Here is a 57671-nt window from a genome sequence, read left to right as displayed (position 1 = left end):
GGCCAGTGCAGCTAATGCTCCCGCTGCCTGTCCCACTCCCAGTACAACGGGTTGGAGGCGCGTCGCTCCCGCGACAATATTGCTGACGCTTATACTCTTTTCGGCCACAATAAAGTCGTCTACTGTATCGGGGATCAGACTTCCTAGAGGCACGTTGTAAGACGGTACCCGAATTTTGACGAAATCAATTTTTGGTGCATCAGGATTTTTAAGATGATGATGGTCAATGGTATAATCCCCCACAATACCTCCAGTTCGATACAAGGGTAAATCCTGTTCATAAGGGGCCTGCACATAAGGCAGTGTCAACTGCACTAATCCCTTTGCCCTCCTAGATTCACGATGATAGGGGATATATGGCAGTTTATCTGCTGTGTTAAACTCATCGTCAGCAAGGCCTAGATGGGAAAAGCCCAATTTGGTCTGAAGATGATAAATGAAACGTAAGGTATGATCTTTTGCTTTTTGTAATTCTATAGCACGCTCCTTGGACGATTTTTCGATGATGTTTAGATAAATATCATTCCCGTCTTTCGGCCAGTTAATCATGTATTTTTGATTGGGCAATTTTCCATAAGTGATCATCTGTCCACAATCGATTATTGGAGTATTGTTATGTGACGCGGGATCCGCTACATCGCAAGCATGTTCAAATTCCTTCGGATTGTATCCTTTAGGTTTCTTCAGTATCACGTTCGCATGAGGTCCGTAGTCCTTTAGAATCGCCACATAAGTCAAGTCTTGGATGATCGAATTTGCTGTTTCGGGAGCGTATGCTTCTTTGGTATCATAACGGCTGTCCATGCCGATACGATAAGCAACGCCCGCGAGGGGTAACAGGTCCCCCAGTTCGGTTGCATCAATTAACATGTCCGCTCCAACTGTTCGCTTCTTACCAGCTTGACCGATGGTCACAGTCCATCCTCTAGGTAACTTTTTTAGATCTATCAATGAACTTTTATACCACACTGTAATATTTTTTTCGGAGGCTACCATTTTCTTTAAAAGACGATTTCCAACAGAAGGTTCGAATAGGGTATTGCTTACCCAGCCCGTTTCGACAGCCTTAGCGCCCCCATAATAGTTGTAAAGCTCTTGCCTAAATTCGCCCCAGATACCGGACGGGAGTTTATGGTTGCCATCAATAGCCGATACGCCTGCGGACGTCAACATCCCTCCCAGCCAATCTGTCTCCTCCACAACGAGCACCTTGCTGCCCAGTCGCGCGGCCTGTAATGCTGCCGATACACCGCTCGCCCCCCCGCCCATAATCAACACATCATAAGAAACAATCCCTTGTCCGCAGACAGCACCCGTTATTGAAATCAACAGAAGAGAAAAAAAAGTTTTAAACCATTTCATAATTAAATAATTGCAATAAAAAGTTTAGAAAATCAAGGTAACCATACTTAACAGAAGCCTAAAATCCTGTTAGAAATCAGAGTGGAACATATAGTCAAATTTTATCGAATCAGATTATAGAAATAAGCAAAGTGTGCCGGAATTGTCCGTGCCCAGTAACCGGAAGTATGAGCCCCAGGTTGTGCTATGTACGTCGCCTGGACCTTAAGATGATCACAACTATCTCGAAGCGACTTATTAGCCCCATATAGATAATCTTCGGTGCCACAGTCAAAAATAAAACTCTTTCCAGTGCCTCTAATTTTATGGACGTTATTGGTTATGCTAAACGAATCGAACAATATATTCTCCGGACTATATTCCCCTAAATGTTCGGCCAAAGTAGTTTTCTTAAAGGCCGAATGCCTTAGGTTCACTACACCTGAACTACTTCCCGCACTTCTAAAAAAAGTTGCATAATTAAAAAAGAGCCACAGCGCACCATGCCCACCCATGCTAACGCCAGTAATGAATGATTGATGGGCATTAGTATGATACTTCATCTGGATAAAAGGCATAAGTTCCTCAGTAAGGAATTTGCCAAATTGAGGCCCTCCCGCATGAGGACTATCGAAAAACCAACTGTTTCGAAGCCCATCCGGACAGACAACGACAAAGCCATACCGATTGCTTAGTTCTTGGAAATCAACAAAATTGGATAAACTTTTATAATTTGCACCATGGCTATGCAGCACGTATACAACCGGTAATTGCCTGTCTGTATTTCTTCCCTTTGGTACATACACATAACCGGAATCCACTGCCGACAGGTAGGAAGAGTGCAACGTGAATAGCTCTTGTCCTTCGACAAACATCACGTTGATTATACATAAAAAGCCTACTATGAAACGCATGTGATAATTGATCCGTCTTAGATTTATAATTAAGGCTAAATTACTAATAAAATTTACAATTCAAAATTCATTTATTAATTTTTTTATTTATAAAATGATAATTGGTTATTTTTTTTATGAACAATCTTGCCGACGACTGCTGCGACATACTATACGCTGTTTTAACGGAAAGAGTTGAATGTGAGGATCAATTGCTATGGAGTTTCTCTCGTCGAATCAGTTGGTCCATGGAGTTATCGGCCTTCCATTCGAACAGTGACGTTCTAGTCGTTCAGATGATATTGTATATCTTCGTGAAGAAGCGGCATTAGCATGCAGAAACTTTAGTGGAAAAGAGGAGGTAAAATTTATGGTCTATTGGGTAGAGCCAATGACAAAAAAACGAATCCCCGATAGGTTATACCGAGGATTCGTTGGCTGAACAGTCTTTACATATATTAGAACGGTAAATCATCATCATCTGATGAACCGGACAAATCTACAGGAGCCGGCATATCTGCATAACCGGGAGAAGAAGGTGCCGGAGCTGCATTTCCGAGTTTCGTCACCCGCCATGCCACCAAGGAGTTGAAATAGGTTGTTACACCATCTTTATTTGTCCAAGGGCGACCACGAAGATTAAAAGATACCTCTACTTCCTCGCCAATAGCCAGGTTATCAAAAATGGATGTTCTATCCTGTGTGGCTTCAAAACGGATATATTCAACAAACTGTGGATTTTCGGCATAAGCAACAATCATATCGCGTTTTTTGAATGATTCTGTCACTTGTTGTGTCGCTCCTATCTCGTGTACTTTTCCTCTAATTTCCATAATCAAAAAAATAAATATTAAAGCGTAAAATTAAGCATTTTTTGAGGAAGAGTTTAATTAACTTTGTACAAAATATGATGGAAGTTTTCAACACCCCCAATAAAGTTATTATAACGTGCAATAAACGCTTATCGCCTTATTTGCAACAGGAAGTTAAAGAGTTAGGTTTTGACATTGTCAGGGCGTTTTCGACTGGAGTCGAACTAAAGGCAAGCGTCAATGACACGGTCAAGCTCAACTTAAACTTGCGTACGGCATCGCAGATCCTGTATTCTTTGCAGGAGTTTACAGCCACTAACCCTACTGAGCTCTACGATGAACTGAGCAAGATTGCCTGGGAAGAACTCATACAGTTTGACGGTTATTTTTCAGTCACTTCAAACGTGGACAATGAAACGGTTAGCACTCCCCTGTTTGCGAATGTCAAGGTTAAAGATGCAATCGTAGACCGGATTAAAGCAAAAAAAGGGATGCGACCGAATTCAGGTCCTGATAACAATAAAGCGGTGGTGCATCTGTACTGGAAGGACGATCGCGCCGAAATTTTCCTGGATACTTCGGGCGAGACGCTTGCAAAACATGGTTATCGTAAGATTCCGGGCAAAGCACCAATGCTGGAGGCTCTGGCTGCTTCAACAATCATGGCTTCCAAATGGGATGGCGTTTCACCATTCATCAATCCGATGTGTGGCTCCGGCACGCTCGCCATTGAAGCGGCATTGATTGCAACCAATAGAAAGCCCGGCTTGTTGCGCATGAATTATTCTTTTATGCATTTCATCGGTTATGATGAAACCGTATTCTTCCAGGAACGCCGTGCATTAAAAGATCAGGTCAATAAAAAAGCTGCCCCCCAGATTATCGCCACCGATATTTCCGAAGAAGCGGTCAACGTTTCTAAAATGAATGCCCGCACAGCAGGCGTAGAGCAATTAATTTCGTTTCTGGTATGCGATTTTGCCGAAACACACGTTCCTAAAGAAAACGGCGTCATCTTATTCAACCCTGAATATGGCGAGCGGCTCGGAACGCATACCAAACTAGAAATTACCTATAAACGGATGGGTGATTTTATGAAACAGGAATGTAAGGGCTACAGGGGCTATATATTTACTGGAAATCCGGATCTGGCCAAAAAGATTGGTCTCCGTGCGTCCAGACGTATAGAGTTTTATAATGGTAAATTAGATTGTAGATTATTAGAATACGAATTATACGAGGGTACTCGCGAAAAAACAAAAGTATTGTATGAATAACATTATTGAACGCACAGTAGCATTTGTGCAAGATCGTTTGAAATTTGCAGAAGCAGGCCACGATTGGTCGCATATTCAACGCGTATGGAACAATACGAAGTTAATTTTAGAAGTAGAAAAAGCAGATGTCATGGTCTGCGAGCTGGCAGCACTCCTACATGATATCGCGGACAGTAAATTCCATGACGGCGACGAAACGATAGGCCCTCGCGTTGCCGGTGAATTTTTGACCAGTCTGGAAATTGCGCCCGAAGTGGTTGACCATGTTAAAAAGATTATCTTTAACATGTCTTTCAAAGCCAGCTTGGGTGAGGTCTCCTTTCATTCGAAAGAAATGGAAATTGTGCAGGATGCAGATCGTCTGGACGCCATAGGCGCCATCGGTATTGCCCGGGCATTTAGTTTTGGTGGCAACAAAGGCCGAGAGATGTACAATCCCAACATTCCGGTGCAGGAGTATAAAGATAAAGAGGCATACAAACATTCGGAAGCCCCCACAATCAATCACTTCTACGAAAAACTACTCCTGTTGAAAGACAGGATGAACACCGAAGCTGCCAAAAAAATTGCAGAACACCGGCATCAGTATATGCTCGGATTCCTGGATGAGTTCATGGCAGAATGGAATGGTAAAAAATAAATTACACTTAACAATTCCTACATATAAAAGTGGTACTTTAGATCTTGTGATGCAGGAGAAAAGTACCACTTTTTTTATCTGCATACGTTCAGCTTTTAAAGTAATACATATGAAAAAACACATTTTTACCTGCCTGACGCTGGCTATGGTCATTTCTTCTACCGCACTTTTCGCTCAGACAAAGGCGATAGCTCACCGCGGAGTGTGGAAAAATAGCCATCTTCCGCAAAATTCAATTGCTTCCCTAAAAGCGGCACACCAACTGAAACTGTTCGGTTCGGAATTTGATGTGCACCTGACCAAAGACAACATCCTTGTGGTCAACCATGACAATGACTTCTACGGGATCGATATTGCGACAGCAACCTACCAAGAACTTTTGGCCAAGAAACATCCCAATGGAGAGTCTATCCCTACTTTAGAAGAATATATCACAGCAGGCAAAAAACTCAAAGGATTACGCCTCATCCTCGAGCTCAAAACCAACAAACTGGGTGTAGAACGTACCCTAGAAGCGGCAACTAAAGCTGTCGAGATGGTGAAGGCATTGAAAGCAGAAAAAATAACGGATTATATCGCATTCAGCTTTGAAGCCTGCCAGAAGATTCATGAACTCGCTCCAAAAGCCAATATCCAATATCTGAATGGAGACAAATCGCCTGCTGATGTACATGCCGCAGGGATCAATGGACTGGACTACCATTATTCCGTGTTCAAAAAGAATGCGAGCTGGCTACAGGATGCCCATAAATTAGGCATGAAAGTAAATGCATGGACGGTCAACACCGCAGAAGAAATGCATAATCTGATCGGCCAAAAAATTGATTTCATTACCACAGACGAACCTGAATTGCTGCTTCAGGAGTTAAAAAAGTAACAATGCAACGATAACATCACAAGCAGGAACGACCGAGCTACCATTATCTGGAAACCCGATGTTCCTGCTCACATAATACAATAAAAATGCTAAAAAGAACCTTTATTCTCGTCGCCGCCTTATGTATTTCGTACATCGCACATGCGCAGAATTTCATTGCGGCAACATACAATATCAGACAAAAAAATACAGTAGATACAGGCAATATGTGGAATGACCGCAAGGTGCCGCTGAGCAATTTGATTAAATACCATGGCTTCGACATTTTCGGTATACAAGAAGGCTTCTACGATCAGGTTCAGGACCTGAAATCACTGCTTCCCGGCTTCGATTACGTTGGTGTAGGCCGTGACAATGGCGCGCAGGAGGGTGAACACTCCGCGATCTATTACAATACCAACCGGTTCAAAGCGATCAAGAGCGGGACTTTCTGGCTTTCCGCAACAGATACTGAACATCCCAACAAAGGCTGGGATGCAGCATTGCCTCGCATTTGTACCTGGGGCATTTTCGAAGATAAAACCAATAAAAAGCGTTTTATATTTATGAATACCCATTTTGACCATATCGGTCGTACGGCAAGGACTGAAAGCGCCAAGCTGATCTTGGCGAAGGCGAAAGAATTTGCTAAAGATCTTCCTCTAATCCTGACCGGTGACTTTAATGTTGATGAAAAAGACGCGGCTTACTTTACATTGGCGAACAGCCAGGTGGTTACCGATGTTCACGAGCTTGCACCGCTCAAATACGAGCCCAACTCGTCTTTTAATGGCTGGGGAAAAAGTATCCGGGCAACTGGTCGGATAGACCATATCTTTATCACCAAGCCTTTTCAGGTAAAAAAATATGGTATCCTGACAGACACCTATATAAACAAGTTCCCATCTGACCACTTTCCTGTCGCCACCACCCTGTCCTGGAAGTAGCGAAAAACGATACATAGATTAAATAGGGCATCCAAAATATTTGGACGCCCTATTTAATCTTGCCTGAATACTGCTACAGCATCACTTCTATTTGTAAATCCCCACACCATCGTCTGGCTCAGCAACCCTACCCTGTAGCGCATCTGCTACGACTAAGCACAATCTATGCGATATACGGGAAGCGATTTAAACTTTAATAAAAATTAACAGTCGATATCCGTAATTTTGACAACAAAACATAACATGATGAAATTTCCATTCCTATATTATTCGTTGTTCGTTGCGGGCCTTTTGTGCACCAATACCAGCGAAGCCCAGATCTTCAAAAAAATCAGCGAGGCACTCAACAAGGTCAATCAGACCGATAGCAGCAGCGCGGCAGCTAACGCAGCCAATAGCTCCTCCCACAACACCGCTCCATCAAATGGGTTAACATCCTTATCCAATAAAGATGCCAGCCTGGGCATCAAGCAGGCCCTGAGCAATGGCCTCAATGCCAGTATAGAATCTCTAGCCAAGAAAGATGGCTTTTTAGGTGATGCAGCCGTAAAAATTTTAATGCCGGCGGAAGCACAAAAAGTGGAGAAAGCCTTGCGTGCTGTAGGAATGGGAAAACTCTGCGATCAGTTTGTTCAGAGCATGAACAGAGCTGCGGAGGGCGCTGTAAAAGAGGCTGCTCCGGTGTTCGTCAATGCCTTATCGAAAATGACCATTACAGATGCGACCAATATTCTTCTGGGCAGCAAGCAAGATGCGGCGACGACATTCTTTAAGACAAACACATCTGCAGAACTCACCACTAAATTCAGCCCGGTCATCCAGTCGGCCATGGGCGCGAATCATGTCGATCAATACTGGACACAGCTGACGACCGCTTATAATAATCTGCCGCTAAGCAATAAGGTGGAAACAAACTTGACAGCTTATGTTACCCAAAAGGCCATTGACGGACTTTTCATCAAAGTTGCGGATCAGGAATTAAAGATCAGAAACAATATTGGAGGCAGCAGAAATACCAGTATCCTGCAAAAGGTATTTGGCTATGCCGATGAAAAGAAATAACATCGGCTGAAAGTGCCCCGAAGAAGCGGGGAGATCTTGCATAAAGGTTATCCGGAGTAAACAAGACTTGTCAGTTTATTGACAAGTCTTGTTTGTTTTTGCCCGAAGCGCGGTAGAATTTGTAAATTTGGTCATCCTTATCACATTAAGGCGATGCGAAATGAGTATATTTGAGATTAATAACATAAGTGACTTTTCGGTTTCGGAAAGGTTTCAGCGCTACGTACAGATTGACACCCAGTCTGATGCAAATTCACCCACATGTCCTTCCACTGAAAAACAGAAAGATCTCGGCCGCTTATTGGTAGAAGAATTGCTGGCATTGGGAATAACGGATGCCGCGATGGATGAAAACGGCTATATCTATGCCACTATCCCCTCGAATACCTCAAAAAAGGTTCCTGTCATTTGTTTCTGTTCTCATATGGATACGTCGCCGGATTCCTCCGGAAAAGATGTAAAACCGCTGGTTCATCACAACTATCAGGGGCAGGATCTGGTCCTGCCGGATGACAATAGTATTGTCATTAGATATGCCGAACATCCTGACCTGGCCAACCAGATCGGCAATGATATTATTACCGCCAGTGGGACCACACTGTTGGGGGCTGACGATAAGGCCGGAATTGCCGAGATCATGGATGCTGCACGGTTGTTGATGAAACACCCTGAAATCAAACATGGCGATATCAAGATCTTATTTACACCGGACGAAGAGATCGGTCGTGGTGTTGACAAAGCAGACTTAAAGCGCCTGGCAGCAGACTTTGCGTACACGATGGACGGTGAAAAAGCGGGAACTATCGAAGACGAAACATTTTCTGCCGACGGCGCCACCTTAACGATTTATGGGGTCTCCGTTCACCCGGGTTTTGCCAAGGGAAAAATGCAGAGTGCGATCAAGATTGCCAGCGCTGTTGTTGAGGCGCTTCCGAAAGATAGATTATCACCCGAAAGCACCAATAAGAAAGATGGATTCGTACACCCGGTACATATTTCCGGAACTGTGGAAAAAGCAGAAATTCAATTTATCGTACGTGATCACCTGACAGCGAATCTAAGAAAACACGAAGCAGAACTGGAGTCCATTGCCAAGACTGTTGTGGAACAATACCCCAACTGCAGCTATACGTTTACGGTGAAAGAACAGTACCGCAACATGAAAGAAGTGCTGGATCAGCATCCCGAAATCATGGAGATCGGCATGGAAGCCATCACAAGAGCAGGCATGGTTGCCGAAAGAAGAAGCATTCGTGGTGGTACGGACGGATCACGCCTTTCCTTTATGGGCCTTCCTTGTCCAAATATCTTCGCCGGCGGGCATGCTTTTCATGGAAAACAGGAATGGGTATCCGTACAAGATATGGAAAAGGCCGTCAAAACAATTTTACATGTTGTATCTTTATGGGAAGAACGAGCATAAACAGATTCTAAAATTCAACTATAATTTAATGAAAAACGAGGTATTAAAAGCAATACATTACAGACGATCGGTATTTCAGGCTTCTTTCACTGACGAGGAAGTAAGTAAGGAAGACATCCTGAGCATTCTGGAAGCAGCTAATGCAGCTCCAACCCATAAACGCACACAGCCATGGCGTTTTGTCGTGTTCCGCAGAGAGGGATTACAACGCTTGGGAAGTGAGCTGTCGCGCATCTACAAAACGATTACACCTGCTGAAAAATATACGGAAGCCACGGAAATTAACATGGGCAAGAAAGCCACGCAGTCAAATGTTGCGATCGCTATTGTTGTCAACTATACAGGCGAAGTCCCGGAATGGGAGGAGCTGGCCTGTACAGCTGCTGCCGTCGAAAACATGTGGCTGGCTGCACATTCCCTAAATATCGGTGGTTACTGGGCATCTCCCGGTCTGATCAACCATCTGGGCAGTTTTCTAAACTTGGAGGAAAACCAAAAATGTATCGGTTTATTCTATCTTGGTCATCATGAATCAGAATCCCGCGAACCAATACGTACGCCTATCGAAGAAAAGATTCGCTGGGAAGAATAAAATCTCCTTGATCAAAGGTCGGGCTGCGAGCTGATTAATAAAAAACCTATCTGGTAGATTTCCATGGTATACTAAAAAAGGATAGTCTCTATGGAGGCCTATCCTTTTTCTATTCCAAAACAATGCGGCGGCTTTATAATAGTTCCATGTTCCACATGGTTTCTGTTAGGAAAAATGATCTTCAGCCGGCCTTTACTTCCCTGCCACTTAGGTCCGGATTGGAGAAGACGGATGGCCTCTTCGGCAAGCGAGCGCTCAGGCTTTCCTTCGGCCTCAATATCGGCTAGCGAGCCGTCGTTACTGACCGTAAAAGTTACGATAATCTCTCCGCCGCCGACGGCTTTGTACTCCTTATTTAAGTACTTTTCCAAGGTTTTCCAGCCTTCACGTGGGGAGGCATCTCCACCATCCAGAAGCGGTTCAATACTCACTGTATTCTCAGGCTCACTTAGCTCAACATCGGTCGTCCGCTCGGCTTTACCGTTAAAATGCCGGAAATACAACAACGCCAATAAGGTCACAAAGATAACACCTGCTGCTGCTCCTATCGCCAGGCGCTGCCAGGAATAGTATTGTGCATGTCGCGTGGCGATCGTCTGCTCCACCCTACGATTAAGCCGTTGCTGCAATAAACTCAATTGTCGGGCATCCACACCATTCTGCAGGCGATATCCATCAATGGCATCCTGAAGGAAGGGGTCATCCAGTGCTTCCTTTTCCAGCTGAAACATTTCTTCCTTGCTCATCAGGCCGTGGATGTAATTATGAATCCGTGATAATTGATAATTATTTTCCATTTTCTTTCCTTTCCATACAGATTTTCAAGTTTCGCTTCCCATTCTGGATAGCGCTTTTGACTTTATTCAGTTCGTATCCCGTCAAATCTGAAATATCTTTATAGCACTTCTGTTCTAAATAAAATAGACGGACGCATGCCTGTTGTTCATAATTCAATGTCTGCATACAACCTTCTAACTTCTCAAAGTCTCTCTCTTCCCATTTACGTTCATCTGCATGATGGAGTTTCTGCTCGCTTTCATACAGATTATCTTCGATATCCACATGTGTTGTGCGCTTATCTTTGCGTAGCTGCATCAGGCAGTAATTTTTGCTGTATACATGCAGCCAGCTCTTAAAATTGTCCACCTGATAATGGCGCAGCTTCTCAATGAGTTCCTCAAATATCTGCATCACCGCATCCTGACTACGATCAGGGTCCTGCAGATACTTAAAGCATACCCCATAGAGCAATGACATATAAGGCGAATACAGTTTCCCCAGCGCAGCCAGATCTCCGGTCATTTTATAATGTTGCAATAGCTCTTTTTCGTTCATGCGCAATTCTTACACCTTAATGATGATTTAAGATACGGTTTTCCATACATAAATTAAGCAGAAATTAAATTTAAGCCGCTGTACAGCCAAAGGACTGGCGCGCTGCGCCATATATTTTACCACACAGCAGATAGCGGCTTACATGATTCAATATAGCAGCCGGTAGCGCTACCGCGAGCAGTGGAGGACCGGTACAAAAAAAGGCTGTCCAACGTATTGAACAGCCTCAGATAAAAATATGTTATGAATTACGGATCTAATTTCCTTGCTTCCAATTGTACCGGAGTGTGACGCCGTAGGTCCTCGGATCCGCCACTACGCCGGCATACTGGCCATAGCTGCCGGGAGCGGCAAGCAATTGTTCATAGTAATCTTTGTTGGTCAGATTTCGGCTCCAGACAAAAACAGAAACACCATTGGAACCTCTAAACCCTAAACGGGCATTCAGCAGCGTATAAGCATCAATATTCAGATACTGTGAAGGGGACGGGCTCGAGGAGAATTTGGACCGGTGAAACAGGTCAGCCCCTAAAAAATAGGACCCATTGATGCCGATGAGCTTTCCGCTCTGATTTACTTCAGCCCCCAGTGACCAGGACCATTTGGAAACTCCCGGAAGCACACCGCCCGAAACATCCTTGAAAGCCTGCGCTCCGCCGACCTCTTCGAGAGGCACGGGTGCATTGGTAAACTTCACGTACTTGGCGTCGGTATAGGCCAATGCTGCATTGAGACGCAGGTAATGCCCAATGTTGATATTACCATCCAGTTCCACCCCTTTGACCCTAACTTTCTCTGCGTTCGCCAGATATCCCCGATTTACTCCGGGTTCCGGCGTTTGCACCTGCGTCTGATAGTCCTTGATATCGGTCTGATAAATAGACAGGTTAAGAATAGAATTCCGCGACGGATTGGTTTTCACCCCGAACTCTTTGTGGCGCACTGCCTCAGGTTTTACCTCTGCCAGATCCGTTAATACAGCGCCATTGGCAGTGGGCAATCCGCCGACATTGATTCCGATCGGTTTATAGCTGATCGAATAAGTTGCATAAGCATTAACTTTTGGATTGAAACGGTACCTCGCCGAAAGCTGTCCGGAAAAGTTATCGGCATCGGCATTAATATCAAAAGTCTGGTTGGTATACACGCCATTTTTAAGCGCCAACAAGGCAGGATCTTCGGTCTGCAGACCTCCATAAGTCTGCCGGTCATAATTGGCCACCTTTTTATCATAGTTGTAGCGCAGGCCGGGGAGGATGTGGAGTTTGGAAGTGACCGCCCAGTCTATCTGCGTATAGGCGGCTAAACTTGTACTTTTAATCCCATATACCGTCCGGATACCAAAGTTGTCAAATAAGCCCGGTGTTTCCCAAAGCGGGCTTGTCGAGTTCTTCTGAAAGCGCCAGAATGCTGACCCCGTTTCCTCGGTATGTACTGGATCGGTGCCAAGATCCTGCCATAGACCAAACAAGCCAACCACACCGCTGACCTTTTCGCTGATTTTTCCGGAATACCTGAATTCCTGGGACCATTGATTGTGCACCGAATTGCCGGCCGACACGGTATATACCGGAAGACCTAAATAATCGCGGTCGTTGAGCGGCACCCAGGTCCATTTTCGCCATGCGGAAGTCGACGTCAACGTCCCCTCACCTATTTTTATATCCGCGTTTAAAGCCACACCTCCCAGCTTATTATCGGCCTTGGATTGCGTGTCCAGATCTATCTTGCGCTCAAAGGCACTCTTGTAGGGTAGCTCGTAATTCAAATCTTTGATGATGGCATCGAACTGCCGATAATCGGCCCGCTGCGTCTTCACGACGCCAGCAACAGCCCAGCCATACCCATCCGGTCTCTGGGAAGAAACATCCCCCGAGAGGACCAACTTGATATTTTCTGTTGGCGTAAACAATAGCTGGCCCCTAAATCCCAAATTATTGATATCATTAATCTTGCGGTTGGTATGCACATTGAAGAGGTTACCATCCCGCTGCGTTCCTGAAAAAGAGGCCCGGGCAGCTAAATTTTTGGCCAGCGGTCCTGAAATCGATGTCTTCGCCTGAATAAATCCCTGATTCCCGTAACTCACTTCAACATTCGCTTCGGGCGTGAACTGCGGCAGACGCGAGGTAATGTTAAAAGCTCCAGCTGTGGTGTTCTTTCCAAAGAGGGTTCCCTGTGGGCCCCGCAGCACTTCTATCTAGTCGATATCAATAAAATCCAGCCAGGTAGCTGCCGGGCGTGCAATATAAACGCCGTCCAAATAAAATCCCACACCGGGGTCGATACCATCATTGGTGAGGCCATAGGTTGAGCCCAGCCCCCGAATATTGAGTGTCGTATTACGTGCATTCGAGGAGTAAAGCTGTACGGTGGGAACAAGCTCTTTTAATCTGTTGACGTTAAATGCTCCCGCATCTTCCAATGCTGTTCCGCGGATAATCGACACGGGAATTGGCACATCCTGTAATTGCTCTTTTCTTCTGCGCGCCGTGACCACCACCTGATCCAGTGCCTCCAGCCGGGGAGTAAGCTCAATCACCGCAGGCGACTGTTCAACCACAATCCGACGGGTCTGGTATCCAACGATAGAAACAATCAGGGTAAAAGGCAATTTTTGTCCTGTGACAAACTGGAAAACACCTTTGCTATCGGTTTTCACCTGATGTGTCACGGCTTCCAGCTGAACAGTGACTCCCTGCAGGGGTTCTTTCGTGACCGCATCGATTACCGTACCTGTCAATGAAGCATTTATAATAGGTTTTGGATTTTCTACTTGGCCATAACTCTGTGATATACCCGTCAGCACGAGGCCTAAAATGACGCTAATTCGAAAAATAGCATTTTTTTTCATAAATTTATACAGTTTAATAGTGAACTTAAACAAGTGCCAACGCCAATCGATACTTGTTTCATTGTTAAAACTTTAAAAAGGGAAGCTTCGGCTTCCCTTTTCCAATATAAGAGAGTATAAGAGAGAAATTCTAGCTACACATTCGCTCAGCCCCAACTGTAAAGCTGATCTTCAACTGATTTTCGGAAACTAACCGTGATCGTTTTTTTGAGAAGTAATCTTGTTTCATTCTTTTCTAATTAATTATTTATTGGCTGGCGAACACCGACATGCCACCGTCCGTAGCTCAATGACATGCACCTCGGGATTCACCTCGTTTTCACGTTAACCTTCTTGACGTAAGCCATCCGGATAACAGCACAAATATATAAATAATTTTTAAAAGACTACTAATTTGATAGATTTTATAATATTTTTTTTCAAAATACACTATACACGCTTAATATCAGTCACTTAACCAATTATAGGACTCATCACATGCTTAAGGTCGCTACGGTGACAGCCACGCTTGACCTTCGTCAATAATGGGTAGGCCTCTCCTTTCGGAGCAAGGAGAGGAAACAGTTTTTAAGATGGGTAGCTCTCATTGCGCTTTCCGCGGGCTTGCCAGATTAACGGAATAGCAATAGGGCGATCAGCAGGGTAATCGCTACATTAAACGTCTGAGCGATCAGAAAAGCATAAAGAGGTTTCTTATTATCTTGGACAAATAGGTCTTTGAAGTTTGTTTCCAAGCCAATCGAAGTAAAAGCCAAGGTAAACCAGAGTCCTTGTAGATTCTTTAGGCTTCCTTTGACGGCGTCCACCTTTTCAGGCGAAATGACGAAAGAGAAAAGCAGGGAAGCAAACACGAAACCAAGCACAAACTTAGGGAAACGCTCCCAGATAATTTTCAGCGTAGGCTTATCACGCTTAGTTTCCTCATCGACCGACTTGGCGTAGGTCCAATAAATACTGATAGCAAAAGCGGCAAGGCCGAGCAATACGTTTTGTGAGAATTTAACTATCGTACTGATCTTCAAAGCCTCTTCACCCACGAGTGAGCCAGATGCGACGACTGCTCCGGTGGTATCAATGCTTCCGCCGAGCCATGCACCGGTGACTTCTTGGGAAAGCCCCATCCATTCGGCCATGTAGGGCATGAATATCATCATTGGAATCGCCGTAATAAGCACTAAAGAAATCACATAAGACAGCTTCTTGCTATCTCCTTTTATCGCTCCGGAAGTTGCAATAGCAGCCGAGACTCCACATATTGAAACCGCACTGGACAGCATCAGCGACATTTCTTTGTCAATCTTTAGTTTTTTACATATCCAGAAAGCGAAATACCATACCGAAAGAACTACAGCAAGTGCCTGAATAAGCCCGAGCGATCCTGCTTTGAGGATATCGCCGAAGATCACGGTTGTACCCAATAAGATGAGGCCGATTTTAACATACAATTCAGTACTCAGGGCTTCTTTAAACCAGTCGGGTAACTTGAAACAATTGCTGATCAATAGCCCGACGGCCAGACTAAAAATAACCGCCTCCAGATTGTATTCTTTTACCGTCGCATTACCTGCCAGTATCAGTGCCAATACCGTTAGAACAAAGACCACTGGAAATACGACAAGGAGGGATCTGACCGACTTACCGAGCAGCCAAGCTCCCAAAACCGCTGTGGCAAAGACAAAAATAAATTGTTGTCCTAATTTGGCCATATTGGCCGAATCCGCGATCGTGGAAACCAACTCCGCAGAGTCGCCCCAAGAAAAACTGGGCACCGGCGCGACGACACCCGAAAGCGCTAAAAAAATGGTAGCTAGCCCTAAAATGACTACTACCCAATCTTCTGTAAATGCAAATGATCTTGATGATGCCATATGTTCTGGTTAGTATTAAAAAAATTAAATTTAGCATAATTACCGATATTTTACCTATTGTAACACAAAAATGGCCGAAGATCGCTCTCCGGCCACATAACCAAAACCAATAATCATTATCAATCAAAAACAATATCTATTTTCTTCTATCAATTTTTTGGCAATTCGCTGCCGCGCGTCCTTGATATTGAACGGCTGGGCTTTGGTGAACCTACGCAGACCGACCAACATCATGTTGAGTTCATCGCCTTCAGCAAATGAATACAACGCTTCTTTTCCCGCCACACTTACCTTATCTATGGCACCGTACAGATAGATTTTTGCCATATCGGTTGCGTACACGGCTTTTTCAGAACCCGCATGAACAAGTTTCTCGGCACGCAGCAGCACGGATTCGGCAATGTAGACATAACCTATAATGTCAGCAATGTTCATCAGGATCTCTTCTTCTTTTGAAAGTGACATCATCAGTTTTTGCACCGCTGCTCCAGCAATTAACAGTCCTGCTTTTTTCAGGTTGGCAATAACTTTCTTCTCAGCGGCAAATGGTGCATCATCCTCTTCTGCGAAATCAGGAATAGCAAGTAGTTCACCTGCAACGGCCTGCGCTGGTCCCATTAGATCCAGCTCGCCTTTCATCGCCCGTTTTAACAGCATATCCACAATCAGTAACCTGTTCACCTCGTTGGTCCCTTCGAAAATTCGATTGATACGCGAGTCGCGGTAGGCGCGCTCCATGGGGGCATCCGCTGAATAGCCCATTCCGCCATAAATTTGTACACCCTCATCCACCACATAGTCCAACATCTCAGAGCACCATACTTTGATGATGGCACACTCTATAGCAAACTGCTCAACGGATTTAAGCTTTGCTTTGGCTTCATCCATGCCCTCAGCGATCAAAGCATCGTAAGCATCATCAATATTCTGACCAGCGCGATAGGAGGCCGACTCTACAGCGAACAGCCGCGTCGCCATTTCGGCAAGCTTGTGGCGGATTGCGCCGAACTTAGAAATGGGAAGATTAAACTGTACACGTTCGTTGGCATATTGGACAGCGTGACTAATGACCATCCGTGCCGACCCATTCGTAGCAGCTCCCAGTTTTATCCGTCCAATATTCAGAATATTCACTGCAATTTTAAAGCCGTTTCCACGCTCGGAAAGCATATTTTCAATAGGCACCGGACAATCGTTGAAAAAAATCTGACGCGTAGAAGACCCCTTGATTCCCAATTTATGTTCTTCGGGATTCATGGTGATGCCACCAAATTCTTTTTCAACAATAAAGGCCGTAAGATTTTTATCATCTTCAATTTTGGCAAATACAATGAAGATATCCGCAAAACCACCATTGGTAATCCACATCTTCTGTCCATTGATGAGATAATGTGTTCCATCGGCATTTAATTTTGCTGAGGTACGTCCTGAATTCGCATCCGATCCTGCGTTCGGTTCGGTCAGACAATAGGACGCTTTCCACTCACCTGTAGCTAGTTTGGGAACATACTTAGCTTTTTGTGCCGCGTTGCCATAATAGAGAATCGGCAATGTGCCAATACCAGTATGTGCCGACAAGGCTACGGCAAACGAAAATCCGCCCCCTACAGCATCGGCGACAAGCATAGACGTATTAAAATTCTTTCCAAATCCACCATACTGCTCGGGAATAGATACTCCTAGCATACCCAGTTCACCAGCTTTGTCCAACAAACTTGGCATCAGGCCTTCCTCCTGCGCATCGATGCGGTCAAGCTTATTTAATACCTCCGTCTCTAAAAAGTCTAGACAGGTTTGGCGGATCATTTTCGCCTCTTCATCAAACTCTTCTGGAATAAAAATAGCGGTATATGGCGTTTCTCTTATCACGAATTCTCCGCCTTTTATTGCTTTATTTTCGTTCATAGCTTATTGGATTAAATGTGTAAAGAACAAGGATAAAAGACCTTTTCCCTACATTGATTTATAATTAATTCAAGGTTTTAATAAAATTTGATATACTTTTCTGAATATTACCAAATCTGGCAACAGCATCCCTACAGGGGATTTCGCTAAAAACCTAGTTCAACAGATAGCAATAATTGTATTTCTAATTCAAAACTTGAGCCTCATGCAAGTCCCATATTCTGATTCCTTGATCTTTATTCACTATCTACAGTATTTCAAAAATACCGGCTGCTCCTTGTCCCGTGCCCACGCACATCGTGACCATACCATATTTTTTGCCCCGACGTTTCAGTTCATGAAGGATCTGTACCGTAAGCTTGGCCCCTGTGCAACCTAGGGGATGCCCCAATGCAATGGCTCCGCCATTGACATTCACCTTATCTTCATCCAGTCCCAGTTCACGGATAACGGCTAAGGACTGCGACGCAAAGGCTTCATTTAATTCAAATAAATCGATATCCTCTTTTGTTAGTCCGGCCTGTTTCAACGCTTTTGGAATAGCATATATCGGTCCGATGCCCATGATTCGGGGCGGCACGCCAGCGACAGCGAAGCTGATTAGTTTGGCAACTGGTTTTATCCCCAGCTCTTTGACTTTCGCTTCTGACATGACCAGCACGAATGCCGCTCCATCTGAAGTCTGCGATGAATTTCCTGCCGTCACAGAGCCGTTGGCAGCAAAGACCGGTTTTAATTTGGCGAGTGCCTCCAATGACGTATCTGCCCGTGGACCTTCGTCGGTATCCACCACGTACTCACGCGTGCTCAGCTTACCATCTTTCAGGTAATTTTCCTTGACTGTGATCGGCACGATCCCATCTTTAAGGTGTCCGTTCTGAATAGCAGCTACGGCCTTCTGATTGGATTTTAACGCAAAAGCATCCTGATCCTCACGCGATACATTAAAGTCCTTTGCCACTGCTTCCGCTGTAAGCCCCATCCCCCAATACCAGTCTGGGTGCTCCTTAGCCACTGCAGGGTTCGGAACGATTTTCCAGCCTCCGAATGGCATACCTGACATCACCTCCACACCGCCTGCGACAATCACATCGGCCATACCGGCCTTGATCTTGGCAACGGCGGTCGCAATAGTCTCGAGCCCAGATGCACAATAACGATTCACAGTAACTCCCGGAACTTTATCGGTGTCCAATCCCATCAAAGAAATAAAACGGGCCATATTAAGTCCCTGCTCGGCTTCGGGCATTGCATTTCCAACGATAACATCGTCTATATCTTCTTTATTCAAATTCGGTACAGTGGACACGAGATGTTTAATCACGTCTGCCGCTAAATCATCGGCGCGCATAAAGCGAAATCCTCCTCGAGGCGCTTTACCTACTGCTGTACGAAATCCTGCTACTATATATGCTTCCATTATTTGAATATTAAGATGTGAGATTGGAGATATCCCCATGTCACATAGTAGTTTTTAATTTTTTTTTTGAAATCCGAAAATCATTTTTTGGATCTCATCTAGTGGAGAACACCATTCTTCTACTTTCTCCTTATTTAACAGATCAAATCTCCAATCCTAATTCCGCAAAGGCTTCCCCTTGGTGAGCATATGCTGTATCCGTTCAAGGGTCTTGCGCTCCGCACAAAGTTCCAAAAAGGTCTTACGTTCCAGATCCAATAGATATTGCTCAGAGACTTCAGTAGGTGCCGACAGGTTGCCGCCACACATGACCCAGCCCAACTTTTCTGAAATCTTACGGTCATAGTCCGATATATAGTTTCCTTCCCGCATGGAAGATGCCCCGACATAGACAATACCTAGCCCCTGATTGCCCAGAACTTTGATATCATCACGCGGTGTAGGCTGCACATAGCCGGCATCAGCCAATTCCAATGCTTTGGCTTTTGCATCGGCCAGCAGTCGCGCCCGATTCATGGTGATCGCGAATTTGCCCTCCTGCAGATAGCCCAATTCGTACGCTTCGACAGCCGAAGTGGAAACCTTTGCCTGACCAATGGTCAAAAATTTATCTTTCAACGTATTTTGTACGATCTGATCACTTTTAAATTCGTCGGAAGCGCGGAGGGTAAACTCTTTTGTACCGCCCCCGCCGGGGATGACACCTACTCCGAGTTCCACGAGTCCCATATACGTTTCGGCATGCGCCTGCACAAAATCGGCATGCATCGCAAACTCGCACCCGCCACCCAAAGTCATCTGAAACGGTGCTACGACGACCGGTATGGAGGAATAGCGCAGGCGCATGGACGTATTCTGAAACGCCCGTACAGCCATATTCAGCTCGTCAAAATCCTGTTCGACCGCCATCATGAAAATCATTCCGATATTTGCCCCAGCAGAAAAGTTTTTCCCATCGTTGGAAATGACCAGGCCACGGTACTCTTTTTCGGCTAGATCAATCGCTTTGTTTAAGCCCTGGATCACGTCGCCACCAATGGTATTCATCTTGGTATAGAATTCACAGTTGATGATTCCATCTCCGAGGTCAATGATCGACACACCTGTATTCTTCCAGATCGTTTTGCTTTCACGAATATGGTCCAATACAATCAGGTCTTCAGTACCGGGAATCGGTTTATACGATTTTGTAGCGATATCGTAGTAATGACGAACACCATTTTTGATGGTATAGAACGACTCATGCCCAGACTCCAGCATTTCGTGTACCCAAGAAGCCACTTCGCCATCCTGACCGGGCAGGCGCTTCTCTTCGGCTTTAATTTTCGCCAATGTCTCCCGAACACCCAATGCATCCCAGACTTCAAAAGGTCCAAGTTCCCAGCCAAAGCCAGCACGCATGGCATCGTCTATACGGAAAAAGTCATCTGTAATCTCCGGCACGCGGCGTGACACATATTCAAACAAGGGATAATGCATCGCCCGGAAGAGCGCAGCAGCTTTATCGGTCCCCTGTTCATACACTTTCATACGCTGGCGGATATCCTCGACGGGCTTGGTCGCTTCCAGTGTGGACGATTTAACTTTCTGCTGTGTGCCATATTCCAGTGTCTGAAGATTTAAGGATAAAATTTCGGAATTACCATCGGCACCTTTGACCTTCTCGTAAAAGCCTTTTTTTGTCTTTTCACCAAGCCATTTATTTTCCACCATCTTGCTGACAAATTCAGGCAGCGTAAACACCCCCTTGGCTTCATCCTCCGGTGCATTTTGGGCCAGCCCATTAGCCACATTGACCAAGGTGTCGAGTCCTACAACATCCGCCGTACGGAATGTCGCCGATTTGGGATGCCCCATCGCTGGACCAGTGTATTTATCCACTTCTTCTACCGTCAGCCCCAGAGGTTCGACCAAATGCGTTACGGCAAGCATAGAATACACGCCGATACGGTTGCCGATAAAGGCTGGAGTATCTTTACATAAAACCACGGATTTGCCCAACATCTTATCCCCAAAATGCAGGATAAAATCGACTACTTCGGGTTTGGTATGTGGCGTCGGAATCACTTCTAATAACGGAAGGTAACGCGGCGGATTAAAAAAGTGCGTACCGCAAAAATGATCTTTGAAATCTTCGCTGCGGTCCTCCGCCATCAGATGAATAGGAATCCCAGAAGTATTGGACGTGATCAGCGTACCGGGCTTACGGAACTGCTCTACGCGCTCAAAGACAGATTTTTTGATATCCAGGCGCTCGACCACGACCTCAATGATCCAGTCCACATGTGCGATATCTTTCAAATTATCATCAAAATTACCGGTCTTGATACGCTTTACGAATGATTTGCTGTAAATTGGTGATGGATTTGTTTTTAAGGCTGTCTCCAGCGAACTGTTGACAATCCGGTCCCGGACGACCTTGCTCTCCAATGTCAACCCTTTCGCCTGCTCTGCAGGCAAAAGTTCACGGGGAACAATATCCAGCAACAGCACCTCAACACCAATGTTAGCAAAATGACATGCAATTCGCGAGCCCATAACACCCGAACCGAGAACTGCCACTTTTCTAATATTTCTGTTCATCATAATATATTTATCATGCACATCTGCGCACTTGGTTTCACTTAAATGACTACTTCTTCTCTATAGTTGGACGCTAACTCATTGAGCTTGGCCAATGAAGCAATCAGCTGATTACGCTCTTCCTCAGAAAAATTTTCAGCCAGATACTGATTGAAATTACGCACTACGTCTTTTGCGATCCTCCTCTTCTCACGGCCCAGTTCGGTCAAGTACACTTTTACAGACCGCTTGTCCGTCGTACTGGTCTCGCGATAGATAAATCCCAACGACTCCAAATTATTCAACACACGAGACAAACTTGTTGTTTTAACTCCCGTCAAATTGGCGATCTGGGAAACAGGTGTCCCCTCTTTATGGATATTAATTAAAATATAACCGGCTGCTTGCGTAAACCCGTGCTGAGAAGCGATCTGGTTATATTTATTGGCAATCGTCTGCCAGCCTGTTTTTAGAAAATAGTCTATTGTCTGATTTTGGTTCATAGCGTATCCACAAGTCATTTATTATGCTTGCATAACAAATATAACAGGAAAGATTTAGAATAACAAGCACGAAGATGTAATTTTTGTTAAATCGCCAACGATAAGCGCCAGGCAGCGTTTTTCTTACGTTTCAATGACCAAAAGTCAATATGTGGAAAACTTTTAACAACTGATAAACAGCCAGATAATAGAAATTAAACAACTTTTATTCACAGCCAATATACGACATTCAAAATTAATTGCTTTAAATTTGTCCAAACAAACATCAACATCGTATGGCTTTAGTAAACATACCTCGCTTGGACTTGTTGCATTATACACAAGGTACCCAGGAACAACGGAATCAATTTATTCAGGATATCGGCAAGGCATTCAACGAAACAGGCTTTGTGACTATCGCAAATCATGGCTTATCTAAAGAACTGATCGAAGAACTCTACCAAGTCGTCCCTGCATTCTTTAATCTGCCTACGGAGACGAAAGAAAAATATGAATTTCCTGAGCTTGCCGGTCAGCGTGGATACACAGCTAAGGGGAGGGAAAAAGCAAAAGATGCCAAAACGCCGGACCTCAAGGAATTTTGGCAGCGCGGCCAGACCATTGTTGGTGAAGAATATTCCAAAACAGATTTCCCTGACAATCCCGAAGTCGAAGAAATTCCCCGCTTCAACAGCGTGACTGCTGAAGTCTATAAAAAGTTAGAAGATACCGGTCGCGAGCTCCTGAAAGCCATCGCTGTCTATTTAGGCCTTGAGGAGACGTATTTTGAGCAATTTGTTATCAATGGCAATTCGATTTTACGTGCGATCCATTACTTCCCGATCACTGACCCGGATGCATTGGCACCGGATGCTGTGCGTGCAGGAGCACATGAAGACATTAATTTGATCACGCTGCTCATCGGCGCCAGTGCGGATGGCCTGGAGGTCTTAACCAAAGAGGGTGAATGGTTCCCCATAAAAGCGAAGGGTGAAGATATCGTCATCAACGTGGGTGACATGCTGCAGCGCCTGACCAACAATAAGCTGAAATCAACCACGCACCGTGTTGTTAATCCACCTCGTGAAAAAATGGGCACCTCAAGATATTCAATTCCGTTCTTTCTACACCCAAAATCATCGATGAGCCTGGCTTCTCTGGATTCCTGTATCGATGCAACTCACCCCAAAGTATATGAAGACTATACCGCCGGACAGTATTTAGACGAAAGATTGCGGGAAATTGGTCTGAAGATGTAAGAATACACACAGCGACAACATTATACCGGATTCATTTTGCATTGTGCATAAAAAAGCCGATCGTATGATCGGCTTTTTTATGCACAGATTAACTGATCTTTATTTTAACCTGTAACCGATGCCCACATTTAAAAAGATATTGTGCAACCCGAAACTGATACTTTCAAAACCGGTTTTCATGATATTATTAAACCCATAATTGAGCTGAGCCAAGGCTAGAAACCTCCCATTGATATGATATTGCGTTCCGGCACTTAACCCCACATCTATGTTCCGCACGCTTTCTTTAAAGTCATAATCAGCATGATCGACGACAATCTTGTTGCCCGTCGGCTGCTCATGCCTTAGATATCCATTATACGCTTCGCCATAAAATTCTTTCCGGACGGCAAAGGAGACATAAGGTCCAGCAAGCAGATCCCATCGCTCAGCGAGCCTGTAAACAGCCTGTAAGGGCAAGGAAACATACAGATTATGTACTTTCGTCGTAATGTCTCCAGTATAATACCCCCTTAATTCCTCCCTCGAGTCATTCACAGCATTAAACGTGGTTTTATAACTCTTTACCGAGGCCTTTGTGTCCATGCCCTTTCCATCAAAAAGAAGACCCAACGACAGGCCCCATCTGGAGTCCAAGGTATAGTTCGCTTTTGCTCCGACAAAAAAGGGTACATTTGGACTGTAGCTTTTAATCTTTCGGATTTCCCGCGGCAAAGATAATGGCGTTGCACCGCCTACCTGCCCACCTAAAACAAACTGCAGCCCCAGCTTGTCAGCCTTATCAGCCCTTTCCTGTGCATGGATGACCCCGAGAAAACAGGTCATGATCAGCAGCATGACGATATAAAGTTTATTATTCATTATTTTTTCGTTACAATTTTCAGATCATCCACAATCAATTTACTTCCCACAGCTCCGATAAAATTATCGCCATACTTACTTGACGACATCACAATGGCAATGCTGTAATCCAGATTAGTCACAGCAGCAGCGTCGACCGGGGCCGTGTATTTAAATGGCAGAACAAATTTGACAAAGCCATCTCCAGCCGTTGCGCTACCATCATCAAGACGGGCGATAGCAACAATACTCCGATCCGTCAAGATGTTATGGCCAGTGAGAAAAGATTTCTTCTTTTTCGGGTCAGGCTCCGAGTCCATCAGCTGCTTGCGGTTGTAGAATACGGCATAGATGTCACATGAATCCTTTATGTCGACGGGCTTTAAATCTTTGTCTGTGACAGTTGCTCCCGGAGTATATTTATAGTACCCTTCCAAGGCCACTGGGATTTGATTAAATGGCAGGCCAAAGTGGGTTGCGGCAAGCGGGTCAGTTAATACTGGCCCTGTGTCAAATGACCCTATAAAAAGATTTCCCGCTGCTATCGGTTTTTTAAACAGTGCACCAAAAGACCCCGTCAGCTTGGTTTCCAATAACGCTGCTTTCGAACCCGAATGTGCATCTGTCGTTGTTTTTGTCGGGTAAGATTCAGGCGCTTTTGTTCCACCTCCCATACTTAATGTCAGCGAGAAGCTCGCGTTGCCCGACCCCCAGTTGTAGAAATCCTGACCATCTATTGTGTTGAAGAAAATCGTAATTTATCATCTTCATCTATCTTAACGTCCTCAAAACCGTACTCCGTCGGTACAAAGCCATTATCGGTTTTCACAATTTTCACGAGATAATTTTTGTTAAAACGGCGGTCTTCTGAGGTCACTTGATAATAGACACCATTTGCTAACAGCTGATCGACGAGCACCTTACTCGTATCCTGTTCTCCAACCGGCATTTTTAAAGAATCAGCCAACAGTTTGATCGTCGCACCCGGAGTAAGATCAAAGTTGATATTCAACTTGGCCAGATCATGGCTATTCGGTTTAAGATAAAGCGTAACCTGATTATTGGCAATGACTGGATCCAGCAAAAACACATCCTCAGCGCTACGAACGCCGACGATATCTGCTTCCATATTCAGCGCTTCTTCTTTTATGCAACTTCCAAGACCTAAAAGCAGCATAAAACAAATCCCTAACAGGTCAATTCCTCTTCGTTTCATAAAAATAATATTCGTGTAAAATGACAGCCATGTATTGAGTGATACACGGATGGGGCAAAGCTACGAACTCCCCGTCTCAAACAAATTATTTCTGGCGGCTTTTCTCGTCCCGCAACTAATTCTTTACATTTCGCAAGGCCTTTTAAATATGGAGTTCTTCCCTGATTTTACGTGACAAGCTGTTGACGACAAGTTCATAACTATGCTGGATGAGCTGCTGTAGCGTACTGTCATCCAGTTCGCGATTTGCAAACACGGTATTCCAGTGCTTTTTATTCATATGATATCCCGGCAATACCGTCTGACTATACGTTTCCCGCAGTGCAATGGCCCGCTCGGGGTCACATTTTACATTAAACCGAAGCTCCCCGATCTGGTCGAGTCCGACGAGCAGAAAAACTTTGCCCCCGATCTTAAACACCAGCGTATCCGGACCAAAAGGCGTCTCTTCCATGACCGGACCAATGGACAGACAATATTCTCTTAACTCTTCTATGTTCATATCTTGTACTTAATTTTGTAGCTCCCGTCACATGTAAGGTCTCTGAAAGATAAATTTGACAACCAATGGTATAAATTTAACAAAATTGCTGCTAAGTTAAATGCTAGATTTGTCTTTCATCAAGGATCGGCTTTACATACATGAAAAAATACATCCGACAAATACACTGCAGGCTATTATTGCTTACGATAATAGTAAGCCTATCTGTTCAGTGCAAAAGTATGGACACCACAAACCACCAGGACAATATGAATCAAGACAACATCATCGCTGCTGTCGTCAGTGGACAGATCAGCGCGGTAAAAAACTATCTGGCAGCAGGCGGTGATGCCAACCGAAAAGCAGCCGATTCGAAATCCTTGCTCCTGATTGCCACAGAAAAAAATAATAGGGATATGGCGCAGCTATTACTGCGATATGGTGCCGATGTCAACCTGCAGAGCGATAACGCGGACAGCCCCTTTTTATATGCCGGCGCAGCTGGTTATACGGAGCTGGTCAGGCTTTATCTCAAGCACGGTGCAGACTTCAAAATCTTCAACCGTTATCATGGTACGGCACTGATCCCTGCCTGTGAGCGCGGGCATATTGAGACCGTACGCTTACTGGCCAATACGAAAGGATTCCCCATAGATCACGTCAACCGCTTAGGTTGGACAGCGTTGCTGGAAGCCATCATACTCGGCGACGGAAGTCAAAAGTATGTGGAGATTGTCAAAATCCTGTTGGACGCCAAATGCGACAAAACCATCCCAGACAGTGAAGGCATTACGCCCTTACAACATGCCAGACAACGTGGTTTTACTGCGATCGCAACCTTATTGGAGTAGCGCGTTTTGTACCGGCAGTTTTGGTGAAAGCAAAAAGATTTATTTCCCCAGCAGGGATTGAATTTCCTTTTGGATTTCCCCGCCTTTATCTGCGTTATACCATTTCTGGATCTCTTCTTTGATCTCCGAAAAGTCTTTGCCAGCTTCTTTTAACCTTAAAAATAGCTGTTGGCACGCTTTGGGACGAGGCCCCCAGACCGCTATATCCCGGCCTTCTTCGTCACGCACAACAAGGATCGGAATAGATTTTCCCCCGTTTGTCAAATACGAATCGATCAGAAAAGGCGCGCTGTCACGCAACTGGATGTCGACTGTAATATTTGGATTCTGTGCAGCCATCTTCACCAGCATGGGCACCGAATGTGCAGCGTCACCACACCATGGCTCTGTAATAATTATCCATTGCTGTTTTTGTGATACACCTGCAATAAACTGTTGAAAATCCACGGACAGCTCGAAACGCTTCAACCAACGTCCCATTCTGGACCAATTCATTTTTGTATATTGAAAGTACTCTTCGTCCTGATATGTCGGGTGATTTTCGGGATGATTCAAGATATCTTCAAACTGCTGTAAATAAAATTCAAACGTCATAACATCTATTTTGTGCAAAGGTAATTTTTTAGATACAACTTTCTCAAAAAATCCTTATATTATCAATTTAACACTACTTAACACTTTGCTAGATTATCTTTGACAGATATAGCCAGTACATGAAAAGATTAATTCACATCATACTGCTCTTATTACTTTTTGTTCACGGCGTTGCTGTCGCTCAAATAAGCATAAAGGGGAAAATCATAGACAAAGCAGACAACAAACCGTTGACTAACGCCTCCATCATCTTACTGAACAGAGATTCGGTGCTCCGTTATTACAACAGAGCAAATGAAGAGGGGAAATTTATGCTGAAAAATGTCACTCCCGGAAGCTACATCGTGCTGGCCACCTACCCTAAGTTCGAACTGTATAGCGATACTATCGCAGTAGCAGATAATGACATCGACCTGAAAGAGATCAAAATCAGTTCACAAAAAAATGTGCTCGAGGAAGTCATCGTCACCCGCAGGCTGCCCATTACGCTGAAAGGCGATACCATCGAGTATGATGCCGCCAGTTTTGCAACCGAAAAAAATGCTAAACTCGAGGATCTCCTACGGCGCCTGCCCGGCTTTACCGTATCGGGCAATGGCAGCATTACCGCTCAGGGAAAGGCTGTTCAAAAGGTGTTTATCGATGGCGAAGAGTTTTTTGGCTACGATCCCAAAATTGCTATCCGCAATGTTCGGGCTGATGCGGTAGATAAAGTGCAATTGTATGAGAAAAAATCGGAAGAAGCGGAGCTGTCCGGTATAGATGATGGTGTCCGCATCCAGACCGTAAACGTGGTGTTGAAGGAGAAGGCAAGGAAGGGTATTTTCGGGAATATGGAAGCCCTCGGCGGCACAAAAGAGCTCTACGCCGGCAATCTATTTGCAGCGAAATTTAACAGAACGGAGCGGATCGGCATTACCGCCAACCACAACAATATGGGCGGCGCCAACGGATTTGAGGGTTCTATGCGCATGAACAACCAGATTACGGGCCAGCCATTAAGCACCTCGCTCGGCGCAAACTACGAGAACCAGTTTTTCAAGAAAGCCTTAAAGGTAAATGCCAATTATAACTATAATAACAATAGCAACAAAAACGAATCTGAAAATTATAATAAAAACGTCCTTCCAGATAATTCCATCCTGGAGACAAACAGTAAAAACCGCACAAAAAGCGGTTCGCGGACCAATGGCGTCAGGTCGCATTTCAACATCCGGCTGGACTCTACCCAAAACATGGACGTCCAGGCAAATGCCAACTGGCTAAATAACGACAATAGCAACAATACCGAAAGCTTTACGAGGGATGGCCAAGGAACCGACATCAGTAAATTCAGAGAGGAGAACGCATCAAACACATCAACCAGGAGCAACAACCTGCGTTTAAACTACCGAAAGAGACTGAAGGCGGGGAGTTCACTCAATCTGATGATCGCGAACAACAGGAATGAGTCCACTTCCACCAGCAAGGTAAACTCTGAGACCATCATTTTTAAAAGTAATGACACCACCCGTATCAACCAGGACAGAACAGGCAATAATAGGGGGAATGATTTTGCGTCTTCGCTCAATTTCAACAAACGGATAAGTGATTTTATGAACATAGCGCTAGGCTATAGTTTCAATTATTCCAAACGCACCAATACACAAAATTCGGTTGATAATATAACCCACCAATTCGATTCCTTATATTCAAAAAACCAGATCGACGACAATACCAATCAAGGGATCAATGTCCACCTATCGTACAGAAAGGAAAAATTTGACATTAATGTATCCAACCGAACCTTCTACAAAGATCAAAAACTGCAAGATAGCTACCGGCATATTGACCTATCTAGAAATTTCTGGGACAACAACTTGAATCTTGATGCGAATTACAGGATCACAAAGAGCAAAAATATCCGGCTGTCCTATATGAGTTCCAGCATCATCCCTTCTTTTGAGCAATTACAGCCTCTGCAGCCGCAGACCAATCCATTGTTCCAACAGGTCGGTAACCCAGACCTGAAACGCGCGGTCAACAACAACATCTCCGCCAACTACAACGCATTTAGTTTATTGAAGGGAACCAATATGAATGTCAATGGGAATATTTCTTTTATCCGCAACCCCATTGTAAACAAAACAACAGTACTCGAAAATTCGGCACAGATCAGCAGCTATGAAAATCTGTCCGGTAAGTCAAACTGGAATGCGGGGCTCAACATCAACCACATGCAACCTTTGGCCAACCGCCGCATCAACTTCAATAAAAGTGCAAATTTCCGCTACAACAACAGCTACAGCTATACGAGGTTCGGAAACGAGCAGTCCGCCGGCGAATTCCTTCTGAACAATGCGAAAAATACTTCTTTTGGCGTAGGCGCAAGTGTGAATGAACAAAATTCTAAGGGCTTCGACTTTGATTTATCGTTGAATACCGGACTCAATCTGCAACAAAACTCAATTAATAAACAGTACGATGCCACCAGCTTCGAAGGCAGTGCTTCGGGATATATCAAATATTTCCTTCCGAAGAAATTCAATATTGTCACCAATCTATATTACAGCTATACAGGACCGACAAAACTTTATAGAGAATCAATCAATCAGTTTTTCACCAATGTCGAACTGGAGAAAAAAGTACTAAAAGACCAGAGCCTCACACTCAGTGTCAAAGCTTTTGACCTCTTTAACACGTTTAACAACACCCGCCGTACCAATAGCGACACGAACTATTCAGAATCGGTTCAGCAAGTATTGACACGCTATTTTCTCCTGGGTGTGAAGTGGGATTTTAACAAATATTTAGGTAAAGGAAATGATTAGAATCTGTTTATTCATGATACTATGCTGTCTGTCTGTACGATCTCTACAGGCACAATACGCCTATTTTGGCAGTCGCGGTACGATAAGTTTTGATAAGGTGATGTACACCAAGGCCCGCATACGGGAGCTGTCCAGCGACAGGAATTCAGGAATGCGCGGCGGCATGATGCTGGATTATATGGATAATATTCCCGAATCCCAGACGGAAAAGCTGAACCTGTATTTCGACGAAAATTCGACCGTGCTGCTGCAGGATGACAATACCGGCGAAGAAAAGCAAAATACGAGCGGCAAAATGCGGACAACGACGGGTGCAGCAAATTCTGCTCGCGGCAACAGAAACCGTGGTTCTGTACGTGGCGGTGGTGCCTGGGGCATGTATGGCGGACGCAGCAGCCGCAATGCCAAAGTGCTGTATCAGGATCTAAAAGCGGGGACGGCCGATATCCAACTGGATGTAGATGAAAAATACCTCCTCTCAGAAACGCTGGATAGTATCACATGGCGTTTCACCGAAGAATTCCGCAATATCGCAGGGATCAACTGCCGCCGAGTGAACGGCGCGACCAAAGACTCCCTTTATCTTATTGCCTATTATACCGAAGAGATCCCGGTATCTGCCGGACCGGCACTGACACATGGCCTTCCGGGCATGATACTAGGTTTGGTCATCCCCGAAATGCATATCCAATACTGGGCCACCAATGTGGCTTATACCAATAACCCTGTTCCATCAGACTGGCGCGACAAGAAATCCAAAAAGATGAAGTTTACCGAATTTACCGATCTCTTTGGCAGATATATGCCACGCAATCGACAGAATGAATCCGCCAAAAAGCGGATATTGGAACAACTGGTCTACTGAAAATGTCAGTTTGGCAGTACATCAGGACAAATTGATGACAAATAGTGATTTTTTTACAAAACATTTCGATTGGCATAAGGGTTGATAATAGATGATAGAATTTGTTTTAGTAAAAAAATTAAAATACAAGATATGTCTAAAATTATAGGAATTGACTTAGGTACTACAAACTCATGTGTTGCCGTAATGGAAGGTAACGAGCCTGTAGTAATTACGAATAACGAAGGTAAACGTACCACGCCTTCAATCGTAGCTTTCGTAGAAGGTGGAGAGCGTAAAGTTGGTGACCCAGCCAAACGTCAGGCAATTACCAACCCACATAAGACGATTTATTCTATCAAACGTTTTATGGGTCTTTCATACGACGAATCAGTCAAAGAAGCTGAACATGTTCCTTACAAAGTCGTTAAGGGCGACAACAATACGCCACGCGTAGAAATTGACGACCGCAAATATACTCCACAAGAAATTTCTGCTATGATTCTTCAAAAAATGAAGAAAACAGCTGAAGATTTCTTGGGTCAGGAAGTGACTGAGGCAGTAATTACCGTTCCTGCATACTTCAACGACGCGCAACGTCAAGCCACTAAAGAAGCTGGTGAGATCGCCGGACTCTCTGTCAAACGTATCATCAACGAACCTACTGCTGCAGCATTGGCTTACGGCCTTGATAAGGCACACAAAGACATGAAAATTGTCGTATTTGACTGTGGTGGTGGTACACATGACGTTTCAGTATTGGAATTAGGTGATGGTGTATTTGAAGTCAAATCAACCGACGGTGATACACACTTAGGTGGTGACGACTTTGACAACGTGATCATTAACTGGTTAAATGAAGAGTTTAAAAACGACAACAATGGCTTTGATCTGAAAAAAGATCCTATGGCATTGCAACGTTTGAAAGAAGCTGCTGAAAAAGCGAAAATTGAATTGTCAAGCGCAACATCAACAGAAATCAATTTACCATACATCACTGCTGACGCAACTGGACCAAAACACTTAGTCCGTACATTGTCACGCGCTAAATTTGAAGCTTTGGCAGCAGATTTAATTCAAAGAACGATTGCACCTTGTGAATCTGCATTGAAAAATGCCGGTTTCAGCAAATCAGATATCGACGAAATTATCCTTGTGGGTGGTTCGACACGTATCCCTGCTATCGTTGATGCCGTGAAAAACTTCTTTGGAAAAGAGCCTTCTAAAGGTGTAAACCCAGACGAAGTGGTCGCTCTAGGGGCAGCTATCCAAGGTGGTGTATTGACTGGTGAAGTAAAAGATGTCTTGTTATTGGATGTTACCCCACTTTCGTTGGGTATTGAGACCATGGGTGGCGTAATGACCAAACTGATCGAGGCCAATACAACGATTCCGACCAAAAAATCAGAAACATTCTCTACAGCATCAGACAATCAGCCTTCTGTGGAGATCCATATCTTACAAGGTGAACGTCCAATGGCAAACCAAAACCGTACCATCGGCCGCTTCCACTTGAACGATATTCCACCAGCACCACGTGGCGTTCCGCAAATCGAAGTTACTTTTGACATCGATGCCAATGGTATCATCAAAGTATCAGCAAAAGATAAAGCGACTGGTAAAGAGCAAAACATCCGTATTGAAGCTTCTTCAGGTCTTTCTGACGAAGAAATCAAACGTATGAAAGAGGAAGCTGAAGCAAATGCGGATGCAGATAAAAAAATGAAAGAGGAAGCTGACAAAATTAATGCAGCTGACGCGCTGATCTTCTCAACTGAAAAACAATTGAAAGAATACGGCGATAAAATTTCAGCAGATAAAAAAGCGCCTATCGAAGCTGGCTTAACTAAGTTAAAAGCAGCATATGAAGCGAAAAACTTCGCTGATATCGATGCCGCTTCTGCAGAATTGCAAAATGCATGGAATGCGGCTTCAGAAGAAATGTACGCTGCTTCACAAGGTGGCGCACAACAGCCACAGGGAGATGCCGGCCAGGCGCAAGGCGGAAACCAGGGCGGTGATGATGTCACTGACGTGGATTACGAAGAAGTGAAATAACTTCGCTGATCAGAAAAGGAAAAAGCTCCGGCCTTCGGCCCGGAGCTTTTTTTATTTCCTTATTTTTTTCTATAGTGGCTCAATATGCCTTTGTCCAATGTCGCCCATATACCGGCAGGCATACCGGCTTTCTTCAAAGCGTTATTGGTCCAGGTATTACAGGAATAAAACATACTGTAAGCGCCCTTAGCTTCATAAAACGCATCCGCATCATCATATTGGGCATTCGTTTCGACCAAGATGGGATGCCCCTCGTGCAGATCCAGCGACTCGTGTATATATTGTATCAATGCACGATACTGCTGTGGACTTATTTTATAGCCAAAACATAGATCGTTTTCCTGAATGGCCCGATAATATGTCACATGGATGGCAGACTCGCCAAGACCGAAAGCAGCAGTAAAAGCTGTCGAAGCTTTCAGATCCTTCCATTCCGGCGTCTCCAGATAGAAGCCTTTGTCGCCCCAGCCTATGCCCACATAGTGGTAATCCGTTTTTTTTCCCCGCGTGTTGGCATAAGGGAATAAGGTAGACCAGTCCATCTCGGCGGACAGCACAGGCACTACCACATCGGTGTGAACGCCATTGGATTTCACATATACCTGAACACTGCGGTCAGCAGCGGCATCGATACGAGCGGCAGCAAGCCTCGACAAGCTGTATTCCGCTACGAGATATAAAACGCAAAAACCAATAATTCCTAAAATAATATACCCTAACACTTTAAGCAATCTTTTCATGTAAACCAGCTATTAGCGAAATTACCACAGGCAGCTCCGGGTTTCCTTCGTCTTCAAAAAAAAACCTGCATTGCCTACACAATACAGGTTCAATATAAGCTATTTCTTTTAGCTCTTAAAATAACTTTTCGGGATACACCCCTTCGGCAACCAATTTGGAAATTGATTCCTGAACGATGGGTTTATCTTCTTTGTATGTAACGCCAAACCATTTGGATGAGGTTGGGATTACCTTGAAATCCGCCATTTTATGTTTTACCATATAATCCGGAACAGAAGGAATAAAGAATTCGGCTTTTGGATTTTCTTTATTCTCTTCCACAAATGCCGGAAACATGGATTGTGCCACTTCGAAAATTTTGGGCGTAAAACCCCAGAAGTTCATTGAAACACGCGTCTGAGGATCGAGGTCGTATTCAACGCCGTTCTCTTCATACACAATCCTGCGGCTGTCACCTTCGCCTTTATAATAGATATTAGTACGCTCCGTGACACTTTCCATATGCCCTGTAGGGCTAACTTCACAGACACCGCGGGAGACATAGCCGTAGTCGGACATGGTATTACCTACCTGAAAGCCCATCAAGGACATCTGCTCGTCAGAGACTTCGGTAGTTAAAAACCTGGCCATTTTTTCAAAAGAATCTGATCCGTAGAAATCGTCGGCATTGATGACGCAGAAAGGCTCCTTCACCTTATCTTTTGCGCTCATGACAGCATGTGCAGTACCCCAGGGTTTGGTTCTCTCGATGACATGACTGACACCGAACTTCGTTAAATCAAAATCTTGAAAAGCGTAGTCTACCTCAATTTTACCTTCCAATTTTTTATCAAAAACTTCTTTCATTTTATCCAGAAATTCTTCGCGGATAATGAAAACAACTTTTCCAAATCCTGCACGAATGGCATCATAGATGGAATAGTCAATAATTGTCTCACCGTGTGGGCCAAAACCATCTACTTGTTTTAAAGAACCATACCGGCTAGCCATTCCTGCTGCCAAAATCAAAAGGGTTGGTTTACTCATATTTAAATTGCGTTAATAGAACTTTCTTTTCGTCCGCAAACTTAGCTAAAATTGCCTGTAAAAGCAAATGGACACATTCCCTTGCCGCAGCCAAACTGGGTTTATCTGAAGACGTAAAACATGAATTTTCTGTTATTTCTTTTTTAAAAATGCATTTAGTAAGCCTGTGGCAAGTTTACCCAGCAGCTTTACGCCTTCTCTTGCGAGCGTCGTCGTCGCCGTCCGCTGTGCAGCCTCCAGCGGAGTCTGTCTTCTCGAAGTGGACCTGCTCGCCTTAGCGGCTTCTTTTTCGGCAGCCGCACGCTGCTCCTCCTGTGCTACAACTTGCATTTTCTCATCAATAATTTCTGCCGCAGAACGATTTTCCAGCCTCTCCAGATACTTCATACGCAGGTCAGACTGATTGATGATCTGCTGGATCGTCGCGTCATCTGCGGGCCCCATCACTGCACGGGCGGCTACAAGGTGGGTCGCTACGACTTCAGTCGGAATTCCCTTATCGTTCAGTACCGTGATCAGCGCCTGGCCCGTACCTAAGGAAGTCAGGATCTGGTCGATCTCATAAAAATCTGATTTCGGATAGGTCTTTACGGTTTTCTTTAGGTTTTCGGCATCATTGGGAGTAAAGGCCCGCAAAGCATGTTGCACACGGTTTCCTAATTGCGCCAACACCGATTCAGGAACATCTGTCGGAGACTGGGTGCAGAAAAATACGCCGATTCCTTTAGAACGGATCAAGCGGATAATCTGATCCACCTGCGTCAAGAACGCTTTTGATGCTCCATTGAAGAGCAGATGGGCTTCGTCAAAGAAAAAGACCAATTTGGGTTTATCAGGATCGCCTACCTCCGGCATATTTTTGAAAAGCTGCGCCAACAAACTCAGCAAAAACGTTGAGTAGAGCACAGGCTGGTCCTGCACATCCGAAATATTCAATAAGCTGATCACACCTTTGCCATCCACTTTCTGGAATAAATCGTTAATATCAAATTCCTTTTCGCCAAAGATGTGCGCCAATCCCTGCTGTTCCAATGCAACAATCTTACGGAGAATAGTTCCCGAGCTCGCCGAGCTGATCTTACCGTAATCGTTTTTGATTTCCTCACTTCCCGGACCATCCGAAAGATAGGTCAACAGCTTCTTGGTATCGTCAAAGTCGATCAAAGGCATCTGATGATCCTGTGCGTATTTAAACATCGCTGCCAGTACCCCTGTCTGCGTTTCGTTCAACTCTAAAATTCTACCCAGCAAAACAGGGCCAAAATCCTCCACAGTAATCCGCATCGGAATGCCCTTATTGCCTGACAGCGAATAGAGCTCAACAGGAAAGCTCGAAGGTACAAAGGGCACGCCTACAGCATTCCCACGGTCAATGAGGGCCTGATTGCTTACGCCTGGAACCGCAAGACCAGAGAGATCTCCCTTGACATCGAGCATGAATACGGGCACCGCGGCGTCCGACAGCTGCTCGGCTATGAGCTGCAATGTCCGCGTTTTACCAGTTCCTGTTGCTCCTGCGATCAAGCCGTGACGGTTCATCATTTTCAAGGCTAGGTTCACTTTCGCCTCCGCCAGGATTTCGCCGTTCAGAATTCCGGCACCTAAGTATATAAACGCCCCTTTGGGGTTATAAGAAGCTTGAACCTTCTCAATAAATTGTTCTTTATTTGCCATGAGAAAAGGCTTAAAATGTATGTATTATAAATTTGATTCAAAACTTACCAAAAAATAATCTTTTCGTCACAATTTCGTGCCAAAATGCATTTTTTTCGCACTTTTAATTTGAAATTAACATAGAATTGCTATTTTTACGATGTAAAACAATTAAGATAAAGGTAATAAAAAATGTTAAATAAGAGATTTAGATTTGTGGCCGCATTCATTTGTGCGATCATCTTTTTCACAAAGATGGCCATATCTATTTCGCCTATTTTTTCGAACAGTTTAGATCAAAATACCATCTTACAGGTTGTTTTGCAGCTTGAAATCGAGAACAACAATGGCGCAAGCAGCGACACGCTTGAAACGGCCTCAAAATTCTTCAATACAAAAACAGACGACCCTATTGTTTTTGAAAGTATCCTCGTTGAGAACCAAGGAAAACAGAAAAACTATCTAAAAAACGAGAAAAGCATTTTAGCTTTCCATCCTACGGTTCCAACTCCGCCTCCTAACTGTTAAAACTATACGTCCCATTAGGGATGTATGACTTCATCCGCAAGCTGAATCCCAGCCTGTGCGGTTTTTTATTGACTTTTTTATTGAACATACTGCCTACAGTCGACGTTGGAAGGGAACGCTTTGGCACCTATCCTTAACTGTCGCAGCATGCTTCATGAAGATTTGTTTAACAGATAAACACGAATTTTATGTTTGGAACTCGTACGTCTGCTTTTCTGAAACTTTCGAAAAGAGACTTAAAATATGATTTCCCAGCTAGTGTTGTGGTGTTTTTGGTGGCACTTCCATTATGTTTGGGAATTGCAATGGCCTCAGGTGCGCCATTGTTTGCAGGATTATTGACAGGTGTAATTGGTGGAATCGTCGTCGCTTCAATCAGTAAATCACCATTAAGTGTGAGCGGACCAGCCGCTGGGCTTACGGTTATCGTACTCGGAGCTATACAGAGCCTGGGGGCCTATGAAACTTTCTTGCTCGCGGTCGTCATTGCGGGTGTGCTACAGGTGATTTTGGGTATACTCAAGGCTGGCATGATCGGAAACTACTTCCCTTCAGCAGTTATCGTGGGTATGCTGGCCGCAATCGGTATCACAATCATTATGAAGCAGATCCCTCTCGCACTGGGATTGGTGGAAACCCATGCTTTTGAATTAGACAATGGACACGGCATCGGCGCGTACTTCGATACATTGGTATCCGCTATCAACTTTGGCGCATTCATTATATGTGCTCTGTCGCTGGCGATCTTGATTTTCTGGCCGGCCATTCCGAAACTCAGCAAAGTACCGGCACCACTGGTTGTGGTTATTGTCGGTGTCATTCTAGCTTATTTCTTTCAGGGCTCTTCTTTTCAGCTGCATGACAAACAGTTTGTAGTGGTCCCCATCGTTGGCTCTTTTGCTGAATTTACGGGGCTATTCACCTTGCCGGATTTCACTCAGATTGTCAACAAAGATGTGTGGATCGTGGCATTTACGATTGCCATTATTGCCAGCCTCGAAACCCTCCTTAGCATCGAAGCTGTTGACAAAATAGACCCCTATAAGCGCAACACGCCGACCAACCGTGAGCTCATTGCGCAGGGTGTGGGCAATATGACCAGCGGGCTCCTGGGCGGTTTGCCGTTGACTTCGGTTATCGTCCGCTCGTCAGCAAATGTCAATGCCGGCGCCAAAACAAGACAATCGGCTATGTTGCACGGTATGTGGCTCATCGTTGCGATATTGGCGATCCCCACCCTGTTAAACATGATCCCTCTGGCCTGCCTGGCAGCAATCCTATTGCACACAGGATATAAGCTGGCCAAACCAAGCCTGTTTACCTCCATGTACAGAAAAGGTCTGGATCAGTTTATTCCATTCTTCGTTACGATTGTGGCTGTCGTGCTGACAGACCTCCTGATGGGTGTGGGTATCGGTATTGTCGTAGCGACCTTCTATATCTTAAAGGCAAATATGAAAAATGCTTTTAAGTATAACCTCGAAAAGGATAATGAGGAAGATAAGGCCGTCATCACACTGGCAGAGGAAGTCTCATTTCTGAATAAGGTTCCAATTCAGCAAAAGCTGTATAGCCTGCCCAAATCAGTCAGTAAGATCCGTATTGATGGGACATTCAGTAAATTTATAGACAAGGATGTCATTGAAGTCATCAAAGACTTCGAACAGAACGCCAAAAGCAAAGGTAAGGAAATCGAACTTTTGCAGGTCGTTTATAAAAAATAAACTGTTCGAAATGAACAATAATTTTAGAAATTTGTACTAGTAATAAATACGAGAAAAAGCTGTAAAGCAGCAAAAGGATATAAAAAAATATGGAAAATAAAGATTTAAAAGCAGGATTCGACAACATTATTAAAGGAAACCAAGACTGGATGGAGTTTGTGAAAAATGATACCACAGGACGCTTCCAGCAGTTGGCAAAAGGTCAGAGCCCCGAAGTTCTGTGGATTGGCTGTGCTGATAGCCGCGTGCCGGCAAACGAGTTGACAGGCAAAAAACCGGGAGAAGTCTTTGTTCACCGCAATATTGCCAACATGGTTATCCACTCGGACATGAGCTTGCTCAGCGTGCTCGACTATGCGGTCAATGTGCTGAAGGTAAAACAGGTTATCGTTGCGGGGCACTACGGCTGTGGCGGTGTTGCCGCATCTTTGAGCAGCAGCCAATTCGGTATCATCGACAACTGGCTTTGCCACATTAAAGATGTATATCGTCTGCATAGCGAAGAGATCGACAATATTGCGGATCCTGAAAAAAAAGCAGACCGCCTGGTTGAACTGAACGTTAAAGAACAGGTCTTTAATCTTTGCTCCACATCGATTATCCAAAATGCGTGGAAAAATGGTCAGCCACTTGCTGTACACGGAATGGTAATCAATATCGGTACCGGTGAACTGATCAATCAAAATTGTACTTTTACAAGCAATGAATCCCTCGGAAAGGTGTTCGCTTACAAATAGTAAAATCGGTCACAGGGACGAAAATTTCGTCCCTTTTTTATTTCCGTAGGGACAAGTCCAACTCCTCCTGTCCACATCCTCCGCTTTTCGCTGTTTACAGCCTTCTATAGACGTCGAATATCTGTGGCGATCTAGCTAATATCTCACTTCTAATAACTAACTTTGTATTATGAGTGAAGAAAAATCATTAAATTTTATCGAGGAAATTGTCGAAGAAGATCTTCGTACAGGAAAGCATGGCGGACGTGTTTTGACACGTTTTCCTCCTGAACCAAATGGTTACCTCCACATTGGTCACGCCAAATCCATCTGCCTGAATTTTGGATTAGCACAGCAGTATAATGGCAAGACTAATCTACGTTTTGATGACACTAACCCTGTCACTGAGGATACCGAATACGTTGAAAGCATCAAAAAAGATATTCAATGGCTTGGTTTCCAGTGGGCACAGGAACTCTATACTTCAGATTACTTTGAGACCTTATATGGTTACGCCGTGGAGCTGATCAAAAAAGGTCTGGCCTATGTTGATGATAGCACAGCCGAGGAAATTGCAGCAGCAAAGGGCACTCCTACCGAGGCCGGCGTTCCGACGCCCTACCGTGACCGGTCTATCGAAGAAAATCTGACATTGTTTGCAGATATGCGCGCCGGAAAATATAAGGACGGGGAGAAAGTACTCCGTGCAAAAATTGATCTGGCCAGTCCAAATATGCATATGCGTGACCCTTTATTGTACCGCATTAAGCATGCTCATCATCACCGCACGGGCGATAAATGGTGTATTTATCCAATGTATGATTTTGCGCATGGACAGTCAGATTCCATTGAGCAAATCACGCATTCCATCTGTACGCTTGAGTTCATTCCGCATCGCCCTTTGTACGACTGGTGCATCGAAAAATTAGAAATTTTCCCATCAAAACAGTACGAATTTGCAAGACTCAATATGACCTATACCGTTATGAGCAAACGCAAACTGCTTCAGCTGGTCAATGATAAGATCGTTGAAAGCTGGGACGACCCGCGTATGCCGACGATTTCGGGATTGAGACGTAGGGGGTATACACCGGCCAGTATCCGCAACTTTTGCGAGAAAATCGGTGTGCAAAAGCGCGAAAATATGATAGACGTCAGTTTATTGGAGTTTTGCATCCGCGAAGACCTCAATAAGACAGCCTGGCGCCGGATGGCTGTACTTGACCCGATCAAGCTGATCATCACAAACTATCCCGAGGGTCAGGTCGAACAGCTTATCGGTGAGAACAATCCAGAAGTTGAAGGTGGTGAGGGATCCCGGGAGATTCCTTTCTCTAAAGAACTCTGGATAGAGCGCGAAGATTTTATGGAAAATGCGCCGAAAAAATTCTTCCGTTTGGGTCCGGGCCTATCTGTACGCCTGAAACATGCTTATATCGTCACCTGCCACGATTTTGTGAAAGATGACAACGGTCAGATCACCGAAGTGCACTGTACCTATGTACCCAACTCCAAGTCGGGCGAAGATACATCTGGGCTGAAAGTCAAAGGAACGATCCACTGGATTTCCGCAGCTCACGCTAAACAAGCAGAAGTGCGGCTATACGACAGGCTGTTCAACGACGAAAATCCAGCAGCCGCCGAGAATTTTAAAGATTCCATTAATCCCGGCAGCTTGCAAATCGTCGAACGCGCCTACATAGAGCCCGATCTGGCGAACGCCATACCGGGAAAAGGATACCAGTTCATACGACTAGGTTACTTCACGCTGGATACCCATGCGACTCCAGACCATTTGGTTTTCAACCGGACAGTCACACTCAAAGATTCATGGGGTAAAGAGGTGAAAAAAAACGCATAACGTTACCGAAGTAGAAACAACAAGAGCAGTCCAACCATCTGGACTGCTCTTTTCTTTTTCAGTATGTGAGCCTCTCGTTTGCTATCCTCACTCTGTTAAACCATACCATTGTTCATACTGGCGCCGGAGTGCCTCAACCCGTGCCAGCCGGTCCGCATCATTTGCTTCAAGCAAAATATCCCGGTAGCGGTCCACAGAATCCACTCCCGTCTGGATGTCGTTCCATTCAAAGCTCAAGTTCTTTTTCTCCATCTGTAGCTGATGCAGATATTCCATATTGTCGGCGACATAGTCCAGATTGCGGTCAAGCATCTTTCCCGCTAGCTGATGCTGCCCCGAACGGTACAAGCTATCAATAATATCGGCATAATTTATGGCGTCAGACATGGCATACACCCGGTCTGGCAACTGATCATAGGCTTTCTTAGCCACCTCCCCGGCGGCCTTTACCCGCCCTTTTGCTAAAAGTAAGCGGGCCGTTTTTCCAAAAATATCTCTGGCGTACATGCTGGCAAAACGGAAAGAATCTGTGTCCAAATAGCTGGCATTTTTACTATTCCCCCAGCGGTAGGTATTCATGATATTATGATAAAGCGCATCGACATTCACCAATTGACTGGTGGTCCCGCTCTCCCGGTCGTTATCTGCCGCTGCGACAGGCATCAATCTCGACACAAACCCCTCATTCACAAGATACTTATCCAATCCCAACTTGCTGTCGCCGGGAAGCATATTAGAAAAATAAATCGGTCTGTCCCAATGGTTATTTTCCAGTACGGAAAGTAAGGTGAGCTCTGATCTGCTCAAGTAATCCGTGGGAATTTCCCACTCCATGGCTGGTAAAATGGCCTGTTCGAACGCTGTGGGAACTGCTTTGTTCTGAAGTACGGCCTGCTTATCAACCGTCAGCCGCAGTTTTTTGGCAGGAAAATAGTTAGCCAGCTCTCCGGAGGCCAGCTGCACTTGGTAAGCCGAATCGTCTGAAGTGACAAACTGCAGCAGCTGGCTGACATCCACAGCTTCCGTCAGTTGCCGGTCGATAAAAGGAATGTAGTCGCGGACGCCCTTCTTCGTTTTCTCCGCAGGAATCGTCAGCGGAAGACCGGCAGCCTGATAGGTGGACTTTTTTGCCTGCTGCATATACCAGTCTCCGCTCAGGTAGCTCAGCACGACGATGCGTACATCCCTGCGTACACCTTCCACTTCCTGCAGATACCATAGCGGAAAAGTATCGTGATCGCCATAGGTAAACAAAATGGCGTTAGGCTCGCAGCTCTCCAGATAGTTGCGTGCCACGTCCCGCGCCAGCGATTTTTCTGAGCGGTTGTGATCATCCCAGTTTTGATAAGCCATGATCACAGGGCCAGCCAATAAAGCAAAAGATAAACCTGTGATCAGCGCAAAACGCATCTGCGCAAAACGCTTCAGAAAACGTACTATGGCAATTAAACCCAGACCGATCCAGATGGCAAATACATAAAATGACCCTGCATACGCATAATCGCGTTCCCGCGGCTGCAACGGCGTCTGGTTGAGATAAACGACGATCGCAAGGCCTGTAAACATAAATAACAACGTAAGCACCAACGTATACGCCTTATTATTTCGGTATAGCCAGACGGCTCCTGCTATTCCGAGCAGCAAAGGCAAGAAAAAATAGGTATTTCGGCTGGGGTCATGCTCCTGTGACTTTGGAAGATGGTACTGCCCTCCCAGACGCCACTGATCCACAGCTTTGATGCCAGATAGCCAGTTTCCCTCCGTATAAGTTCCATATCCCTGCTTATCGTTTTGTCTGCCCACAAAATTCCATAAAAAGTATCTGGCATACATTTCTCCCAGCTGGAAGTTGAAGAAAAACTTAAAATTATCCGAAAACTGTGGTTTTTCGCCCTCTTTCAGCTGAAGATAACTGCGGTAATACGCCCTATGGCTGGCATCTTGGCTATAGATGCGGGGGAAGAAAGTTTCCCGGTCGTATTCATATTTGTCTATCCGTGTAAACGGGCTATAGTTGGACTCATCTTTCCGATAGCCCGTCCTGTTTTTGACAGCGACTACCTGGGAATCATAGTATGGACCTTTTAGCAGCGGTTCCTTGACATACTGCTCCCGTTCCAGATAACCTAAAAAAGAAAAGACATTGTCTGGTGCATTATTGTTCAGCGATGGGTTCGCTTTGCCCCGGATCAGGACCATCGTATAGGAACTATACCCAAACAGCACGAAGCACAGGGCCAATATGGTGGTATTTAAGGTATATTTTTTTCTCTTATGTGAATAATACAGACCATATACCAAACCTGTGATCAATAGAATACAGAGAAAGGAAATGCCCGAGCCAAAGCCCAATCCCAGTGAGTTCACAAACAGGAGATCTAACTTTGAAGCGATGCCCACCAGCCATTGGATCACACCCCAAAGGATCATCCCCAAAGCCAGAATGCCTATCACCAAGGCCTTAAAAATACCTTTCGGGCTAATTTCTTTGGCCCTCCTAAAGTAGATGACCATGGCGATGGCTGGAATAGCCAGCAGATTTAACAGGTGGACTCCGATCGACAGCCCCATCACAAAAGCGATAAAAATCAGCCAACGGTCACTTCCGGCCTGATCGGCACGCACTTCCCACTTGAGTATCGCCCAGAAGACCACTGCCGTACATAATGAAGACATGGCATATACCTCAGATTCAACAGCCGAGTACCAAAACGTATCACTGAAACTGAAAGCCATAGCTCCGATAGCCCCAGCTCCAAAAACTTGTGCAAAGTAAGCCAAGGGTGCCTGCTCTGCCCGCTTGAGCACTTTCTTCACCAAAGCAGTTATTGTCCAGAACAAAAATGCCACAGTCAGGCCGCTACAGCATGCCGAACCGATGTTCATCCAGTAGGCGATTTTGCCAGCGTTGCCTAGTGCCAAGTTTGAAAATATGTTCTGGATGAGAAGGAAGAGCGGTGCTCCGGGCTGATGGGCTATTTCAAGCTTGTAAGCACAGGCAATAAATTCACCGCAGTCCCACCAGCTTACCGTTTTTTCGGCCGTTGCGATATAGACAAATGTAGCAACAAGGCCACAGGCACAGCCGAAGATCGAGTTTAATCTATTGTACGTCATAAGGTGTCAATTGGTTCAAAATTTTATACTCCTTTTTCGGTACGTAAATTATCAAGTAATCTCGAGTTAAAAGTGTTAATTAACACAATTTAACAGCATAGACCACCGGCGAAGGCACCTGGTAGATAGCTTAGCAACCTGTCGCTACCAGAATTAAGCCAGCTTTTCTACAATTTTCTTTGTCGGTCCGGGATTACTCATGGTGTAGAAATGCAGCACTGGGGCGCCAAATTTAATCAGTTCCTGGCACTGCTGCACCAGCCATTCCTCGCCTACCTGTCTGACATCAGCATTTGTTTTACAGGCCGCAACCGCATCACTCAGTTCTTCGGGAATGTCCAAATGGAAAATGCGGGGCAGGGTAACTAGCTGCTTTTTGGTGGTCAACGGCTTGAGGCCCGGAATAATAGGTACATGAATGCCATTATCCCGGCATTTGATCACAAATTCTTTATACTTATCAACGTTAAAAAACATCTGGGTAACGATAAACTCGGCACCCATATCAATTTTCTGTTTCAGGTACTTAAAGTCGGTATTAAAGTTGGGAGATTCAAAATGTTTCTCGGGATATCCGGCCACACCGATACAGAAATCGGTCTTTTCGGAGGTCACGATATCCTCGTGGAGATATTTGCCCTTATTCATATCCACCACCTGCTGCAACAAATCGGTGGCAAAAGCGTGTCCGCCTTCAGTCGGTATAAAGTCTGCATCCCCTTTGCGCGCATCGCCCCGGAGTACCAAAACATTATCTATACCCAGAAAATTGAGGTCGATCAGCGCATTTTCGGTCTCTTCTTTTGTGAAACCACCACAGATCAGATGCGGAACAGCGTCCACCTTATATTTGTTCATAATGGCCGCACATATGGCCACTGTGCCGGGACGTTTGCGATAAGAGACTCTCTCCAGCAGGCCACTAGCATGTTCTTTGTAGATATAATCCTCCCGATGATAAGTGACGTCAATAAAAGGTGGCTTGAATTCCATCAGCTCATCCATCGTTTTAAAAATACTCTGGATTCCTTGGCCTTTTGCCGGAGGTAATAGCTCAAAAGAAAACAGTGTCTTTCCTTTTGCGTTCTGGATATGGTCGATAATCTTCATTAAAAATCTGTTTTTAGTTTTGGTTGGCTTACATCGAAACGCACGGATCCGGGAGTATTTATCGGCATGTAACTTATCTTTCCCACATGGAGTAGGGTAGAATTTAGCACCTTGAATAATACAGGTTGCTAAGGCTTCATTGGGTCTAGTCCCTCGGCCTTTCTCTATAAGCGATGCTAATATCGTTTTAAAAAATCAAAACACAAAACTATTTTTCGAAAATCCATAAAAAATAGCAACAAAGTCGACAGTGCAATCCGCTACTGCTCTATTCGTTGTACAGATCGATTAACCCTTCCGGCAGGTTGACCTCTATAATTTCTTCCTCCCCATCTATCCCCAAAATGAGATCATCAGACAACGGAAACATCAGTTCCTTACCGTCCATATCTACGGTAGCGACAAACTGCTGTGGAAATTCCTGTACGTCAATAATTTCGCCCAGTTCACCATGATTTTCGTCTATCACCAAAAAGCCGATTAAGTCCGTATATCGAAAATCATCCGGATCACGCTCTGGCATCTTTTCATTGGGTAGATATACCTTCTTACGAACGAGAGGCTGCGCTTTGTCAATATGGTCGACATCTTCGAATGTTACATATGCTGTACTATTTTTCTGCAATTTTATCGTGTCGATAAAATACGGAACAAGCTTTTTGTTCACTTCCAAAAAAAGGACATCCATATCCAGAATTTCGTAGTCTTCAAATTCGAAAAACAGCTGCATCTCACCTTTGAGACCACGCGTCTTGCTGATATAGCCAATATAAAAACTTTGATCTACAGTCATTAGCGTATTTAATATGAGTAAAAAAAGCCGGCTCAGGATTGAGTCGGCTTTCTCGAATACTTTATGAAAGAATTAACCTTCAGTTTCTTCTGATGCTGGAGCTTCAGCTTCCTCTGCCGCAGGCTCTTCTGCTACAGGAGCATTTTTAGCAGCTACAGCAGCAGCAATTTCTTCTTTTTTCTTTGCTTCAGCAGCCAAAGCAGCTTTCTTCACTTCTGCTTTAGATTGAGCTAAACCATCTTTTTTACCAGAGATTCTAGCTTCCTGAGCTTCAACCCAAGCATTGAATTTAGCTTCAGCAGCAGCTTCATCAAAAGCACCTTTTTTTACACCACCTTGCAAGTGTTTTTTGTAAAGAACACCTTTGTAAGAAAGGATAGCACGTGCAGTATCAGTAGGTTGTGCACCTTTATTCATCCAATCCAAAGCTTTCTCAAAATCCAGAACGATAGTTGCAGGATTTGTGTTTGGGTTGTAAGAACCAATACGTTCGATGAATTTACCGTCACGAGGAGCGCGAGAATCCGCTACGACTACATGGTAAAAAGGACGTCCTTTTTTACCGTGTCTTTGCAATCTGATTTTAGTTGCCATTTTGTAATTTTATTTTATGTATTCAACATATCCCCCGAGCTTCATGCTAGAGGGGACGCAAAGATAGTGATTTTTTTTTATTCGTAAACATAATTTAATGAAAGTGCACCAAAAGTGACATTCTTAAGCTCCTCAAAATCACCTTTCAGCACATAATCCATCGCAGTAGCTTTTCCGCCGGCATCCAATGTAAGGTTGACATCCGTTTTCTTTGTCCAGTCCGGCTGGGCTTCGCTCTCCGACCAGCCTTCAACCAGACTGCCAAAAAAAGCATTTGGAAGATTTTTAGAAACCGCCTGATTGATATCGACCGGATTAAACCCCATTTGTCTATAAATAGGATGAAGCGGATTTACTGTAGTAGCATATTGATAAAATTGAAAAGCTGTCAGATTGAGCGTATAATTCGCCGGAATATCGGGAAATGAGGTGACGGATAAAAAGCCTTTAGATTGCTGTATATTATCGCCTTGGTACACATACGTCACCTCCTCCTCACGTTCAATTTCCTGATACGGGATCTTCCACTTTCTGAAGATAATCTTTGTTGGCACAGACAAACCCGAAGCATAAGAATATGTGCTCAATACAATACCTTTAAGTAGTGATTCAGTTCCCGTACTGCTCACCCCTCCGCTCATGGGTGACTGCTTAATGTACAGGCTGTCGAGCACAACACGCGTAAGACGCCTTTGTTCATCCCAATGGTAACTTAAGCGGACGATTCTTTCCGAGTTCATTCCGTTCATTTGGCCTTTGAAAGCGATACGTGAATAATCAACTCGTCCGTTTGCTCCATAATGAAAGAGCTCATCATTTAATTTTATAAGACGTCCTTGGTCGTCATATTGAAATGCATAGGTAGTTTGTTTAAAACTCTGGCCAGATTGCTGCGCAACTTTTAATAATACGAGTCTGCTATCTCCTTTTCCATTCTTATCTTTTTGACAGGAATAAATAAACAGACTGCCGAACAGGAGGATATAAACAAAGTATTTCATAAAACGGTATTTTCGGTTAACAAATCAGAAACAAATTTAAATATATTTTTCCAAAATAAAATTATAGCGCCCATTTTTGCCAATTCACTTTTTACTTTCTACCTTCATTCCATGAAATCTGTCGCGCCATTAAAAATACTAAAAGCTTCGGCTGGTTCGGGAAAAACTTTTAGCTTAACCTTGCATTACCTGAGCTTATTGCTATCCAATGAAAATAGCTACAGGGAGATTCTCGCCGTCACCTTTACCAATAAGGCTACCGCCGAAATGAAAGAACGCATCCTCTCGGTTCTCCACGGTCTGGCGACGGGAGACACATCGGCTAAAATCGAAGATTTCAGAAAGCTTCTCTTGCAGCAGTACCCAGACTGGAACTCATACTTGATCCAGGAAAAATCATTTCGTGTATACCGTCGGATATTACATGATTATAGCCATTTTACGATCAGCACGATTGACGGATTCTCCCAAAAAGTGATCCGCGCGTTTACCTATGAGCTCAATCTGGACGCCGCATATAAAATTGAGATGAATGTCAACAAAGTGAAAAAGGATCTGACCATCATGCTCAACCAGCTCCTGGACGAACGCCCCGATCTTCTGGATTGGATCATCGCCTACGCGGAGAAAAAGATAGCGAAAAACGAAAACTGGAACTATCGCCAACAGTTAATGGGACTGGCCAGTCTGATCTTCTCCGAAAACTTTCAGGAATTTGATGGATATATCAACTCCGCCAATCCCAGGGAAGTTTTCAATCTGCTGAATCAGGAGATCGACCAGAAGATACGTGCATACACTGAAGCTCTATCCTTGAGTATCGAAACGTTTGGGGAAACCTGCAAAAAGTTTAACCTAACAGAAAGTGAACTTAAAGGAAAATCGCGCAATAAGCTCTTCTCAGCCAGTAAGGTCAACAAGAATGTGGATAAACTCAGTGCTTCGGAAATCGCCAAGCTCTTAGATAAATATGTACAGTTAATCGACAACGAAAATGAGTTTACCGACAGCGACAAAAATGTCCGTTATGACCTGATGGCAGCCTTCACTCCGATTCTGCAGTCTTTTCAGACTTTACAGGAAAGCCTGCCTGCATTTATCGCCTACCAAGCTGTACAGAACAACCTCTATTACTTACGTCTGCTTAAAGAGATGAGCGATCTACTGACCCAATGGCGCAAGGACAACGGTGCCCAGCTTATTTCAGACTCTCAGCTATTATTGAACAAACTCGGCCTTGACGAAAACAGCGACCCCACCTTTATCTGGGAGAAAATTGGAAACCGCTTTAATTACTTTCTGTTTGATGAGTTTCAGGATACCTCCCGTATCCAGTGGAAAAACTACAGTCCTCTATTGATCAACGCTCTTGCTGATGCCACAGGCAGCCTAAGTGAGCACCTGATCGTCGGCGATGTCAAACAGAGTATCTACCGCTGGCGCAATGGGGACTGGCGGATTTTGCTGCAGCAGGTCGAACAGCAAATCGGCGCGGCTTTTCACCTCGCCGAGCAGACCAAATCTGCCATTGTTGAAAATGGCAGCCTCGATACAAATTTCAGAAGCCTGCCGAACATCATTACGCTCAACAATTACCTGTTCAGCACGATTCCCGGACAGCTGCAGCGGTTGCTCAACGAAAAAGTATATGAGAGCCTAGACCAGGCTGGCAAGGACTGGTGGAACAGCTCAGGCAATGACAGCATGCTCGTACAGGCTTATCAAAACAGTCAGCAGGAAATACCGGAACACAAGAAAAACCAGACCGATAAACTGGGCTCCATCGAAATCGCATACCTTCCGGTGGCCGATGGCCGCTACCGCAGAAACCAGGTCGTGGAGCAATCCCTGCAGATGCTCTGCGAAAAAATAAGGGAATGGCTTCTGACGCAACGATACGAGGCTGGGCAGATCGGTATCCTCGTGCGTAGCAACGCCCAGGCCAGACTGGTGATCCAAAAGCTGATGGATTTCAAAAAAGAGCATCAGCTATCGCTGGAAGTGATATCTGGTGATGCCCTGTCGCTGGCCAGCAACGATGCGGTGCTCCTGCTGGTCGAAACGCTGAAGGCGCTGGTATATAACTCAGACAAGCATAGCATCCATAAAGCAAAAATGGTCTACCTGTACCAGGCCATTCAGCAAAAGGTACTGCCACAGGAGGCCTGGCTGAGATTTGCCGCCAACGACATCCGGGCGCTGGACGGTTTTCTGCCTCAGCCTCTGATTGATTCCTGGGAAAGTTGGCAAAAACAACCGCTGGTGCACTTGATCGAAAAGCTCATTGAAATCTATGGACTCACCTCAGCCCACAACATACACCTCCCCTACCTTCTGGCATTCAAGGATATGATTTCAGCATTTTCAGCCAACGGCGAGCGCGGAATTGTCCAGTTCCTGGAATTCTGGGAAGAAGATGGAAACCGTGCTGTTCTACCCTCTAATGGTGACATCAACGCCATCGAGGTAAGTACCATACACAAATCCAAGGGACTTGCTTATGATGTCGTCATGCTGCCCTTTTGCTCCTGGGATCTGGACGGAATGATTAATGGGGACTTCTGGATCGACACATGGGATACACCTTTTGCGCAGTTGGGCAAAATCCCGATAAAGTATACATCCACAGTCGGCAAATCCCTGTTTTTCAAACAGTATTTTGAGGAGATGTTATTCAACTATATGGATGCACTCAATACATTTTATGTGGCCACCACGCGCGCGGTTGAGCACCTCTATATTACTGCCCCGGCGTTTAAAGAATCGGTGGACAAAAAAACGGGAGAAATCACAGGTTACGACCTCAAAAATGAGTATATCAGCGATATATTGTACCAGGTACTCGACTCTCCTGAATCTCCCTTTCCCCTGACCGACGCGGCGCTTCATATCGATCAGGTCATCAGGCGCGAAAAAAAAGACAGCGCCGACGAGCAGATTGTGTCGTTGGAATCCTATCCGATTTCCAGAGCACTGGAAATGGCACTGGAAAAATCCAGTACCCGCAGTGTCAATGACATTATGATGCTTGAAAAAGCAGCTCAGTATGGTATATTGGCACATGAGATTATGTCTCAGATCTCCAAAGAGAAGGACATCCCCAAACTCGTGCATCAATTCATTCAGGCGGGTGTCCTCTCGAAAGAGGACGAACCTTTCCTGATGCAGGAGATCAACCAGATCTGGCATCACCCGATCATCAACGGTTGGCTCACCGGAAAGTATAAAATCTGGAATGAAGCCAGCATTATTACCTCCGAAGGTGAGACCATCCGGCCGGACAAAGTCTTTACTTCCAAGGAAGAGACCATCGTGCTCGATTTTAAGTTCACGCAGACGGACTACGTCGGCCACAAATATCAAGTAGACAACTACAAAAAGAATCTGGAGAATCTGGGCTATCGCAATGTTAAGGCCTACCTGTACTATGCGAAATCGAATCAGTTAATTGAAGTAAAATAAATTCACGATGCAGACAGCCTTTTTAAAATTAGTAGCAGAAGATATCAAAAGACGTTTCGGCAACGATCTGAGCGAGATTGCCATCGTGTTTAATAACAAGCGGCCCATCACCTACCTCAAAAAACACCTAGCCGATGTATATGGGCAGGCGATCTGGTCCCCACAGTTTTTTACTATCCAGGAATTTTTCAAACGGTCGACAGAGGCAACCGAGGCCAGTCCATTGGGTCAATTTTTCCTGCTCTTCAACATCCACAATGAGCTCCTGGCGGCAGAAGGCAAAGAAGCAGAGACCCTGGAAGAATTTTACCCTATTGCAGAAATTATATTAAGCGATTTTGGGCAGCTGGATTATGACCTGGTTCCGATCCAGCAGATCTATATGGAGCTCTACGACAATACGAAAATTGATATTGCATTTCAACACTTGACGCCCGAACAACAGGGCTTTATACGGCAGTTCTGGCAGGCCTTCTCGATTGCAGGGCATAGCGGTGTGCAAGAGCGTTTCCTACAGCTCTGGAAACGGCTTCCTGTATTATACGACCGTTTCAAGGAAAGACTAAAATCACTAAATCAGACCAATTACCCCACCATATACCGGGAGCTGGCCGAAGGCAGAGCCGCAGCGCAGGACTTTATTGCCTCTTTTCAGCAGGTTCTATTCGTCGGCTTTAACGCCCTGAATAAAGCGGAGGCCAAACTCTTCAAGCAATGGCAGGAGGAAGGACGTGCACTATTTTACTTTGATGCGGATGCTTACTATCTGGAAGACAACATGCAGGAAGCCGGCTTGTTTATCCGCCGAAATATCTTCCAGACCGGATTGGTCAATGCGCTGGGTGACAGCCCGAATATCATTGGCAATAGAACTTCCACGGTAAATCTGTATGCAAGCACCGGCAAAATAAGCCAGACAAAGTTGCTGTATGATATTCTACAAAGCCAGCATTCGGAAGATAAAACAGCAGCCATCTTACTTGCAGACGAAAATCTGCTGGTCCCATTGCTGCAGAGCTTACCGGATGTCAATCCCAATATTACGACCGGATACCCGCTGACACAGTCCCCCATATACGGTATACTGGACCTGTGGATGGAGGTACACCTTGAGATCTCCCAATTCAAAAGGCGTAAGATCTCTTATCAAATTGTCGAGACCTTTATCAATCATCCCCTGACATTGGTTCCGCTACAGGATAAACTAAAGATACAAAAGGAAATTGCGGACAAACAGCTATTTGAAATCCCGCTGGAGGAATTGACATTCAAAAGCTGTCTGCCCCGATTTTTTGTCCCTATTGCCGATGCCGCTCAGCTGATCCCCTCGCTTGTCCAAATAATCGAGGATCTGCTGCACAGCATTTCCTCCCGGGAACGCATCCGCCAGATTGACAACAACCTCCTGATGGAGACCAAGAAAACACTGAACCAGCTGCTGCTGGGATTCGAGACACTTGCTCCTTTAAGCATCAGTTTTCAGATCGGCCTAATCAAAAAAGCCATTTCGCCGATAAATTCAGCCATCGAGGGTGACCCGCTCAAAGGAATACAGATTATGGGGCTGCTCGAAAGCCGCTGTTTAAACTTTGACAACGTCTTTATACTGGGAGCCAACGAAGGCGTTTTACCCAAGACATCCAATTCACCAACCTTTATCCCCAATAGCTTAAGGAGCGCCTACGGCCTGCCGGTACTAGAAAATCAGGACGCTTTGTCGGCCTACCTGTTTTACCGGCATTTCCAGTACAGTGAAGGGATACATATTTTTTATAACGGTCTTGTGGATGAGAGCTCAACAGGAGAAGAAAGCCGATTTATCAAACAGCTCGAGTTTGAAAGCAAGTTTCGTTTCGAACGGAAGGTGCAACAGCAGCCAATTCAATTTGCAGACAAAGCAGCAGAGATCATTGTCGAGAAAAACGGACCAGTATGGGAAAAGATGTACGAGGACTTTATTGTGCATCAAAAAAGAATATCAGCAACAGCCTTGACGACCTATCTACAGTCTCCGCTACAATTTTTCCTAAAACATATCGCCAATATAAAAGAGCCACCTTCCATCTCACAGGAGTTTGAAATGAACAAGCTTGGAACGGTCATCCACAATGTCATGGAAAAGATATTCCTACCCTTCAAAGGGCAGGAAAATTTCACATCCACAGCAGTTCTTCGCCGGCACTTCGACCAGATAGAACCTTTTGTCCTCCGCGAGATTGGCCTCCAATACCAGACAACTGTCGAAGGGATCGAAGATTTGAATAGCCTACAACGGATTATGCTCAAGATCGCCAGTGAGTATGTGAAAATGTATCTTGAGCACGACATCAGTAATTACAAAGCGTTCCGCATCATCGAACTGGAGAATGATACAGACTATGTACTGCCCTTTCCCATTACAGTCGACGGAAAGGAAGCACAGGTGACACTATACGGTATCATCGACCGTGTGGATGAAGTCGTCACGCATGACGAGCGTATCATTAGCCGGATTGTCGACTATAAGACCGGTGGCGACTCCGTCACGTTCAAAGACATACAACAGGTATTTGGGCCTAATACGGAAAATAAAGCGATGGTACAGACCTTGTTTTATGCCTATGTTTTTGAACAAAAAACAGGTCGGAAGGCACTTGAGCCACACTTGTATGTCGCAAGGAAGATGAGGGAAGAAGGTACCTTATTCCATGGAAAGGAAGGTGTTCTAACCGCTGAGTTTTTGGCATTCCAGAAGGATAATTTTGTCCAATTTCTGCGAAATATACTCAACGAAATTTTTGATCCGGCAATACCCTTTAAACATCATCCGGATGCGGTCATCTATCCAAGTGATCCCTATACGCTCTTCTATAGGGACGCGAGCAAAAGCCCCGAAGCCGAAGAATAGAATGGGCGCATCACGTTAGGAGGCTCGGCCACCAAATAAAGGGCTGAAAAGCAAAACGACGTATCCGAAGAATTTTAGGTTATCGAGAAACAAAAAGAGGCATCCGAACTTTCTGGATACCTCTTTTTGTTAACGTTTATTTCTTTTGATCGCATTATTTGCGCGGCGTTTGGCGGTATTGATTTTATACTTGAACCAATGTTCCTTGAAGATCTTCCGCATCGTATTATCAAAATGCCTTGTGATAAAGAGATTACGGGCACCCTTGAGCTTTTCACTGATGGAATTGGCAAGGGCCCTTACCGAAATGGAGTACCCTTCGGTTTCATACTGAATATAGTGCCACCAACCGGCCGGCATATATAAGGTTTCTCCGGGGTGGATCACGGCTTCATAGCCCTCCAGATACTTAATGCCCGGAAACTCCTCTTCGTTGCTGTATTTCGGATTGGCAATGCTATGAAAGTTGTACGGCAGTTTGTACATCAGATCCGACTGATCGTTGGGGAAAAGCCAAATCCGTTTGAGCCCCTGAAACTGCGATATAAACACGTGCGACATGTCGATATCAAAGTGATTTCTGGTGCTTGAACCTTCTCCGCCAAAAAACATGAATGGCAACCATTGCAAGACTTTACCACCAGTGACGTCATTGTAAATCACGTCCTGTTTAAGTTCGGGCCTTATTTTGAGCAGATTGAACAGAAACAATCGCAATTCGGTTGGCTCTTTACTGATCAGATCCAAGTATTCTGCAAATGTCATTTGTCCAACTGGTGCGCTGGCAGCGCGGTCCATCGACTCTTCTTCTTTGCCGTAGACATCGATCTTAATATCCCCGGCAATCTCCTTAAAATAGTCATAATTCCATTTCTTCCATGCAGGACTATCAGCACTGATGAAATCTGTTATCACCACCGGAACTCCTGGTTTCAGATAGTTCTTTAAAAAGTCTTCTGGTTGAATGCCCGAAATTTTATCAACTTGCTTTAACTTCACGACTGACTAATTTTGCTTACTTACAAACATAAAAAATATTTCTGCCAAATTTTAAAAATAACGCATATAGCTTATCTTTAATTGGAACAAATAGTTCCGCCACAATTTAATAGAAATATAATTAAAATCTCAATGACATCCGTCACTTTTCTTACATTTTGACCCAAGCAGTTCCCTTCGTCAGCAAAATAAATAGTCCAATAAAGCGGCTATTCCCGTGCAGATATCAACAGCAATAATAACCCGCTAAAGGCAATTTCCAGCTAATAATTGACCGTCCGCTGATAGATGCCTTAACGAAAACCGGATCAATAATAAGACCCGGGCCGTGCTGATACTTTAAATGCAAAACATGGATCAATGAACATGCTCAGGCAGAAAAAAAGGGTTTTAAAAAACCCTCTTCTATTTCTGGCCTTCATTAAAGGCAATTATTTGTTTACTTTTTTGATATAGTCTTCCACGGCCATAGTCATGCTTGGCGCTTTCGGCGTGGGCGCTGGAATATCCAAAATCAACCCATGATCCAAAAGAGCCTGTTGCGTCGAAGCACCAAAAGCGGCAATACGTGTATTATTCTGCTTAAAATCTGGAAAATTCTCATACAATGACTGAACGCTGGAAGGGCTAAAAAACACGATAATATCGTAAAATACGTCTTTTAGATCGCTAAGGTCGCTGACTACTGTTCTGAATAGAACTGCTGGTGTAAATTTATAGCCATTTTGCTGTAACCAGTTGCTTGTCTCTTCATTCGCAACGTCCGAACATGGGAACAGGAAGTTTTCAGTTTTGTGTTTTTTTAGCACCTCTTCCAAATCTTTGGCGGTCTGCTTTCCAAAGAATATTTTTCGTTTTCTATATTGAATATACTTTTGTAGATAGAGCGCGATTGTCTCCGAAATACAGAAATACTTCATGTCTGCCGATACCTCAAACCGCATCTCCTCGCATATCCTAAAAAAATGATCTACCGCATTTCTGCTCGTAAATATAACCGCAGTATAATCCGCTAAATTAATTTTATCCCTACGCACATCTTTGGCAGGAACTCCTTCTACGTGTATAAAACCTCGAAAGTCTAATTTTAACCCGTATTTCTTTGCTAAATCATAATAAGGGGACTTATCGTTTTCAGGTTTTGGTAAAGTAACCAGTACACTTTTTACCTTCTTTGCTCTTTCTACGTCTGAAGTTTGCATATTAACCAGTTTTAGCTCAATAATCTTAACAGTATTAATATTGGTGCTATTTCTAGGCAACAAAGGTACAAAATTAAATAGGAAATTGAAAATTTATACATTGACATAATATGAGCCGCCGTTTTGAGAAACCGGTACATAAACAGCAATATTGCTCCACCAATAGCGATATGGAGTACCACGCCTACCGTCGGTAAAGATACGAGGCTCAGGATCAGCAACACCGGCAACATTAAAAAAAGGGTGTTAAAGTAAATCAGATACAACACCGTGACATACTCCTTCACTAGCTTCCCGATTTCAAAAACAAAAGATAAAAATCGGATAAAGCCGATTTTCAATGCAAACAGCCCGCCGACCATACCGACGGTCTTGATATAGTTGGGGAATGTAATGAGATCAAAGCGGTTTAATTCATAAGCATAAAACAGACTCACAAACAACCCTATAGCCCCAGAAAACAGGATAAACAAAAATATAAACGGCCAGGAGGTCAGAATGGTGTCCTCTTTGCTCACCGAAAGCAACACCCGATCATCAAAATACCCTTGAAAAACCAGCTTAATATCCGAAGGGAAGAAGATGCGGATCAGGCCTACCCCAAAGATTAAGAAAAGACTGGTAAATAAAATCCAATTTTCCCGATGCGGCTTAGGCGTACCATACTGTCTTTCAAAAAGATTTTTCTCGGGCCTCCCGTGAAAATATTGCAAGACGTCGGTACGATATATATTATGGACAAGCAGATTGCCCCCTTTTATTGTAGTGATCTGATATTGCTTTTGAAACGCGGGATTCAGGGAAGCCAACACTTGCTGATTTGCGGAGGGAACGGAATCGGCCCGCAGTGTTGTACTATCCGGTAAGACCAAGCTGTCTGGGGCAGCCTTACGCTGTGCCCCTCGCTGTGCGTGGAGACCCGAGACAGAGAATACTAGTAAAAAGATAAATAGAATATGATATTTAAAGACGTTAACTTCCATTGAATACACTGTTTCTTTTCGGCGATGTAGAAAATCACAGGCCATTTAAACG

46 protein-coding genes and 1 riboswitch (1 of these 47 cut by a window edge) are annotated in these 57671 nt (G+C 44.6%); of the genes, 18 read left to right on the top strand and 28 right to left on the bottom strand.

What is annotated here, in order from left to right; all coding sequences use genetic code 11:
* The 3 genes from FGL37_RS09580 to FGL37_RS09570 all read right to left on the bottom strand — a co-directional run.
* Positions 1-1362, bottom strand: the 5' portion of a protein-coding gene (locus FGL37_RS09580; protein ID WP_028071869.1) for an FAD-dependent oxidoreductase. The gene continues 489 nt to the left of window position 1, outside the view; the window shows 1362 of its 1851 coding nt (coding positions 1-1362); its start codon is at positions 1360-1362; the stop codon falls past the left edge of the window.
* Positions 1363-1463: 101 nt separating this feature from the next.
* The gene (locus FGL37_RS09575) at positions 1464-2255 is read right to left on the bottom strand and encodes an alpha/beta hydrolase (RefSeq protein ID WP_028071868.1); all 792 of its coding nucleotides are present in this window, start codon (positions 2253-2255) and stop codon (positions 1464-1466) included.
* Positions 2256-2692: 437 nt separating this feature from the next.
* Entirely contained in the window at positions 2693-3067 is a 375-nt protein-coding gene (locus FGL37_RS09570; RefSeq protein ID WP_028071867.1) for a DUF3127 domain-containing protein, read from the bottom strand.
* A 77-nt stretch (positions 3068-3144) separates the two neighbouring features.
* Here FGL37_RS09570 and FGL37_RS09565 point away from each other — a divergent pair, with 77 nt between their 5' ends.
* The 7 genes from FGL37_RS09565 to FGL37_RS09535 all read left to right on the top strand — a co-directional run bounded on the left by FGL37_RS09565 (position 3145) and on the right by FGL37_RS09535 (position 9843).
* Positions 3145-4323, top strand: a complete 1179-nt coding sequence (locus tag FGL37_RS09565; protein ID WP_028071866.1) for a THUMP domain-containing class I SAM-dependent RNA methyltransferase — start codon at positions 3145-3147, stop codon at positions 4321-4323.
* Positions 4316-4963, top strand: coding sequence for an HD domain-containing protein (locus FGL37_RS09560; protein ID WP_028071865.1), 648 nt, complete (start codon positions 4316-4318; stop codon positions 4961-4963). Before FGL37_RS09565 ends, FGL37_RS09560 begins: the two co-directional genes overlap by 8 nt.
* A gap of 109 nt (positions 4964-5072) precedes the next feature.
* Positions 5073-5840 carry a glycerophosphodiester phosphodiesterase gene (locus tag FGL37_RS09555; RefSeq protein WP_028071864.1) on the top strand — a complete coding sequence of 256 codons (768 nt, stop codon included), beginning with the start codon at positions 5073-5075 and terminating at the stop codon, positions 5838-5840.
* Between the two features lie 86 nt (positions 5841-5926).
* A complete protein-coding gene (locus tag FGL37_RS09550) occupies positions 5927-6766 on the top strand; it encodes an endonuclease/exonuclease/phosphatase family protein (RefSeq protein WP_028071863.1) in 840 nt (279 codons plus the stop codon).
* A 243-nt stretch (positions 6767-7009) separates the two neighbouring features.
* Positions 7010-7828: a DUF4197 domain-containing protein gene (locus FGL37_RS09545; RefSeq protein ID WP_028071862.1), complete on the top strand. Its 819-nt coding sequence runs from the start codon at positions 7010-7012 to the stop codon at positions 7826-7828.
* 160 nt (positions 7829-7988) lie between these two features.
* Positions 7989-9251: a peptidase T gene (gene pepT, locus FGL37_RS09540; RefSeq protein WP_037534304.1), complete on the top strand. Its 1263-nt coding sequence runs from the start codon at positions 7989-7991 to the stop codon at positions 9249-9251.
* 28 nt (positions 9252-9279) lie between these two features.
* Complete coding sequence (locus FGL37_RS09535) at positions 9280-9843, top strand: nitroreductase family protein (protein ID WP_028071860.1); 564 nt, start codon at positions 9280-9282, stop codon at positions 9841-9843.
* A gap of 98 nt (positions 9844-9941) precedes the next feature.
* Here the strand turns inward: FGL37_RS09535 and FGL37_RS09530 are convergent, their stop codons facing one another.
* From FGL37_RS09530 to FGL37_RS09495, 9 genes are all read right to left on the bottom strand, one after another.
* The gene (locus FGL37_RS09530) at positions 9942-10640 is read right to left on the bottom strand and encodes an energy transducer TonB (RefSeq protein ID WP_179958476.1); all 699 of its coding nucleotides are present in this window, start codon (positions 10638-10640) and stop codon (positions 9942-9944) included.
* Entirely contained in the window at positions 10630-11178 is a 549-nt protein-coding gene (locus tag FGL37_RS09525; protein ID WP_037534303.1) for an RNA polymerase sigma factor, read from the bottom strand. The genes FGL37_RS09530 and FGL37_RS09525 overlap by 11 nt, the downstream gene beginning before the upstream one ends.
* Positions 11179-11434: 256 nt before the next feature.
* Complete coding sequence (locus FGL37_RS09520; RefSeq protein ID WP_232048668.1) at positions 11435-13372, bottom strand: TonB-dependent receptor; 1938 nt, start codon at positions 13370-13372, stop codon at positions 11435-11437.
* A gap of 6 nt (positions 13373-13378) precedes the next feature.
* The gene (locus tag FGL37_RS25730) at positions 13379-14032 is read right to left on the bottom strand and encodes a carboxypeptidase-like regulatory domain-containing protein (protein WP_232048667.1); all 654 of its coding nucleotides are present in this window, start codon (positions 14030-14032) and stop codon (positions 13379-13381) included.
* Positions 14033-14643: 611 nt separating this feature from the next.
* Positions 14644-15900: a YeiH family protein gene (locus FGL37_RS09515; protein ID WP_028071858.1), complete on the bottom strand. Its 1257-nt coding sequence runs from the start codon at positions 15898-15900 to the stop codon at positions 14644-14646.
* A 123-nt stretch (positions 15901-16023) separates the two neighbouring features.
* Positions 16024-17805: an acyl-CoA dehydrogenase FadE gene (locus FGL37_RS09510; protein ID WP_028071857.1), complete on the bottom strand. Its 1782-nt coding sequence runs from the start codon at positions 17803-17805 to the stop codon at positions 16024-16026.
* A gap of 247 nt (positions 17806-18052) precedes the next feature.
* Positions 18053-19225 (bottom strand): acetyl-CoA C-acyltransferase, encoded by a 1173-nt coding sequence (locus FGL37_RS09505; protein ID WP_028071856.1) that lies wholly within the window; start codon positions 19223-19225, stop codon positions 18053-18055.
* Between the two features lie 156 nt (positions 19226-19381).
* Positions 19382-21811, bottom strand: a complete 2430-nt coding sequence (locus FGL37_RS09500; RefSeq protein WP_037534415.1) for a 3-hydroxyacyl-CoA dehydrogenase/enoyl-CoA hydratase family protein — start codon at positions 21809-21811, stop codon at positions 19382-19384.
* Between the two features lie 38 nt (positions 21812-21849).
* A complete protein-coding gene (locus tag FGL37_RS09495; protein ID WP_028071854.1) occupies positions 21850-22290 on the bottom strand; it encodes a MarR family winged helix-turn-helix transcriptional regulator in 441 nt (146 codons plus the stop codon).
* Positions 22291-22565: 275 nt separating this feature from the next.
* Between FGL37_RS09495 and FGL37_RS09490 the strand changes: the two genes are divergently transcribed.
* Positions 22566-23528 (top strand): isopenicillin N synthase family dioxygenase, encoded by a 963-nt coding sequence (locus tag FGL37_RS09490; protein ID WP_028071853.1) that lies wholly within the window; start codon positions 22566-22568, stop codon positions 23526-23528.
* Between the two features lie 99 nt (positions 23529-23627).
* Here FGL37_RS09490 and FGL37_RS09485 read toward each other — a convergent pair whose 3' ends face one another.
* The 4 genes from FGL37_RS09485 to FGL37_RS09470 all read right to left on the bottom strand — a co-directional run bounded on the left by FGL37_RS09485 (position 23628) and on the right by FGL37_RS09470 (position 26086).
* A complete protein-coding gene (locus FGL37_RS09485) occupies positions 23628-24389 on the bottom strand; it encodes a porin family protein (RefSeq protein WP_051607292.1) in 762 nt (253 codons plus the stop codon).
* Positions 24389-25105, bottom strand: a complete 717-nt coding sequence (locus FGL37_RS09480) for a PCMD domain-containing protein (protein ID WP_512700711.1) — start codon at positions 25103-25105, stop codon at positions 24389-24391. The genes FGL37_RS09485 and FGL37_RS09480 overlap by 1 nt, the downstream gene beginning before the upstream one ends.
* A complete protein-coding gene (locus FGL37_RS09475) occupies positions 25102-25584 on the bottom strand; it encodes a hypothetical protein (protein WP_138096765.1) in 483 nt (160 codons plus the stop codon). Before FGL37_RS09475 ends, FGL37_RS09480 begins: the two co-directional genes overlap by 4 nt.
* A gap of 142 nt (positions 25585-25726) precedes the next feature.
* On the bottom strand, positions 25727-26086 hold the full coding sequence (locus tag FGL37_RS09470) for an MmcQ/YjbR family DNA-binding protein (protein WP_028071851.1): 360 nt from the start codon (positions 26084-26086) through the stop codon (positions 25727-25729).
* 248 nt (positions 26087-26334) lie between these two features.
* On the opposite strand from FGL37_RS09470, the gene FGL37_RS09465 reads away from it, so the two are divergent.
* A complete protein-coding gene (locus tag FGL37_RS09465; RefSeq protein WP_232048666.1) occupies positions 26335-26916 on the top strand; it encodes an ankyrin repeat domain-containing protein in 582 nt (193 codons plus the stop codon).
* Between the two features lie 39 nt (positions 26917-26955).
* Here the strand turns inward: FGL37_RS09465 and FGL37_RS09460 are convergent, their stop codons facing one another.
* Positions 26956-27510 (bottom strand): thioredoxin family protein, encoded by a 555-nt coding sequence (locus tag FGL37_RS09460; RefSeq protein ID WP_028071849.1) that lies wholly within the window; start codon positions 27508-27510, stop codon positions 26956-26958.
* A gap of 119 nt (positions 27511-27629) precedes the next feature.
* On the opposite strand from FGL37_RS09460, the gene FGL37_RS09455 reads away from it, so the two are divergent.
* The 3 genes from FGL37_RS09455 (at position 27630) to dnaK (ending at position 33222) form a co-directional block, all read left to right on the top strand.
* A complete protein-coding gene (locus FGL37_RS09455; protein ID WP_028071848.1) occupies positions 27630-30320 on the top strand; it encodes a TonB-dependent receptor in 2691 nt (896 codons plus the stop codon).
* Positions 30313-31185, top strand: coding sequence for a GLPGLI family protein (locus tag FGL37_RS09450; protein WP_081817992.1), 873 nt, complete (start codon positions 30313-30315; stop codon positions 31183-31185). Before FGL37_RS09455 ends, FGL37_RS09450 begins: the two co-directional genes overlap by 8 nt.
* A gap of 132 nt (positions 31186-31317) precedes the next feature.
* Complete coding sequence (dnaK, locus tag FGL37_RS09445; protein ID WP_028071847.1) at positions 31318-33222, top strand: molecular chaperone DnaK; 1905 nt, start codon at positions 31318-31320, stop codon at positions 33220-33222.
* 59 nt (positions 33223-33281) lie between these two features.
* On the opposite strand, the gene FGL37_RS09440 is transcribed toward dnaK, so the two are convergent.
* The 3 genes from FGL37_RS09440 to FGL37_RS09430 all read right to left on the bottom strand — a co-directional run bounded on the left by FGL37_RS09440 (position 33282) and on the right by FGL37_RS09430 (position 36663).
* Positions 33282-33962 (bottom strand): TIGR02117 family protein, encoded by a 681-nt coding sequence (locus tag FGL37_RS09440; protein ID WP_028071846.1) that lies wholly within the window; start codon positions 33960-33962, stop codon positions 33282-33284.
* 115 nt (positions 33963-34077) lie between these two features.
* Complete coding sequence (locus tag FGL37_RS09435; RefSeq protein WP_028071845.1) at positions 34078-34989, bottom strand: sugar phosphate nucleotidyltransferase; 912 nt, start codon at positions 34987-34989, stop codon at positions 34078-34080.
* A 132-nt stretch (positions 34990-35121) separates the two neighbouring features.
* Positions 35122-36663 (bottom strand): helicase HerA-like domain-containing protein, encoded by a 1542-nt coding sequence (locus FGL37_RS09430; RefSeq protein ID WP_028071844.1) that lies wholly within the window; start codon positions 36661-36663, stop codon positions 35122-35124.
* A gap of 171 nt (positions 36664-36834) precedes the next feature.
* On the opposite strand from FGL37_RS09430, the gene FGL37_RS09425 reads away from it, so the two are divergent.
* The 4 genes from FGL37_RS09425 (at position 36835) to FGL37_RS09410 (ending at position 41471) form a co-directional block, all read left to right on the top strand.
* Positions 36835-37170: a hypothetical protein gene (locus FGL37_RS09425; protein WP_232048665.1), complete on the top strand. Its 336-nt coding sequence runs from the start codon at positions 36835-36837 to the stop codon at positions 37168-37170.
* A 188-nt stretch (positions 37171-37358) separates the two neighbouring features.
* Positions 37359-38894, top strand: coding sequence for a SulP family inorganic anion transporter (locus FGL37_RS09420; RefSeq protein WP_028071842.1), 1536 nt, complete (start codon positions 37359-37361; stop codon positions 38892-38894).
* Positions 38895-38983: 89 nt separating this feature from the next.
* Positions 38984-39631: a carbonic anhydrase gene (locus FGL37_RS09415; RefSeq protein WP_028071841.1), complete on the top strand. Its 648-nt coding sequence runs from the start codon at positions 38984-38986 to the stop codon at positions 39629-39631.
* Between the two features lie 169 nt (positions 39632-39800).
* A complete protein-coding gene (locus FGL37_RS09410) occupies positions 39801-41471 on the top strand; it encodes a glutamine--tRNA ligase/YqeY domain fusion protein (protein ID WP_028071840.1) in 1671 nt (556 codons plus the stop codon).
* Between the two features lie 87 nt (positions 41472-41558).
* On the opposite strand, the gene FGL37_RS09405 is transcribed toward FGL37_RS09410, so the two are convergent.
* The 5 genes from FGL37_RS09405 to FGL37_RS09385 all read right to left on the bottom strand — a co-directional run bounded on the left by FGL37_RS09405 (position 41559) and on the right by FGL37_RS09385 (position 48086).
* Entirely contained in the window at positions 41559-44588 is a 3030-nt protein-coding gene (locus FGL37_RS09405) for a protein O-mannosyl-transferase family (protein WP_037534297.1), read from the bottom strand.
* Positions 44589-44741: 153 nt separating this feature from the next.
* Positions 44742-45698 carry a methylenetetrahydrofolate reductase gene (locus FGL37_RS09400; protein WP_028071839.1) on the bottom strand — a complete coding sequence of 319 codons (957 nt, stop codon included), beginning with the start codon at positions 45696-45698 and terminating at the stop codon, positions 44742-44744.
* Between the two features lie 70 nt (positions 45699-45768).
* A riboswitch (SAM riboswitch) is annotated at positions 45769-45871 on the bottom strand.
* Between the two features lie 95 nt (positions 45872-45966).
* Positions 45967-46491 carry a ribosome maturation factor RimM gene (rimM, locus tag FGL37_RS09395; RefSeq protein ID WP_028071838.1) on the bottom strand — a complete coding sequence of 175 codons (525 nt, stop codon included), beginning with the start codon at positions 46489-46491 and terminating at the stop codon, positions 45967-45969.
* Positions 46492-46563: 72 nt separating this feature from the next.
* Positions 46564-47085 (bottom strand): 30S ribosomal protein S16, encoded by a 522-nt coding sequence (locus FGL37_RS09390; protein ID WP_028071837.1) that lies wholly within the window; start codon positions 47083-47085, stop codon positions 46564-46566.
* A gap of 77 nt (positions 47086-47162) precedes the next feature.
* Positions 47163-48086, bottom strand: a complete 924-nt coding sequence (locus FGL37_RS09385) for a hypothetical protein (protein ID WP_028071836.1) — start codon at positions 48084-48086, stop codon at positions 47163-47165.
* A gap of 111 nt (positions 48087-48197) precedes the next feature.
* On the opposite strand from FGL37_RS09385, the gene FGL37_RS09380 reads away from it, so the two are divergent.
* Together FGL37_RS09380 and FGL37_RS09375 are read left to right on the top strand one after the other, a co-directional pair.
* Positions 48198-51548: a UvrD-helicase domain-containing protein gene (locus FGL37_RS09380; RefSeq protein ID WP_138096761.1), complete on the top strand. Its 3351-nt coding sequence runs from the start codon at positions 48198-48200 to the stop codon at positions 51546-51548.
* Between the two features lie 7 nt (positions 51549-51555).
* Positions 51556-54435 (top strand): PD-(D/E)XK nuclease family protein, encoded by a 2880-nt coding sequence (locus FGL37_RS09375; protein ID WP_051607288.1) that lies wholly within the window; start codon positions 51556-51558, stop codon positions 54433-54435.
* Between the two features lie 129 nt (positions 54436-54564).
* On the opposite strand, the gene FGL37_RS09370 is transcribed toward FGL37_RS09375, so the two are convergent.
* The 3 genes from FGL37_RS09370 to FGL37_RS09360 form a co-directional block, all read right to left on the bottom strand.
* A complete protein-coding gene (locus FGL37_RS09370) occupies positions 54565-55434 on the bottom strand; it encodes a cupin-like domain-containing protein (protein WP_028071834.1) in 870 nt (289 codons plus the stop codon).
* Between the two features lie 431 nt (positions 55435-55865).
* On the bottom strand, positions 55866-56636 hold the full coding sequence (locus FGL37_RS09365; protein WP_028071833.1) for a uroporphyrinogen-III synthase: 771 nt from the start codon (positions 56634-56636) through the stop codon (positions 55866-55868).
* An 11-nt stretch (positions 56637-56647) separates the two neighbouring features.
* Positions 56648-57619, bottom strand: coding sequence for a DUF4271 domain-containing protein (locus tag FGL37_RS09360; protein ID WP_051607287.1), 972 nt, complete (start codon positions 57617-57619; stop codon positions 56648-56650).
* Positions 57620-57671 lie beyond the last annotated feature (52 nt).

The organism is Sphingobacterium thalpophilum (assembly GCF_901482695.1).
Lineage (GTDB): Bacteria > Bacteroidota > Bacteroidia > Sphingobacteriales > Sphingobacteriaceae > Sphingobacterium > Sphingobacterium thalpophilum.
The sequence above is the reverse complement of the archived record's forward strand: the minus strand, read 5'-3'. Positions and strand labels throughout refer to the sequence as shown.

Coding starts and splice junctions, on each gene's coding strand:
- FGL37_RS09380 (WP_138096761.1), top strand. CDS start 48,198: ATGAAATCTGTCGCGCCATTAAAAATACTAAAAGCTTCGGCTGGTTCG.
- FGL37_RS09490 (WP_028071853.1), top strand. CDS start 22,566: ATGGCTTTAGTAAACATACCTCGCTTGGACTTGTTGCATTATACACAA.
- FGL37_RS09415 (WP_028071841.1), top strand. CDS start 38,984: ATGGAAAATAAAGATTTAAAAGCAGGATTCGACAACATTATTAAAGGA.
- FGL37_RS09505 (WP_028071856.1), bottom strand. CDS start 19,225: ATGGAAGCATATATAGTAGCAGGATTTCGTACAGCAGTAGGTAAAGCG.
- FGL37_RS09500 (WP_037534415.1), bottom strand. CDS start 21,811: ATGATGAACAGAAATATTAGAAAAGTGGCAGTTCTCGGTTCGGGTGTT.
- FGL37_RS09535 (WP_028071860.1), top strand. CDS start 9,280: ATGAAAAACGAGGTATTAAAAGCAATACATTACAGACGATCGGTATTT.
- FGL37_RS09470 (WP_028071851.1), bottom strand. CDS start 26,086: ATGAACATAGAAGAGTTAAGAGAATATTGTCTGTCCATTGGTCCGGTC.
- FGL37_RS25730 (WP_232048667.1), bottom strand. CDS start 14,032: ATGAAAAAAAATGCTATTTTTCGAATTAGCGTCATTTTAGGCCTCGTG.
- FGL37_RS09360 (WP_051607287.1), bottom strand. CDS start 57,619: ATGGAAGTTAACGTCTTTAAATATCATATTCTATTTATCTTTTTACTA.
- FGL37_RS09375 (WP_051607288.1), top strand. CDS start 51,556: ATGCAGACAGCCTTTTTAAAATTAGTAGCAGAAGATATCAAAAGACGT.
- FGL37_RS09385 (WP_028071836.1), bottom strand. CDS start 48,086: ATGAAATACTTTGTTTATATCCTCCTGTTCGGCAGTCTGTTTATTTAT.
- FGL37_RS09430 (WP_028071844.1), bottom strand. CDS start 36,663: ATGGCAAATAAAGAACAATTTATTGAGAAGGTTCAAGCTTCTTATAAC.
- FGL37_RS09510 (WP_028071857.1), bottom strand. CDS start 17,805: ATGAACGAAAATAAAGCAATAAAAGGCGGAGAATTCGTGATAAGAGAA.
- FGL37_RS09460 (WP_028071849.1), bottom strand. CDS start 27,510: ATGACGTTTGAATTTTATTTACAGCAGTTTGAAGATATCTTGAATCAT.
- FGL37_RS09570 (WP_028071867.1), bottom strand. CDS start 3,067: ATGGAAATTAGAGGAAAAGTACACGAGATAGGAGCGACACAACAAGTG.
- FGL37_RS09555 (WP_028071864.1), top strand. CDS start 5,073: ATGAAAAAACACATTTTTACCTGCCTGACGCTGGCTATGGTCATTTCT.
- FGL37_RS09440 (WP_028071846.1), bottom strand. CDS start 33,962: ATGAAAAGATTGCTTAAAGTGTTAGGGTATATTATTTTAGGAATTATT.
- FGL37_RS09405 (WP_037534297.1), bottom strand. CDS start 44,588: ATGACGTACAATAGATTAAACTCGATCTTCGGCTGTGCCTGTGGCCTT.
- FGL37_RS09530 (WP_179958476.1), bottom strand. CDS start 10,640: ATGGAAAATAATTATCAATTATCACGGATTCATAATTACATCCACGGC.
- FGL37_RS09525 (WP_037534303.1), bottom strand. CDS start 11,178: ATGAACGAAAAAGAGCTATTGCAACATTATAAAATGACCGGAGATCTG.
- FGL37_RS09400 (WP_028071839.1), bottom strand. CDS start 45,698: ATGAAGATTATCGACCATATCCAGAACGCAAAAGGAAAGACACTGTTT.
- pepT (WP_037534304.1), top strand. CDS start 7,989: ATGAGTATATTTGAGATTAATAACATAAGTGACTTTTCGGTTTCGGAA.
- FGL37_RS09455 (WP_028071848.1), top strand. CDS start 27,630: ATGAAAAGATTAATTCACATCATACTGCTCTTATTACTTTTTGTTCAC.
- FGL37_RS09575 (WP_028071868.1), bottom strand. CDS start 2,255: ATGCGTTTCATAGTAGGCTTTTTATGTATAATCAACGTGATGTTTGTC.
- FGL37_RS09435 (WP_028071845.1), bottom strand. CDS start 34,989: ATGAGTAAACCAACCCTTTTGATTTTGGCAGCAGGAATGGCTAGCCGG.
- FGL37_RS09465 (WP_232048666.1), top strand. CDS start 26,335: ATGAATCAAGACAACATCATCGCTGCTGTCGTCAGTGGACAGATCAGC.
- FGL37_RS09495 (WP_028071854.1), bottom strand. CDS start 22,290: ATGAACCAAAATCAGACAATAGACTATTTTCTAAAAACAGGCTGGCAG.
- FGL37_RS09450 (WP_081817992.1), top strand. CDS start 30,313: ATGATTAGAATCTGTTTATTCATGATACTATGCTGTCTGTCTGTACGA.
- FGL37_RS09420 (WP_028071842.1), top strand. CDS start 37,359: ATGTTTGGAACTCGTACGTCTGCTTTTCTGAAACTTTCGAAAAGAGAC.
- FGL37_RS09515 (WP_028071858.1), bottom strand. CDS start 15,900: ATGGCATCATCAAGATCATTTGCATTTACAGAAGATTGGGTAGTAGTC.
- FGL37_RS09425 (WP_232048665.1), top strand. CDS start 36,835: ATGTTAAATAAGAGATTTAGATTTGTGGCCGCATTCATTTGTGCGATC.
- FGL37_RS09410 (WP_028071840.1), top strand. CDS start 39,801: ATGAGTGAAGAAAAATCATTAAATTTTATCGAGGAAATTGTCGAAGAA.
- FGL37_RS09550 (WP_028071863.1), top strand. CDS start 5,927: ATGCTAAAAAGAACCTTTATTCTCGTCGCCGCCTTATGTATTTCGTAC.
- FGL37_RS09390 (WP_028071837.1), bottom strand. CDS start 47,085: ATGGCAACTAAAATCAGATTGCAAAGACACGGTAAAAAAGGACGTCCT.
- rimM (WP_028071838.1), bottom strand. CDS start 46,491: ATGACTGTAGATCAAAGTTTTTATATTGGCTATATCAGCAAGACGCGT.
- FGL37_RS09475 (WP_138096765.1), bottom strand. CDS start 25,584: ATGAAACGAAGAGGAATTGACCTGTTAGGGATTTGTTTTATGCTGCTT.
- FGL37_RS09565 (WP_028071866.1), top strand. CDS start 3,145: ATGGAAGTTTTCAACACCCCCAATAAAGTTATTATAACGTGCAATAAA.
- FGL37_RS09485 (WP_051607292.1), bottom strand. CDS start 24,389: ATGAATAATAAACTTTATATCGTCATGCTGCTGATCATGACCTGTTTT.
- dnaK (WP_028071847.1), top strand. CDS start 31,318: ATGTCTAAAATTATAGGAATTGACTTAGGTACTACAAACTCATGTGTT.
- FGL37_RS09560 (WP_028071865.1), top strand. CDS start 4,316: ATGAATAACATTATTGAACGCACAGTAGCATTTGTGCAAGATCGTTTG.
- FGL37_RS09365 (WP_028071833.1), bottom strand. CDS start 56,636: ATGCAAACTTCAGACGTAGAAAGAGCAAAGAAGGTAAAAAGTGTACTG.
- FGL37_RS09545 (WP_028071862.1), top strand. CDS start 7,010: ATGATGAAATTTCCATTCCTATATTATTCGTTGTTCGTTGCGGGCCTT.